This is a genomic window from Xanthomonas arboricola pv. guizotiae (genome assembly GCF_002940205.1).
GTDB classification, from domain to species: Bacteria; Pseudomonadota; Gammaproteobacteria; order Xanthomonadales; family Xanthomonadaceae; genus Xanthomonas; species Xanthomonas arboricola_C.
In genome coordinates, this window is record NZ_MDSK01000016.1 from 57,672 (window position 1) to 105,119 (window position 47,448).

31 protein-coding genes (1 of these 31 cut by a window edge) are annotated in these 47,448 nt (G+C 66.6%); 25 read left to right on the forward strand and 6 right to left on the reverse strand.

The window, feature by feature from the left end:
- Nucleotides 1-13 carry the 3' portion of a hypothetical protein gene (locus XarbCFBP7408_RS11610; RefSeq protein WP_104563078.1) on the forward strand. The gene continues 245 nt to the left of window position 1, outside the view, so the window shows 13 of its 258 coding nt (coding positions 246-258); its start codon lies beyond the left edge, outside the window; the stop codon is at nucleotides 11-13.
- 227 nt (nucleotides 14-240) lie between these two features.
- Nucleotides 241-1,866, forward strand: a complete 1,626-nt coding sequence (locus tag XarbCFBP7408_RS11615) for a hybrid sensor histidine kinase/response regulator (RefSeq protein WP_104563111.1) — start codon at nucleotides 241-243, stop codon at nucleotides 1,864-1,866.
- 272 nt (nucleotides 1,867-2,138) lie between these two features.
- Here XarbCFBP7408_RS11615 and XarbCFBP7408_RS11620 read toward each other — a convergent pair whose 3' ends face one another.
- From XarbCFBP7408_RS11620 to XarbCFBP7408_RS11640, 5 genes are all read right to left on the reverse strand, one after another.
- Entirely contained in the window at nucleotides 2,139-2,417 is a 279-nt protein-coding gene (locus tag XarbCFBP7408_RS11620; RefSeq protein WP_104563079.1) for an oxidative damage protection protein, read from the reverse strand.
- A 20-nt stretch (nucleotides 2,418-2,437) separates the two neighbouring features.
- Entirely contained in the window at nucleotides 2,438-3,511 is a 1,074-nt protein-coding gene (gene mutY / locus XarbCFBP7408_RS11625; RefSeq protein WP_104563080.1) for an A/G-specific adenine glycosylase, read from the reverse strand.
- Between the two features lie 74 nt (nucleotides 3,512-3,585).
- Nucleotides 3,586-3,834: a hypothetical protein gene (locus tag XarbCFBP7408_RS11630; protein WP_104563081.1), complete on the reverse strand. Its 249-nt coding sequence runs from the start codon at nucleotides 3,832-3,834 to the stop codon at nucleotides 3,586-3,588.
- Nucleotides 3,835-5,490, reverse strand: a complete 1,656-nt coding sequence (ftsY, locus tag XarbCFBP7408_RS11635) for a signal recognition particle-docking protein FtsY (protein ID WP_181106349.1) — start codon at nucleotides 5,488-5,490, stop codon at nucleotides 3,835-3,837.
- Nucleotides 5,491-5,695: 205 nt separating this feature from the next.
- Entirely contained in the window at nucleotides 5,696-6,412 is a 717-nt protein-coding gene (locus XarbCFBP7408_RS11640; RefSeq protein WP_102256492.1) for an AraC family transcriptional regulator, read from the reverse strand.
- A 160-nt stretch (nucleotides 6,413-6,572) separates the two neighbouring features.
- Between XarbCFBP7408_RS11640 and XarbCFBP7408_RS11645 the strand changes: the two genes are divergently transcribed.
- The 23 genes from XarbCFBP7408_RS11645 (at nucleotide 6,573) to XarbCFBP7408_RS11745 (ending at nucleotide 46,229) form a co-directional block, all read left to right on the forward strand.
- Nucleotides 6,573-7,511, forward strand: coding sequence for a proline racemase family protein (locus XarbCFBP7408_RS11645; RefSeq protein WP_104563083.1), 939 nt, complete (start codon nucleotides 6,573-6,575; stop codon nucleotides 7,509-7,511).
- Nucleotides 7,511-8,701: an NAD(P)/FAD-dependent oxidoreductase gene (locus XarbCFBP7408_RS11650; RefSeq protein ID WP_104563084.1), complete on the forward strand. Its 1,191-nt coding sequence runs from the start codon at nucleotides 7,511-7,513 to the stop codon at nucleotides 8,699-8,701. Before XarbCFBP7408_RS11645 ends, XarbCFBP7408_RS11650 begins: the two co-directional genes overlap by 1 nt.
- Complete coding sequence (locus tag XarbCFBP7408_RS11655; protein ID WP_104563085.1) at nucleotides 8,698-8,943, forward strand: 2Fe-2S iron-sulfur cluster-binding protein; 246 nt, start codon at nucleotides 8,698-8,700, stop codon at nucleotides 8,941-8,943. The genes XarbCFBP7408_RS11650 and XarbCFBP7408_RS11655 overlap by 4 nt, the downstream gene beginning before the upstream one ends.
- Nucleotides 8,936-10,249 carry an NAD(P)/FAD-dependent oxidoreductase gene (locus XarbCFBP7408_RS11660; protein ID WP_104563086.1) on the forward strand — a complete coding sequence of 438 codons (1,314 nt, stop codon included), beginning with the start codon at nucleotides 8,936-8,938 and terminating at the stop codon, nucleotides 10,247-10,249. Before XarbCFBP7408_RS11655 ends, XarbCFBP7408_RS11660 begins: the two co-directional genes overlap by 8 nt.
- Nucleotides 10,246-11,154 carry a dihydrodipicolinate synthase family protein gene (locus XarbCFBP7408_RS11665; RefSeq protein WP_104563087.1) on the forward strand — a complete coding sequence of 303 codons (909 nt, stop codon included), beginning with the start codon at nucleotides 10,246-10,248 and terminating at the stop codon, nucleotides 11,152-11,154. The genes XarbCFBP7408_RS11660 and XarbCFBP7408_RS11665 overlap by 4 nt, the downstream gene beginning before the upstream one ends.
- Nucleotides 11,155-11,340: 186 nt before the next feature.
- On the forward strand, nucleotides 11,341-12,957 hold the full coding sequence (locus tag XarbCFBP7408_RS11670) for an aldehyde dehydrogenase family protein (protein WP_104563088.1): 1,617 nt from the start codon (nucleotides 11,341-11,343) through the stop codon (nucleotides 12,955-12,957).
- A complete protein-coding gene (locus XarbCFBP7408_RS11675; protein ID WP_104563089.1) occupies nucleotides 12,954-14,153 on the forward strand; it encodes a M24 family metallopeptidase in 1,200 nt (399 codons plus the stop codon). The genes XarbCFBP7408_RS11670 and XarbCFBP7408_RS11675 overlap by 4 nt, the downstream gene beginning before the upstream one ends.
- Before the next feature lie 115 nt (nucleotides 14,154-14,268).
- Nucleotides 14,269-16,095 carry a DUF885 domain-containing protein gene (locus XarbCFBP7408_RS11680; protein ID WP_181106351.1) on the forward strand — a complete coding sequence of 609 codons (1,827 nt, stop codon included), beginning with the start codon at nucleotides 14,269-14,271 and terminating at the stop codon, nucleotides 16,093-16,095.
- Nucleotides 16,092-17,963 carry a DUF885 domain-containing protein gene (locus XarbCFBP7408_RS11685; protein WP_181106353.1) on the forward strand — a complete coding sequence of 624 codons (1,872 nt, stop codon included), beginning with the start codon at nucleotides 16,092-16,094 and terminating at the stop codon, nucleotides 17,961-17,963. The genes XarbCFBP7408_RS11680 and XarbCFBP7408_RS11685 overlap by 4 nt, the downstream gene beginning before the upstream one ends.
- Nucleotides 17,964-18,028: 65 nt before the next feature.
- Entirely contained in the window at nucleotides 18,029-19,615 is a 1,587-nt protein-coding gene (locus tag XarbCFBP7408_RS11690) for an APC family permease (protein WP_104563091.1), read from the forward strand.
- Complete coding sequence (locus tag XarbCFBP7408_RS11695) at nucleotides 19,605-21,953, forward strand: S9 family peptidase (protein WP_104563092.1); 2,349 nt, start codon at nucleotides 19,605-19,607, stop codon at nucleotides 21,951-21,953. The genes XarbCFBP7408_RS11690 and XarbCFBP7408_RS11695 overlap by 11 nt, the downstream gene beginning before the upstream one ends.
- On the forward strand, nucleotides 21,950-23,590 hold the full coding sequence (locus XarbCFBP7408_RS11700) for a DUF5597 domain-containing protein (protein WP_104563093.1): 1,641 nt from the start codon (nucleotides 21,950-21,952) through the stop codon (nucleotides 23,588-23,590). The genes XarbCFBP7408_RS11695 and XarbCFBP7408_RS11700 overlap by 4 nt, the downstream gene beginning before the upstream one ends.
- A 229-nt stretch (nucleotides 23,591-23,819) precedes the next feature.
- The gene (locus tag XarbCFBP7408_RS11705) at nucleotides 23,820-24,116 is read left to right on the forward strand and encodes a hypothetical protein (RefSeq protein WP_047128889.1); all 297 of its coding nucleotides are present in this window, start codon (nucleotides 23,820-23,822) and stop codon (nucleotides 24,114-24,116) included.
- Nucleotides 24,117-24,398: 282 nt separating this feature from the next.
- On the forward strand, nucleotides 24,399-26,756 hold the full coding sequence (locus XarbCFBP7408_RS11710) for a Tat pathway signal protein (RefSeq protein ID WP_104563094.1): 2,358 nt from the start codon (nucleotides 24,399-24,401) through the stop codon (nucleotides 26,754-26,756).
- A 504-nt stretch (nucleotides 26,757-27,260) separates the two neighbouring features.
- Nucleotides 27,261-30,074, forward strand: a complete 2,814-nt coding sequence (locus XarbCFBP7408_RS11715) for a TonB-dependent receptor plug domain-containing protein (protein WP_104563095.1) — start codon at nucleotides 27,261-27,263, stop codon at nucleotides 30,072-30,074.
- A gap of 260 nt (nucleotides 30,075-30,334) precedes the next feature.
- Complete coding sequence (locus tag XarbCFBP7408_RS11720) at nucleotides 30,335-34,693, forward strand: Ig-like domain-containing protein (protein ID WP_104563096.1); 4,359 nt, start codon at nucleotides 30,335-30,337, stop codon at nucleotides 34,691-34,693.
- Nucleotides 34,690-36,276 (forward strand): family 43 glycosylhydrolase, encoded by a 1,587-nt coding sequence (locus XarbCFBP7408_RS11725; protein ID WP_104563097.1) that lies wholly within the window; start codon nucleotides 34,690-34,692, stop codon nucleotides 36,274-36,276. The genes XarbCFBP7408_RS11720 and XarbCFBP7408_RS11725 overlap by 4 nt, the downstream gene beginning before the upstream one ends.
- Nucleotides 36,277-36,588: 312 nt before the next feature.
- The gene (locus XarbCFBP7408_RS11730; RefSeq protein ID WP_104563098.1) at nucleotides 36,589-38,925 is read left to right on the forward strand and encodes a S9 family peptidase; all 2,337 of its coding nucleotides are present in this window, start codon (nucleotides 36,589-36,591) and stop codon (nucleotides 38,923-38,925) included.
- Between the two features lie 333 nt (nucleotides 38,926-39,258).
- Nucleotides 39,259-39,825 (forward strand): hypothetical protein, encoded by a 567-nt coding sequence (locus tag XarbCFBP7408_RS23165; RefSeq protein WP_258072118.1) that lies wholly within the window; start codon nucleotides 39,259-39,261, stop codon nucleotides 39,823-39,825.
- On the forward strand, nucleotides 39,740-40,039 hold the full coding sequence (locus tag XarbCFBP7408_RS23170; protein WP_258072117.1) for a DUF6055 domain-containing protein: 300 nt from the start codon (nucleotides 39,740-39,742) through the stop codon (nucleotides 40,037-40,039). The genes XarbCFBP7408_RS23165 and XarbCFBP7408_RS23170 overlap by 86 nt, the downstream gene beginning before the upstream one ends.
- Entirely contained in the window at nucleotides 39,982-40,368 is a 387-nt protein-coding gene (locus tag XarbCFBP7408_RS23175) for a DUF6055 domain-containing protein (RefSeq protein WP_258072114.1), read from the forward strand. The genes XarbCFBP7408_RS23170 and XarbCFBP7408_RS23175 overlap by 58 nt, the downstream gene beginning before the upstream one ends.
- Before the next feature lie 437 nt (nucleotides 40,369-40,805).
- Nucleotides 40,806-43,703 (forward strand): TonB-dependent receptor domain-containing protein, encoded by a 2,898-nt coding sequence (locus XarbCFBP7408_RS11740; RefSeq protein ID WP_104563099.1) that lies wholly within the window; start codon nucleotides 40,806-40,808, stop codon nucleotides 43,701-43,703.
- A gap of 150 nt (nucleotides 43,704-43,853) precedes the next feature.
- Nucleotides 43,854-46,229: a glycoside hydrolase family 127 protein gene (locus XarbCFBP7408_RS11745; protein WP_104563100.1), complete on the forward strand. Its 2,376-nt coding sequence runs from the start codon at nucleotides 43,854-43,856 to the stop codon at nucleotides 46,227-46,229.
- Nucleotides 46,230-46,445: 216 nt separating this feature from the next.
- On the opposite strand, the gene XarbCFBP7408_RS11750 is transcribed toward XarbCFBP7408_RS11745, so the two are convergent.
- Nucleotides 46,446-46,850 (reverse strand): SymE family type I addiction module toxin, encoded by a 405-nt coding sequence (locus XarbCFBP7408_RS11750; RefSeq protein WP_104563101.1) that lies wholly within the window; start codon nucleotides 46,848-46,850, stop codon nucleotides 46,446-46,448.
- Between the last annotated feature and the right edge of the window lie 598 nt (nucleotides 46,851-47,448).

Sequence of the window (47,448 nt, forward strand, 5' to 3'; positions counted from 1 at the left end):
ATACCGGCGCTGAAGGCCTGGCGCCGTCACCGCGACGGCCTGCTGCGCCGATGAGCAGCGGGCGCCAGGCGTTCAACCGTGCCTGCGCTCATGAGCTCCGCCCTGGCGAGTGCGGCATCCCGCGCGCCGGGTTGCATCGGCCGCTGCGGCCGTACGGCAAAGGCTCATGGATGTGAGGGATCGGCTCACCGGCCCTCACTACACTGTCGCCACGGGAATCGCCCCGCGGAGAACATGCACTTGAACGATCCTGGTAACGGAGAGCCACGGGCGCCTCACATCGGCGAATCTCGCAGCCTGCCTGTGGAGAAGCATCGCTCGGATATCTTTTTTGCCGCGGTGGAAACCACGCGGATGCCGATGACGGTCACCGACCCGCACCTGCCCGACAATCCGATCGTGTTCGCCAACCGGGCGTTCCTGGAGATGACCGGGTATTCGTCCGAGGAGATCATCGGCAACAACTGCCGTTTCCTGCAGGGCCCGGAAACCGATCCGGCCAGCGTGCAGGACGTGCGTGAGTCCATCGAGCAACGTCGCGAATTCGCCACCGAGGTGCTGAATTATCGCAAGGATGGCTCCTCGTTCTGGAACGCGCTGTTCGTCTCGCCGGTGTTCGACGAGCAAGGCAACCTGGTCTACTTCTTCGGTTCGCAGCTGGACGTGAGCCGCCGCCGCGATGCCGAGGACGCCTTGCGCCAGGCGCAGAAGATGGAAGCGCTGGGACAGTTGACCGGCGGCATCGCGCACGATTTCAACAATCTGCTGCAGGTGATGTCCGGGCATCTGGAAGTGATCCAGATGATGGTCTCCGGCGATGCCGCCAGGAACGTCGAACGCATCGCCTTCAGCGCCGAACATGCCGCAACGGCCGCGGCCAAGGCGGCCACCCTGACCCAGCAATTGCTGGCGTTTTCGCGCAAGCAGAAATTGCGGGGGCGGGTGGTCAATCTCAATGGCCTGGTGTCGGGCATGAACAACATGGCCGAGCGCACGCTGGGGGGCGGCATCAGCCTGCGGCAGTCGCTGGAAGAGGGGCTGTGGAACTGCCAGATCGATACCACCCAGGCCGAAGTGGCGCTGTTGAACGTGCTGATCAATGCGCGCGATGCGATGGCGCAGTCCGAGCGCAAGGAAGTGACCGTGCAGACCCAGAATGTGGAAATCACCAGCCACGATCTGGCCATGTATCACCAGCTGGCACCGGGCCGTTACGTAAGCCTGGCGGTGAGCGATACCGGCTCGGGCATGCCGCCGGAAGTCGCCAGCCGGGTCATGGAGCCGTTCTTCACCACCAAGGACGAGGGGCAGGGGACCGGCCTGGGCCTGTCGATGGTGTACGGCTTCGTCAAGCAGTCCGGCGGCACCGTGCGCATCTACAGCGAAGTGGGCGAAGGCACCACGGTGCGGCTGTACTTTCCCGCCTCCAGCGAGTTCGAGAACGAATTGCAGGCCGGCAAGGGCCGCGCGATCGACAAGGGCGGCAACGAAACCATCCTGGTCGTGGAAGACAAACCGGATGTGGCGGTGGTGGCGCGGATGTTCCTGGAAGGGGCCGGTTATCGCATCCTGACCGCATCCAGCGGACGCGAGGCGATCGAGGTGCTGGAGCGGCATCCGGAAGTGGACGCGGTGTTCACCGACCTGATCATGCCCGGCGGCATGAATGGCGTGGTGCTGGCGCGCGAGGCGCGGCGCATGCTGCCCAGGATCAAGATCCTGCTGACCACCGGCTATGCCGATGCCAGTATCCAGCGCACCGATGTGGGCGGTGCGGAGTTCGACGTGGTCAACAAGCCGTACACGCAGAAGGAGCTGCTCAAGCGGATCCGCATGCTGCTGGACGGGCCGACCGGCGTCGGTTGAGGCGCACGCATCCGGGCAGTGCGATGCCCGGATGTCGCCTGCAGATGGTCGCTGCGATCGTGTAGCGGCTGCTGCGCTGCAGGTCTATCCTGCGCTGCGCTCGTTCTGTCCTGTCTGAGAACGGCTAAAGCCGCGGCCAGCAGTGCTCGGCCCGAGGCAGATGTTGCGCAGGATCTTGAGGGCACATGTGGTGCACGCCGATCCCGGTCACCGGCCGCGCCTGTCCGGCAGTGAGCGCAGTGGTCTATTGGCCGCGCTGAATCCTGACGTGCTTACGCTTCGCCCATCGGCGCGACATAGCCATCCGGCTTGTCGGCGTTGCGCTCGAACAGGAACTTCTGCAACTCGGCTTCGAGAAACGCGCGGTGCTTGGGGTCGCGCGGAGAGAGCCGGTTTTCGTTGATCAGCATGGTCTGGTGCGCCAGCCACGCCTGCCATGCGCTCTTGCCGATCTGCGCGAACACGCGCTGGCCGAGTTCTCCGGGATACGGCACAAACTCCAGGCCTTCGGTGTCGCATTGCTGATACTGGCAGAACACGGTGCGGGACATGCGGATTCCTTTGGGCGCGCCTAAATGGCGTCGAGCAGTTTGCGGATCGGCGCCGGCAGGCCCAGCGATGCGAGGTCGGCGCGGGCGACCCAGCGCAGGTTGTCATTGTCGCGTACCGCCGGGCGCAGCGCGACCTTGCCGAGGCGCAAGGGCTGCAGATGCAGCCGGTAATGGCTGAAGGTGTGCACGATCGGCGGCAATGCGTCGGCGCGGTCGTAGTTGCCATCGAGGTGTTTGTCGAACCATGCGCGCATGCCGCTGTCGGTTTCGGCCTGCGGCAGCGTCCACAGCGAGGCCCAGATGCCGGTCGGCGGGCGGCGCTGCAGCAGGATCTGCCTGTCTGCGTTTTCCAGCAGCAAGGCGGTGGCTTCGCGCTCGGGCAACGCCTTGCCGGGCTTGGGCGTGGGCAGTGCCTCCACCAGGCCATCGCGGCGCGCCACGCAAGCGTCCTGCAGCGGGCACAGCACGCAGGCCGGTCTGGCGCGTGTGCACAGCGTGGCGCCGAAATCCATCTGCGCCTGGGTGTAGTCGGCCAGGCGACCGGCCGGCACCTGCGCCACGTGCGTCGTCGCCAGTTGCCACAACTGCTTTTCGATCGCCGGCAGGCCGGGATAGCCGGCAATGCCGTGGAAGCGCGTCAGCACGCGTTTGACGTTGCCGTCCATGATCGCGAAGCGGTCGTTCCAGGCCTGGCTGAGGATCGCGCCGGCGGTGCTGCGGCCGATGCCGGGCAACGCCAGCAACGCCTCGATATCGCGTGGCAGCTCGCCATCGTGCAGGGCGACGCATTGCCGCGCAGCGGCATGCAGGTTGCGTGCGCGTGCGTAGTAGCCCAGCCCGGCCCAATGCGCCATCACGCTGTCGTTGTCGGCTGCGGCCAGGTCGGCCAGGGTCGGAAAGCTGGCGACGAACTTGTGGAAATACGGAATGACCACCGCGACCTGGGTCTGCTGCAGCATGATTTCCGACAGCCACACCCGGTAGGGCGCGCGCGGATGCTGCCAGGGCAGGTCGTGGCGGCCGTGGCCGTCGAACCAGTGCAGCAGGCGGTCGACAAAGGCGTCAGCGGTGGCAGTGGCGTGATCGGCTGGCATGGGGTCTGCTGGCGAAGGAAGGCGATGACGGCGGGCGGATGACGCCCGGCTGTGCGCGTATGGCGGTGGGCCGATCAGTGCAGCGGAAACGCAAGTCCAACCCGGCATTGGTCGCAGAAGAAGCCTTCATCGCCAGGCCAGTGCGGTGCGGCCGGTGCATGGTAATGGACCAGCTCTGCATTGCGCCGCGCCTGCTTGCGCAACGCCGCCGGCAACGGCTGGGCGAACTCCAGGACACGCCTGGCGCGCGACCAGTCGCCGGACACGTCCCGTAGCGTGCAGCCTGCCTGCAGCGCCTGCAGATGCGGGCAGGCCTCTGCCACTCAGCTGCCCGGGGCTTCCGGCAGCAGGGCATCGACGAAGGCGACCGGGTCGAACACGCGCAGGTCTTCCGGGCGTTCGCCGATGCCGGCGAAGCGGATCGGGATATTGAACTCGCGCGCCAGTGCGAACACCACGCCGCCCTTGGCGGTGCCATCGAGCTTGGTCACGACCAGGCCGGTGACGCCGACCGCGGCATGGAACTGGCGCAGCTGCGAGATGGCGTTCTGGCCGGTGGTGCCGTCGATGACCATCAGCACCTCGTGCGGTGCGGCGGCATCGATCTTGCCGAGCACGCGGCGGATCTTGCCCAGCTCGTTCATCAGCCCGGTCTGGGTGTGCAGGCGGCCGGCGGTGTCGGCGATCAACACCTCGGTGCCGCGCGCCTTGGCGGCCTGCAGCGCGTCGAATGCCACCGAGGCGGCATCGGCATTCTGCCCCTGCGCGATCACGGCCACGCCGTTGCGATCGCCCCAGGCCTGCAGCTGCGCCACCGCCGCGGCGCGGAAGGTGTCGCCGGCGGCCAGCATCAGGCTGTTGCCGTCGTCCTTGAAGCGCTTGGCCAGCTTGCCGATGGTGGTGGTTTTGCCGACGCCGTTGACGCCGACGGTGAGCACCACGAACGGTGTCACCGAGCGGTCGATGACCAGCGGCTTGGAGACCGGCTGCAGCAGCGCGATGAGGTCGGCGCGCAATGCCTTGAACATCGCCTGCGCATCGACGAATTCGCGCGATTTCATGCGCTTGCGCAGTCCGTCGATCAGCGCGGTGGTGGCGCCGATGCCGACGTCGGCGGTGATCAGCGCGGTTTCGATTTCATCCAGCAGATCGTCGTCGAGCTTGGGGTTGCGCGAGAACAGGCCGCCGAAGCTGCGCGCGAAGCTGCTGTTGCGCAGGCGGTCGCGCCAGCCCGGCTTGCCGGCCGGGGCGGCCGGGAGCGCATCGCGCTGGCCGACGATGCTGTCGTGGTCGGAACCGGCCGGCACCGGGGCGCTGATCACGGCCGGGGCGACGACGCTGGGCGCGGCGGCGGCGGGCGACGCGGCGACGGCCGGTGTCACTGCGGGCGCAGCTGTTGCGGCGGCAGGTGTCACGACAGCGGGTGTCACGACAACAGGCGTGGCAGCAGGCGTTGCGGTCGGCGGTACGACTGCGGGCGCGGCGCCTTGCGCAGGCGTCGGTGCCGGCGTGCCTGCCGGCTGCGCGGGTGCGCTGTGCGGCTGCACGACCACCGGTGGCGGCACCACTACCGTGGGAGCGTGCGGCGCGGCAGACGGAAGCGGATCGGGCAGCGCCTGCAGGGCCGCAGGCACCGGCGTGGCCGGCGGCGTGGGTGCGTTGGGGACTGCGGCAATGCTCTGCGCCTGGCCAGTACGCGCGGCGATGTCCTGCGCAAGCTGGTCGGCCGGTGCCGCGGCAGGTGGCGTTGCGGCAGGCGTCGGCGTTACCGCATCGCTGCGCGCGGGTGCGGCAGGCGCGGGTGACGCTGGTGTGGCCGATGTGCCGGATTCGGCAGTCGGCGTTGCCTCGACCGGCGATGCCGGGGTGGCGGCAGACGGCGCGGTGGGGAATGCGGCTGCCAGTTCTTCCAGGCTATAGCGCGAGGTACGCGCGCTGTCGGGCGTGGTGGGCTTGTTACGGCGGAAAAAGCTGGCCATTGGCAACGCGGTAGGGGAAACCCCAAATTCTACCATCCGGGCCCAGGGTCGCCTTGACGCGACCGTCAGCGCGGTCCTGCCCGTACGACATCCCGCGCGCTGCAACTGCCGTGCGACGCCACGCGCAAACCGCAGCGTCACAGCATCGCCAATGCTGCCGAATTCGGCATTTGTGCCAGCGGTGTGTCAGCCTGTGTCTGCGTGCCTACAACTGCCCCTTGAGCGCACGGTAATCGCGCGGGGTCATGCCGACGGTTGCCTTGAACTGACGCGCGAATGCGCTCTGGTCGGCAAAGCCGCAGCGTTGCCCGATGCTGGCGATGCTGTCGTCGCCGTACAGCAGCCGCATCGCCGATTCGATGCGCAGCTTGGTCAGCAGTTGCTGCGGAGTCACCTGGAACACGCGGCGGAAATGCCGTTCCAGCTGCGCCACCGACAGGCCGGCCAGGTCGGCCAGGCTCTGCACGCGCAGGTTGTCGCCGAAGTTGGCCTGCATGTGATCCATCACCTGGCTCAGGCGTTCGTACGCCGAGTGCCGGCTGTCGGGCTGGCCCAGATCGCGCGAAATGCCGACCACGCCGATCACTTCATCGGCCTCGCACAACGGGCGTTTGAAGGTCAGGCACCAGCCGGGCAGGCGGTTGGGATACAGATGCACCTCCAGCTGGTTGTCGATGAGCTCGCCACACAGCACGCGGCGGTCCTGCATCATGTAGCTGCCGCCCAGCGGCAGCGGGAACACTTCCAGCGGCGAGCGGCCGATGATTTCGCTGCGCAGTTTGCGTCCGAGCCGGCGCACCAGCGTCAGGTTGCAGTGGGTGTAGCGGCCCTCGCTGTCCTTGATGAAGAACACCACGTCCGGCAGCGCATCGAACAGCGTCTGCATTTCCAGCGCGGGAAGGTTGAGGTCCATCGGCGTCATGGTGGCGGTCACGATTGACGGCTGCACGAAAGGCGCGGCCCTGTATTGATCCTAGCGCAAACGCGGGGTTGTGAACCGGGTTGTCGATTATGCGGATTTCCGCATTTGCAACTGGCATTGGACGCTAGTCGTCCGCCAGCCGGCAGTGGGAGCATGGGCCATGCACACCATCGACGTCATCGACTCCCATACGGCCGGCGAACCTACCCGCGTGGTCCTCTCCGGCTTCCCCGATCTGGGCGATGGCGATCTGGCGCAATGCCGCGAGCGGTTTGGCCGCGATTTCGACCAGTGGCGCAGCGCGATCGCCTGCGAACCGCGCGGCTCGGACACCATGGTCGGCGCCTTGCTGCTGCCGGCCCGCGACCCCGGCGCCTGCACCGGGGTGATCTTCTTCAACAACGTCGGCTACCTGGGCATGTGCGGGCACGGCACCATCGGGGTGGTGCGCACGTTGGCCGAGCTGGGGCGCATTGCGCCGGGCCAGCACCGCATCGAGACGCCGGTCGGCACGGTCGGCGTGGAACTGGCCGAAGACGGCACGGTATCGGTCGACAATGTCGACAGCTATCGCGTCGCCACCGACGTGGACGTGGACGTGCCCGGTTACGGGCCGGTGCGTGGCGATGTGGCCTGGGGCGGCAACTGGTTCTTCATCACCGGGCAGGCGCCGTGTGCGCTGGAGCTGGCGCATCAGCGCGAGCTGAGCGCCTATACCGAGGCGATCCGGCTGGCGCTGGAAGCGGCCGGCATCACCGGCGAGGCCGGTGGCGAGATCGACCATATCGAAATCAACGGCAGCGCGCCCGACGGCAGCGGCGTGGCGCGCAACTTCGTGCTGTGCCCGGGGCTGGCCTACGACCGTTCGCCGTGCGGCACCGGCACCAGCGCCAAGCTGGCCTGCCTGGCCGCCGACGGCAAGCTGGCCGAAGGCGAGCGCTGGGTGCAGCAGGGCATTCTGGGCAGCGCCTTCGAAGGCAGCTATCGCCTCAGCGGGCGCGGCATTGCGCCACGCATCAGCGGGCACGCCTACATCACCGCACGCGCGCAGCTGCTGATCGACCCGGCCGACCCGTTCGCCTGGGGCATCGTGGCCTGATGGACGAGGTGCGGCCCGCACCGGAGGGAGTTGGCAGCGCGCCGGCCGCCGATGCGGCGCCGTCGGCAGCGTCCACGCGACGCAGCTACGACCTGATCGTGGTGGGCGCGGGCATCGTCGGCGCGGCCTGCGCCGAGGCGGCCGCGTGCGAAGGGCTGCGCGTGGCGATCGTCGAGCCGGGGCCGATCGGCGGCGGGTCCACCGCGGCGGCGATGGGGCACCTGGTGGCGATGGACGACGACCCGGCCGAGCTGGCGTTGTCGGCGTATTCGCTGCGGCTGTGGGAGCGCTTCGCACACCTGAGCGAGGCCGAATTCAGCCGCTGCGGCACGCTGTGGGTGGCCCGTGATGCGCGCGAACTGGCGGCGGTGCCGGCCAAGATCGCGCGGCTGGCGGCGGCCGGCCTGCATGCCGACGCCGTCGATGCCGGCCAGTTGTATGCACTGGAGCCGCAACTGGTGGCGGGCCTGGCCGGCGGCATGCGCGTGCCCGCTGAGGCCGTGGTGTACCCGCCGCGGGTGGCGCGGCATCTGGCGAGCCTGGCCTGCAAGGCCGGCGCGCAGCTGTTTGCCGGCCGCAAGGTGGAGCAGCTGCAGGCGCATGGGGTGCGTCTGGACGATGGCCAGCTGTTGGCCGGCCCGGTGCTGGTGGCCAGCGGGGTGGCCTTGCCGCAGTTGTTGCCTGAGCTGACGCTGCGCCCGCGCAAGGGCCATCTGGTCATCACCGACCGCCATCCTGGTTTGATCCGGCATCAGCTACTGGAACTGGGCTATGCCGATTCGGCGCATGGCGCCGACGCCACCAGCGTGGCCTTCAATGTGCAGCCGCGGCCGACCGGGCAGATCCTGATCGGCTCCTCGCGCCAGTTCGGCGAGCACGACCGCGCGCTGTCGCTGCCGGTGTTGCAGCAGATGCTGCAGCGCGCATTCGCCTATCTGCCGGTGCTGCGCGAGTTGCAGGCAATCCGGGTGTGGACCGGGCTGCGCCCGGCCACGCCGGACGGGCGCCCGTATCTCGGCGCGGTGCCCGGCCGGCGCGATGTGTGGGTGGCCGCCGGTCATGAGGGGCTGGGCGTCACCACGGCGCTGGGGAGCGCCCGGGTGATCGTGGACAGCCTGCTCGGTCGCACCCCGGCCATCGACCCCGGCCCGTACGCTCCGGCGCGCGCCGTGCAGGGCGCCGCCGCATGAGCGCGACGGTGCGCCTGCACGTGGATGCGCAAGCGGTCGAGGTGCCGGCCGGCGCCAGCGTGGCCGCTGCGGTGGCGCAGGCGACGCTGCAGTTCCGGCACTCGTGCAGCGGCCAGCCGCGCGCGCCGTTGTGCGGCATGGGCGTGTGTTTCGAATGCCGGGTGCGCATCGACGGCGTCGGCCAGCGACGCGCCTGCCTGGTGGATGCGCGCGACGGCATGCAGGTGCGCACCGATGGCTGAGCGCGTGCAGCATTTCGATGTGCTGGTGATCGGCGCCGGCCCGGCCGGGCTGGCGGCGGCGCAGGCGGCGGCTAGTCATGGCGTGCGGGTGGGCGTGGTCGACCTGCAGCCGCGTGCCGGCGGGCAGGTGTGGCGCAACGATGTGCGGCACGGCGCGCCGGCCGATGCGCGCGCGCTGTTGCGGCAGGTGCAGGGCGCAGCCTCGATCACGCTGCTGACGCAGACGCAGATCCTGCTGGCGCAGCCGGGCTGGCTGCTGGCCGATGGCCCGGACGGTTCCCTGCAACTGCATTACGCCGCGCTGGTGCTGGCCACCGGCGCACGCGAATTGCTGCTGCCGTTTCCGGGCTGGACCTTGCCCGGCGTCACCGGCGCCGGCGCGGCGCAGGCGCTGGCCAAACAGGGCTGGCCGCTGGCCGGCAAGCGCGTGGTGGTCGCCGGCAGCGGCCCGCTGCTGCTGGCCAGTGCGGCCACCTTGCAACGGCATGGGGCGCAGGTGCTCGGCATCCACGAACAGACCTCTCAGGCTGCGTTGCGGCAGTTCGCATTGCAGTTGTGGCGCTGGCCGGGCAAGGCCGCGCAGGCGGTGGCGCTGCGCCTGCAATTGCGCGCAGTGGCGTATCGCGCCGGCAGCTTTGTCGTCGCCGCACATGGCGACACGCAACTGCGCGAAATCGAGATCGAAGGGCCCACCGGCCGCACGCGGCTTGCCTGCGATCAACTGGCGGTGGGCTATGGCCTGGTGCCGAACACCGAACTCGCACAGCTGCTCGATTGCCGGCTCGACGCGTACGGCGCGCATCAACAGGTGCATGTGGACGCACTGCTGCGCACCAGCGTGCGGCAGGTCTTTGCAGCCGGCGAGGCCTGCGGCATCGGCGGGCGCGATTGCGCGTTGATCGAAGGCGCGATGGCCGGGCACATGGCTGCCGACGCGCCGGACGCGGCGCTGCGCCTGCAGCCGCGGCGACGTGCCGCACGTGCGTTCGCCGAGGTGCTGCAACGGCAGTTCGCTCTTGATCCACGCATCCGCGCGCTGGCGCAGCCCGACACGCTGGTGTGCCGCTGCGAAGACGTGCCGCTGGGCGCGCTGGACAACTTCAACGATGCACGCGATGCCAAGCTCGCTTCGCGCTGCGGCATGGGCGCCTGCCAGGGCCGCATCTGCGGCACCGCGCTGGCCGAGCTTGGGCGCTGCCCGCCCGCGCTTTCCACCGACGCCGGCCGCCGGCCGCCGTTGTTCCCGGTCCGCCTCGCGGCGCTGGCCGATCCGTTCACTTCCGACTCGCAAGGGAATCATCCATGAGTATTGCTGCGTTCTGGCATGGCGTGCTGCCGGCCATCACCACCCCGTTCACCGCCTCCGGCGAGATCGATCACGACTTCCTCGCCAAGCACGCCAATCAACTGGTGGACGCCGGCTGCACCGCGATCGTGCCGCTGGGCTCGTTGGGCGAAGCGGCCACCTTGAGCGTGGAAGACAAGGTGGCGATCCTGCGCACGTTGGTCACCGCCTTGAACGGCCGTGTGCCGGTGGTGCCGGGCATCGCCAGCCTGGCCACCGGTGAGGCGGTGGCGCTGGCCAAGGCGGCCAAGGAGATCGGCTGCGGCGGTTTGATGGTGCTGCCGCCCTACGTCTACTCCACCGACTGGCGCGAGATGGGCGCGCATGTGCGCGCGGTGATCGCCGCCACCGACCTGCCGGTGATCCTGTACAACAACCCGGTGGCCTACAAGACCGATTTCGGCCCGGCGCAGATCGCCGAGCTGGCCGCCGAATTCCCCAACCTGCAGGCAGTGAAGGAATCCTCGGGCGACGTGCGCCGCTTCGCCGCGCTGCAGGAGCTGCTGGGCGATCGTCTGGCGCTGCTGGTGGGCATGGACGATGCCATCGTCGAAGGCCTGAGCATGGGCGCCAAGGGCTGGATCGCCGGCCTGGTCAACGCCTACCCGAAGGAATCGGTGCGCCTGTTCGAACTCGCGCGCGACGGTGGCTATCCGGCGGCGAAGGAACTCTACGACTGGTTCCTGCCGCTGTTGCGCCTGGATACCGTGCCCAAGTTCGTGCAGTTGATCAAACTGGTGCAGGAAAAGGTCGGCCTGGGCAGCGAGCGCGTGCGTGCGCCGCGCCTGGTGGTCGACGGTGCCGAGCGCGAGGCCGCGCTCAAGGTCATCGACCACGCCATCGCCACTGCGCCCAAACTGTCCTGACGATGAGCTCGCGCTGCACGCCACCGGATGAGCGCCGCGCACGGATGCACGCGCGGACGCGGTGGCCGGCGGAGCGAGAGGTGGGTGGATGAGGATGTCGCATCAGCGCGGCATCTTCGTCGTTTTTTGGTCGCCCGCTGCCGCACAGTGCGCAGGGTCTGTCCTCATGCAACCGAAGGTGCCGCAATGAACGAGACGCTCCAATCCACGCCCATCCAGCAGGCCGAGGTGTTGCTGGCCGGCCGGTGGCAACCCAGCCGCGCGGCGAGCGCCAGCTTCCGTGCCGCCGACCCGAGCACGGGCGAGGCGATCGGGCCGCAATTTCCGGTCAGCGGTGCGGAGGATGTCGAAACCGCGGTTGCGGCAGCGCAAGCGGTTGCAGCGGAACTTGCCGCGGCACCGGTCGAACGGATTGCCGCATTCCTGGACGCCTACGCCGACGCGCTGGATGCCGATGCCGACACGCTGGTCGCACTTGCCCACGCCGAAACCGCATTGCCGGCGCCCACGCGCTTGCGCGGCAACGAGCTGCCACGCACCAGCGGACAATTGCGCCAGGCCGCACAGGCGGTGCGCAGTTACAGCTGGACCCAACCCATCATCGATACCGCTGCCGATCTGCGTTCGCATCTGGCGCCGCTCGGCAAGCCGGTGGTGGTGTTTGGCCCGAACAATTTCCCGTTCGCCTTCAATGCGATTGCCGGCAGCGATTTCGCCTCGGCCATTGCCGCGCGCAACCCGGTGATCGCCAAGGCGCATCCGCTGCATCCTGCCACCAGCCAGCGCATGGCGCAGCTTGCGCACGCAGCCTTGCTTGCGGCGGGCCTGCCGGCTGCGGCGGTGCAGTTGCTGTATCACGTCGACAATGCCACCGGCCTGCGGCTGGCCGGCGATGCGCGGCTGGGAGCGATCGGCTTCACCGGCAGCCGTGCCGGCGGGCTGGCGCTGAAGGCCGCCGCCGATGCGGCCGGCGTGCCGTTCTATGCCGAGCTGTCCAGCGTCAACCCGGTGTTCCTGCTGCCGGGCGCACTGGCCGAACGCGGCGCCGCGCTGGCGCAGGAATTCTTCTCCTCGTGCACGCTGGGTAGCGGCCAGTTCTGCACCAATCCCGGGGTGGTGGTGGTGCCGCAGGGCGAGGCCGGCGATGCATTCGTGGCCGCGACCACGGCGCATTTCGAGGCCGCCATGCCGATGGTGCTGTTTTCCAGTGCAGGCGTGGAAGGCGTGCAACACGGGGTGGCAGCGCTGCGCGCTGCCGGCGCCGCGCTGCTTGCCGGCGGGCACACCGGCGAAGACGGCTATCGCCATGCGCCGACCTTGTTGAGCGTGGATGGGCAGGCCTTCCTCGCCGGTCCGCACGCGTTGCAGACCGAGGCCTTCGGCCCGGTGAGCCTGCTGGTGCGCGCGCGCGATATCGCGCAGATGACGCAGATCGCCGCTGCATTCGAAGGCAACCTCACCGGCACCCTGTACCGCGCGGCCGATGGCAGCGACGATGCGGCCTGGCAGGCCATCGCCCCGGTGCTGCGGGCGCGGGTGGGGCGCTTGATCAACAGCAAGATGCCGACCGGCGTGGCGGTGAGCGCGGCGCAGAACCATGGCGGGCCGTTTCCCAGCACCGGGCACCCGGGCTTCACCGCGGTGGGCATGCCCGGTTCGATCCGCCGCTTCGCCGCCCTGCACAGCTACGACGCGGTGCCGGACGCCCTGCTGCCGGCCGACTTGCGCCAGCGCAATCCGGGTGGCGTGGCGCGCCTGGTCGATGGGCAATGGAGCACCGCCGCCCTCGGAGCCGGCGCATGAGCAGCCAGATCGGCGGGCTGTCGCTGGAGCAGGCGCGCGCGCAATTGACGCCGTGGACGCAGCGCGCCGCGCCGATCGCCGCGCAGGAATACGCACGGCGCATCGAATGCGCACGCCGCCTGATGCGCGCGCACGGCGTGGATGCGCTGTTGATCGGCGCCGGCACCTCGCTGCGCTATTTCACCGGCGTGCCATGGGGCGCGAGCGAGCGCCTGGTCGCGCTGCTGCTCACGCTGGACGGCGACCCGGTGCTGATCTGCCCCGCGTTCGAAGAAGGCTCGCTGGATGCGGTGCTGAAGATCGCGGTCGCCAAACATCTGTGGGAAGAACACGAGGACCCGTACGCGCTGGTGGTGCAGGTGATGGACGACCGCCACGCGCATGCGCTGGCGCTGGATCCGGGCATCGCCTTTGCCGTGCACACCGGCCTGCGCGCGCACCTGGGCACGGCGATCCGCGATGCCGGGGCCATCATCGACGGCTGCCGCATGTGCAAGTCGCCGGCCGAGCTGGCGCTGATGCAGCAGGCCTGCGACATGACCTTGCTGGTGCAGCGGCTGGCCGCCGGCATCGCCCAGGAAGGCATCGGCACCGACCAGCTGGTGCGCTTCATCGACGAAGCGCATCGCGCGCTGGGCGCGGACAACGGCTCGACCTTCTGCATCGTGCAGTTCGGCCATGCCACCGCGTTTCCGCACGGCATTCCCGGCGTGCAGCACCTGCGTGCAGGCGAGCTGGTGCTGATCGACACCGGCTGCACCGTGCAGGGCTACCACTCCGATATCACCCGCACCTGGATCTACGGCACGCCCGACGACGCGCAACGGCGCATCTGGGACCTGGAGCAGGCGGCGCAGGCAGCGGCGTTTGCGGCGATCCGCCCCGGGCTCGCCTGCGAAGCGGTGGACCAGGCCGCGCGCAGCGTGCTGGAGGCCGCTGGGCTGGGCCCGGACTACCGCTTGCCGGGATTGCCGCACCGCACCGGCCATGGCTGCGGCCTGGCGATCCACGAAGCGCCGTATCTGGTGCGCGGCAATGCGCAGCCGCTGCAGCCGGGCATGTGCGCCAGCAACGAGCCGATGATCGTGGTGCCCGGTGCGTTCGGGGTGCGCCTGGAAGACCACTTTTACGTCACCGATACCGGCGCGCAGTGGTTTACGCCGCCGTCGCCGGCGATCGACCAACCGTTCGCATGAGCCGACCGAGGCTCACGCACGCGTAGGAGCGCACCCGGGCGCGACGGGCAGTCCCGATAAGGCCGTCGCGCTCAGGCGCGCTCCTACAGCCGCCATTGCATCTTGGAGTAACTGCATGAACCACCTGCGTCCCGTCGCCATCGGCCTGCTGGCCGCCGCCTTGTTCACTGCCTGCAAGCCGGCGCCGCCGGCAGCGGAGACGGCAGCTGCGGCCACCTCTGCGCCAACCAGCGAACAGGCCGCCCAGGCCGCCCAGGCCTTCGATGCGCTGCTGGACAAGCAATGGCAGTACCAGTTGCAGCACAACCCGGAGTTCGCCAGCATCATCGGCGACAAGCGGTACAACGATCGTTGGAGCGACTATTCGCTCGAGGCCGTGCAGGCCGAGCGCACTGCCACCGCCGAGCTGCTCACGCAATTCGAAGCGATCGACAGCAAGGCGCTGGACGAGCAGCGCCAGCTCAGCCTGCAGATGATGCTGGGCCAGTTGCGCGACAAGCTCGAAGGCATCGACCTGAAGACCTATGCGATGCCGCTGGAGCCGATCGGCGGCATCCAGCTGGGGCTGGCCGGTTATGGCGATGCGTTTCCGTTCGAGAACGCCAGGGATTATCAGGACTACATCAAGCGCCTGCAGACGATTCCGACGGTGATCGACCAGGTGATCGCGGTGTCGCGGCAGGGTGCGAAGGAGGGGCTGGTGCAGCCGCGTTATCTGCTGGAGCGCCTGCCCGAGCAGATCGACAAGATCGCCGCGCTGACCGGCGAGCAGAGCCCGTTCGCCTCGCCGTTGAAAAAGCTCGAGGCCGCGGTGCCGGCCGAGCAGCGCGCTGCGCTGCGCACGCAGCTGCTTGCGGCGATCGAGCAACAGGTGCGCCCGGCCTACGCCAAGCTGGCCGCGTTCGTGCGCGACGAATACGCCGCGCAAGGGCGCGCGCAGGAGGGCGTATGGTCGCTGCCCGATGGCGAACGCCGCTATCGCTATGCCATCCACACCCAGACCACCACCGACATGGCGCCGGAGGAGATCCATCAGATCGGCCTGAAGGAAGTGGCGCGCATCGAAGGCGAGATGACGGTGATCGCCAAGGCGCAGGGCTTTGCCGACCTGGCCAGCTTCCGCAAGGCGGTGGACACCGACAAGCGCCACTTCGCCAGCTCCGGCGAGCAGATCCTGCAGCAATACCGCCAGTACATCGCCGCGATGGAACCCGAGTTGCCCAAGCTGTTCGGTCACCTGCCGAAAACGCGGCTGGAAGTGCAGGCGATGCCCGCATTCCGGCGCAGCGCGCCCGGCGCCGAATACTGGCAGAGCAATCCGGAAGGCACCAAGCCGGCCATCGTGAAGGTCAACACCAGCGACTTCGCCAGCCGCACGCTGGTCAATATCGAAACCACCGCCTATCACGAGGGCGTGCCGGGCCATCACCTGCAGATCTCGCTTGCGCAGACGTTGCCATTGCCGCCGTTCCGCCAGCAGGCCGGCTACAACGCCTATATCGAAGGCTGGGCGCTGTACGCCGAGCGCCTGGGCAAGGAGATCGGTTTCTTCAAGGATCCATACAACGACTACGGCCGGCTGTCCGGCGAGCTGTTGCGCGCCAATCGCCTGGTGCTCGACACCGGTGTGCATTACAAGCGCTGGAACCGCCAGCAGATGGTGGATTTCTTCCACGCACATCCGTCCGATGACGAGCCCAGCATCCAGTCCGAAACCGATCGCTATATCGTCTGGCCGGGCCAGGCGTTGGGCTACAAACTGGGGCAGCTGCAGATTCTTGCGCTGCGTGCGGAGGCGGAAAAAGAACTCGGCGATCGCTTCGATGTGCGCGCCTTCCACGATGCGGTGCTCGGCGGCGGCGCGATGCCGCTGGCGATGCTGCAGCAGCGCGTGCGCCAGTGGATCGCGCAGGCCAAGGCGGCGCCGGAGGCACGCGGATGAGCACCTATAGCGTCTGGCGCGCGAGCGCATTGAGCGTGCTGTTTGTTGCCAGCCTGGGCGGCACCGCCATGCAGGCACAGGCCGCAGCACCTGCACCCGCAGCAAGCACGCAGGACGGTGCAGCGGCACGCTTCAACGCGCTGTACACGCGCGAATGGCGCTGGCGCCAGGCACAGCTGTCCGGCGCGGTGGATGAAGACAACCAGGCCACGCAGGACAGGCAGTCCGACCATCTGCCCAAGGTCGATGTGGCCACGCAAAATCTGCGCACCGCGTACTGGCAACAGACGTTGAAGGAGCTGGATGCGATTCCGGCGGTGCAGTTGCCGGCCGAAGATCAGGTGAGCTACCAGGTGTACCGGCAGCAGCTGCTGGTGCTGCTGGACCAGCAGCACTTCCGCGCCTGGGAAATGCCGTTCAACAGCGACTCGGCGTTCTGGAGCGACCTGGGCTTCAGCGCCGAGGCCAAGCTGCGTACGCGCGAGGACTACCAGCGCTATCTCAAGATGCTCGCCGATATCCCGCGCTATTTCGCCGAGCACACCGACAATATGCGTGCCGGCCTGGCGCGCGGTTTCAGCCAGCCCCGGGTGACCCTGACCGGGCGCGACCAGTCCATCGCCGACGTGGTGCAGGCCAAGGGCGAGGCCAATCCGTTCTACGCACCGTTCAAGCAGATGCCGGCCACCCTGCCTGCCGATGTGCAGGCGCAATTGCGCCAGCAGGCAGTGCAGACCATCGATGCGCAGGTGCTGCCGGCCTACGCGAGCTTGCTGGACTTCATCCGCAACGAGTACCAGCCGCGCGCGCGCACCACGCTGGCCGGCGAGGCCTTGCCGGACGGGCAGGCGTATTACCGCGCGCAGATCCGCGAATTCACCACGCTGGAGTTGAGCCCGGAGCAGATCCACCAGATCGGTCTGCAGGAAGTGGCCAGGCTGCGCACGCAGATGGATCAGACCATCGTCGACAGCGGCTTCAAGGCACCGGCCGGGCAGGCGGTGTTTCCGGCCTTCCTGCACTTCCTGCGCAGCGACCCGCAGTTCTATGCCAAGACGCCGGAACAGTTGCTCAAGCAGGCCGCCTGGATCGCCAAGCGCGTGGACGCCAAGGTGGGCGATTACATCGGCCGGCTGCCGCGCCGACGCTTCGCGATCGAGCCGGTACCGCCGGAGCTGGCGCCGTTCTACACCGGCGGGCGTGGCGGGCCCGGCATCTATCTGGTCAACACCTACAACCTGCCGTCGCGGCCGCTGTACAACCTGACCGCACTGACGCTGCACGAGTCCTCGCCCGGCCACGCGCTGCAGATGCCGCTGGCGGCAGAGGCGCAGGGGCTGCCGGAGTTTCGCCGCTACGCCTACATTTCTGCCTATGGCGAAGGCTGGGCCCTGTATTCGGAGTACCTGGGCCAGGAAATGGGCATGTACGACACGCCCTATGACCGCTTCGGCTATCTCACCTACCAGATGTGGCGCGCCTGCCGCCTGGTGATCGATACCGGCATCCACCACAAGGGCTGGACGCGCGCGCAGGCGCAGGCCTACCTGCGCGACAACACCGCCTTGAGCGAGCACGAGGTCACCACCGAGGTGGACCGCTACATCGCCTGGCCGGGGCAGGCGTTGTCGTATTACCTGGGCGAGCTGAAGATCCTGGAGCTGCGGCGCAAGGCCGAAGCCGCCCTGGGCGAAAAATTCGACCTGCGCCATTTCCACGATGCGGTGCTGCAGACCGGCTCGGTGCCATTGCCGGTGCTGGAAGCGCGCATCGACCGCTTCATCGCCGACGGTGGTGTCTCGCCGTATGCCGCCGAAGATGCTGCCGGGCCGGCGGCAGCAGCGGCCAAGGCCGCTGCCAGCGACTGATCCAGGACATCACCAGCCGACGTTCTTCGCTACACCAACCGCGTATCCACGCTTCGGGGCGAGCAATGACCACACACGGTGCGACCACGCAAGGCAAGTTCCACAAGCGACTCAGCCTGACCGACCTGACCTTTATCGGGCTGGGTTCGATCTTCGGCTCGGGCTGGTTGTTCTCGGCCAGCCATGTCTCTGCCATTGCCGGACCGGCCGGCATCCTGTCGTGGATCCTCGGCGGCATCGCGGTGTTGCTGCTCGGCCTGGTGTATTGCGAACTCGGCGCCGCGCTGCCACGCGCCGGTGGCGTGGTGCGCTACCCGGAGTATTCGCATGGCGCCTTGCTGGGGGCGTTGACCGGCTTCATCACCCTGATCGCGTTTTCCAGCCTGATCGCGATCGAGGTGGAGGCGGCGCGCCAGTATGCGGCGGCGTGGTTCCCGCTGCTCAACCAACCCGGCGGCAGCCATCCCAGCGTGTGGGGCTGGCTGGTGCAACTGGCCTTGCTGGTGCTGTTCTTCCTGCTCAACTATTTCAGCGTCAAGACCTTTGCGTTGGCCAACAACATCGTCAGCATCTTCAAGTTCCTGGTGCCGATCCTGGTGATCGTGTTGCTGATGAAGCACTTCAACCCGGGCAACCTGAGCGTGCACGGGTTTGCGCCCTCGGGCATGGCCGGGGTGGAAGCGGCGATCTCCGCCGGCGGCATCATCTTTGCCTACCTGGGCCTGACCCCGATCGTGTCGGTGGCCAGCGAGGTGCGCGACCCGCAGCGCAATATCCCGATCGCCCTGATCCTGTCGGTGGCCCTGTCCACGGTGATCTACGTGCTGCTGCAGCTGGCATTCCTGGGCAGCATTCCGGCCGCGCAACTGGCACCGGGCTGGCGCGGCATCGACAAGGTGTTTGCGCTGCCGTATCACGACATCGCGCTGGCGTTGGGGATGGCGTGGCTGGCTGCGCTGGTGATCTGCGATGCGATGGTCTCGCCCAGCGGCACCGGCAACATCTACATGAATGCCACCCCGCGCGTGGTGTACGGCTGGGCGCGCAGCGGCGGGTTCTTGCCGGTGCTGACGCGGGTGGATCCGCAATCGGGCATTCCGCGTCCGGCCTTGTGGTTGAGCCTGGGCTTGTCGATCTTCTGGACGCTGCCGTTCCCCTCGTGGGAGACCCTGATCGGCGTGGTGTCGGCGGCCCTGGTGCTGAGCTATGCGGTCGCGCCGGTGACGGTGGCGGCGTTGCGCCGCAGTGCGCCAGACTTGCCGCGGCCGTTCCGCGTCCGTGGCCTTGCCGTGCTGGGGCCGCTGTCGTTCATCGTCGCCGCCTTGATCGTCTACTGGTCGACCTGGCCCACCTTGTCGTGGTTGCTCGGCCTGCAGGTGGTCGCGTTCGTGCTGTATGTGCTGTATCGCCTGCCATCGCGCCAGGGCCGGGCACGCCTGCTGCGCCAGGTGCGCGCGTCGCTGTGGTTGATCGTGTTCTTCGTGCTGGTGATGGCGGTGTCCTGGGCCGGCACGTTCGGCGGTCACGGCTGGATCGCGCATCCGTTCGACACCTTGAGCGTGGCGGTGATCGCGTTCTTCATCTATCACTGGGGCGCGCGCAGCGGCTTGCGCGGCGATGAGCTGGCGCTGGAGGAGGACGATGGCGAGTGAGCTGCGCCACGGCGCGGGTGCATCGCGCTGGCTGCGTGGCTGCTTGAACGGGGTGGCTGCGTGCATCGTATTGCTGTCGACGGCGGCACAGGCCGCGCTCAGCGTGGCCGACTACCAACGCGCGCTGGGCTTGCGCGCGCAATGGAGCACGCTGACCGAGAACGTGGCCTGGCCGGCGCAATGGCAAACCGCCGGCAGCTTCCATTACCGCAAGACGGTGCCGGGCGGATTCGCCTTCGTCCGTATGGATGTCGCCACGCTGCAGAAAACGCCGGCGTTCGACCAGCTGCGCGTGGCGCAGGCACTGAGTGCAGCGACCGGCACACCCTATACCGCGTTGCAGTTGCCGTTCGAGCGCTTTGCCTATGCGCCGGACGGCGAGCGCAGCGACGGGGCGATTCGCTTCGCGCTTGGCGAAGCGTCCTGGCGTTGCAGCCTGACGGACGACCGCTGCGCCCGCGATGACGCCGCCGCGCAGCAGCGTCCGCGCGGCTTCGGTGTGGTGCGCGACCCTGCGGTGCCAGCCGACAACACGCCGCGCCGTTCGCCCGATGGCCGCTGGGAAGCGCTCGCCGATGGCTGGAACCTGCTGCTGCGTCGCGTTGCCGATGGCCAGCTGACCCGGCTCAGCGACGATGGCCGCGCAGACGATTACTTCGACCCGGAAAGCATCGCCTGGTCGCCGGACTCGCAGCGGCTGGCGGTGTATCGCGTGCGTCCGGGGTTGGCCCGCCGCGTCACCCGTGTGGAAGCGGCGCCTGCAGACGGCGGCCAGCCGCGCGTGCATAACCAGCTATATCCCAAGCCCGGCGATGCGGTGGATGTGGAGCGCCCGGTGCTGTTCGCCGTGGACGGCACGCGCCGCGAGGTGGACACCGCCTTGTTCGCCAATCCGTATGCGCTGTCGCCGCTGCAGTGGCGCAGCGATGGCCGCAGCGTGAGCTTCGACTACGTGCAACGCGGCTTTCAGCGCATGCGGGTGATTGCGGTGGATGCGCAGAGCGGTCGCGCGCACGTGGCGGTCGGCGAAGATGCGCGCACCTTCGTCTACGCCGACCGCAGCTTCCGGCATGACGTGGATGGGCGCGGCGACGATTTGCTGTGGATCTCCGAGCGCGACGGCTGGCGGCACCTGTACCTGGTCGATGGCCGCAGCGGCAGGTTCAAACGGCGGCTCACGCGCGGGCCGTGGATCGTGCGCGATGTGCTGCGCGTGGACGACGCGCAGCGGCGCATCTGGTTCACCGCCAGCGGCATGGATGCGGGCAAGGATCCGTACTACCGGCAGCTGTACAGCGTGGATTTCGACGGCCGCCGGTTGACCCGGCTGACCCACGGCGATGCCGATCACGAGGTGGCGATCGCCGACGACGGCCGGCATTACGTCGATGTCTACTCGCGCCCGGACCTGCCGCCGGTGATGGAGCTGCACAGCATCGATGGCCGGCTGCTGCAGCAGGTGGAACAGGGCAACATCGACAGATTGCTGGCCGCCGGCTGGCGCGCGCCGGAGACCTTCGTGGCCAAGGGCCGCGATGGCCGCACCGACATCTGGGGCATGATGGTGCGCCCGCGCGACTACGACCCGCACAAGCAGTATCCGGTGATCGAGAACGTCTACGCCGGCCCGCACGATTCCTTCGTGCCCAAGACGTTCTGGCCGTTCGGCTATCACTCCGGTGGCGACAAGCAGATCGGCATGCAGGCGCAGGCGGATCTGGGCTTTATCGTCGTGATGATCGACGGCATGGGCACCGCCAACCGCTCCAAGGCCTTCCACGATGTGGCGTGGAAGAACCTGGGCGATTCCGGCTTTGCCGATCGCATCGCCTGGCACCGTGCGTTGGCGGCCAGGGACCGGTCCTACGACATCGGCCGGGTCGGCATCTATGGCGCCTCGGCCGGCGGGCAGAGCACGCTGGGCGCGCTCGAACGCCATCCGGACTTCTACAAGGTGGGCGTGGCGTTCGCCGGTTGCTACGACAACCGCATGGACAAGATCAGCTGGAACGAGCAGTGGATGGGCTGGCCGGTGGATGCCGGTTATGCGCAGGCCTCGGGCGTGGTCAATGCGGGCAAGTTGCAGGGCGATCTGCTGCTGATCGTCGGCGAGCAGGACAGCAATGTGGACCCGGCCTCCACCGCGCAGGTGGTCGATGCGCTGATCCAGGCCGGCAAGGACTTCGAACTGCTCGACGTGCCTGGTGGCGAGCATTCGGTAGGCCGTTCCAGCGGGCCGATCGACTATGTGCAGCGTCGCCAGTACGACTTCTTCGTGCGCCATCTGCGCGACGAACCCACGCCGCATTGGAATTCGCTACCGCCGGAGCCGCGATGATGCGTTTGCTTGCCCTGAAGATGCCGCGGCCGCGCGGCTGCATCGCAACCCTGCTGTGGTCGTTGGCGATGTTGACTGGTTGCGTGCCATTGCTGGCCAGCGCGGAAGAGCTGCCGCGCTTGGTCACCCAGAACGGCCGCCATGCGCTGTTCGTCGATGGTGCGCCATACACCGTGCTGGCCGCACAGCTGCACAACTCCAGCGCCTGGCCGGCGGTGCTGCCCAAGGCGCTGGACGAGGTGGTCGCGCTGCACGCCAATACGGTGGAGGCGCCGGTGTACTGGGAGCAGTTCGAGCCGGCGCCCGGGCGCTTCGATACCACCAACGTGGATGCCTTGATCGCCGGCGCGCGCAAGCGCGGGCTGCGCGTGGCCCTGCTGTGGTTCGGCAGCTGGAAGAACGGCCAGATGCATTACGTGCCGGAGTGGATCAAGCGCGACGACGCCACCTACCCGCGCATGCGCGATGCCAATGGCGAACCGGTGGATGTGCTGTCGCCGCATGTGGCCGCTAACGTGCAGGCCGATGCGCGTGCGTTCACCGCATTGATGCAGCACCTGCGCAAGGTCGATGGCGACCGCCACACGGTGATCCTGGTACAGGTGGAAAACGAGCCCGGCGCGATCGGCACGGTGCGCGACCATGGCCCGGCCGGCGAGGCGGCGTTCGCGCAACCGGTGTCCGCCGCGATCGCGCAAAAACTGGGCAAACCGCAGGGCAGCTGGCAGCAGTTGTTTGGTGCCGAAGCGGCCGAAGCCTTCAACGCGCATGCGACGGCGGCGTATATCGAACAGGTGGCCGCCGCCGGCAAGCGCGCCTATCCGCTGCCGCTCTACGTCAACACCTGGCTGCGCTACAAGGGCAAGCGTTACCCAGGCATGGATTATCCGTCCGGCGGTGCGACGGTGAATGTGTTCGCGCTGTGGCGCGCGGCCACGCCGTCGATCGACTTCATCGGCACCGATATCTACACCAACGACTACAACGAGTACACCAAGGTCATCGGCCAGTACGCGCGGCCCGACAACCCGGCCTGGGTCTCGGAGACCGGCTTCGAGGCGGCCACCGCGCCATATCTGTTCCATGTGCTGGGGCAGGGCGGGATCGGCTTTTCGGTGTTCGGCATGGATGGCAACCAGGACAGCCAGGCCAACCGCGACGCGATCGCTGCGCACGCCGCCAACTTCAAGCTGCTGGCGCCGCTGCAGCGCGTGATCGCCCAGGCCGCCTTCGACGGCCGGCTGCAGGCGTTGGCCGAACAGCCCGGCGCGCCGCAACGCACGCTACGCTTCGGCGACTGGCAGGCCAAGGTGTCGTTCGGTGCGCCGATGTGGGGCGATGCGCCGGCGATCCTGCCCGGCAACGACGACCACGCCGGCCGGCTGCTGGTGGCGCAGCTGGGGCCGGAGGAGTTTCTGGTCACCGGCATGGCCGCGCGGATTGAATTTTTCCGCGAGGCGGCCGATACCCGTCATGGGCAACTGTTGCGGGTGGAGCAGGGGCGATACGTGGACGGGCGCTGGCAGGTCGAAAGACAGCTCAACGGCGACCAGACCGACTACGGCCTCAACGTCGGACGGGTGGATGCGGCGGGTGAGGTGCCGGTGGTGTTGCGTGTGCGGGTAGGCACCTATTGAGCCTGCCTGAGGCGACTGCGTAGCCGTGAGGTGGGCGTGATCGGAATCGGTGGGTGGGACACGTCATTGCGGCTCCTGTTAGCTGGTTCCACCTCGTGAGACACGCTCGCCACGCGCCTCGGTGGGCGTGGGAACGACAGCAGCGCGGCGCGATTGCCGGCAACGATTGTGTTGATTGGTTGGTAAACAAACGTCATTGGTTATTTCTCAGTTCTGCACCGGAGCCACCATGAGCATCAGCAGTATCGCCAGTTCCGGAATGCAGGTCGCCGCACTGCGCCAGCAGGTGGCCGCCAGCAATGTGGCGCGTCAGCCGGTGGACGGCAGTCCACGTCAGGCCGTTGCGGCCAGCACGCAGGTCAATGGTGGAGTGGCAGCCAGCGTGGTCGACGCCAACGCCGATCCATCGGCACCGGCCACCGATCTGGTCGAAGGCCTCTCGGCACGCAACGACTTCCAGGCCAACGCCACTGCGCTGCGGCGCTCCGACGAAATGCTGGGCAGCTTGCTGGATGTGCTGACCTGAGAGCAGGATGGGACGAAGGCTGGTTGTCGATCTGTTGCAACAGGTGCACGGCCTTCGCCCTGACGCCGCACCTGGCTGCACCTGAAACCGTAGGCACGCGCGACAAGGCCTGAGTTGGCGGATTGAGGCTGCGGTGCGTTTGCCGATTGCGGCAGCGCGTGGCGGCATGGCTGCCGCGCCGAGCCTTCTGTGCGGATTTCCGCATACGTGCCAGACACGTGCCACAAGACGCGAGCGGCGCCGTCGCGCACGATGTGGATGAAATCACTCGAGGGCGCGACGATGGACCGCAGAAGCTTTTTGCGTCAGGGCATGGCGGCGACCGCGGCGGTGGGCGCGGGTGCCGCGCTCGCGCTGCCGGGCACGCCGCACACCCCGGCGACGTTGCCGACACCGGCGCTGCCGCGTCTTGAAGCGCTGCCATCGGCCGTGCATGTGGGCAGCAAGCTGTGCAGTTTTGAACACCTGCAGCAGCAGTGGACCGTCTACGAGCACCTCGACAGCCCGCAGGGCCAGCTGACGCTGTGGACCGACCGCGGCATGCTGCGCCTGGACAAACGCACCGAGCCGGCCTACCCGGCCGAGGGCAAGCCGTACTTCGGGATGTCGCTGGCCGAGGTGGCGATGGCGGAGGCAGATCTGCTCGCCGACCGCCTGCTGCGCGATGGCGACCCGGACGAGGCGCAGGTGCGCGACGTCGCGCCGCCGCCGGCCTCGCTGCTCGACCCCAAGGACAATGGCGGGCGCTGGCCGTGGACCACCTTCGTCGGCACGCGCGAAAGCCTGGATACCATGCCGATCCTGCCCAACGGCCGCAGCCGCACCTCGCGGCCGGAACACGCCTTCGCCGAGCTGGGCGAAGAGGCGTTGATCAAACGGCGTGAGGAAGGCCTGCTGGGTGGCTGGATGCCGGCGGTGCGCAAGGTGATGCGGCGCGAAGGCGAGGCCGATAGCTGGTACGACGTGCTGGTGTTCGCCGATGTGCGTGCCAGCGATCGCTTCGTGGTGCAGACCTGGCATCGCACGATGCAGGTGCGCGGCGGCGAGATCGTCGGCGTGCATTACACCCACAGCTATCCCGCGTTCGCACCGTCGCGCAAGCCGGCCACTGCCGAGCAGTTCTATGCGGCGTTGATCGATTTCGCCGCGTATTGGCAGCAGGCCCTGGACGGCACGGTGCAGGCGCAGCTGCCCGATGCCAGCTGGAACGCCATGGCGCAGTTCGCGTTCGCGCGCGAGCTGGTGGTGCGGCCCGGTGGCGATTATCCGAAGTACGGCGCGGTGGAGCGCGACTACTACGGCAACGAGTACGACGGCTTCCAGGACACCTTCACCAGCTCGTTCTACGCCAATCTGGAGTGGGGCCGCTTCGCGCAGGCCGCTGCGGTACTGGACAATTACTTCGACGACTTCGTGCAGGACGATGGCCTGCCGAACATGCGCGGGCCGGAGGTCGGGCAGTTCGGGCTGACCCTGTCGCTGCTGGCGCGCTATCTGCGCTATACCGGCGATGCGGCGCGGCTGCGCCGCCTGCTGCCCAAGATCGCCGCCACCGCGCAGCTGCTGTGCGACCTGCACGACCAGGCGCTGGCATTGCCGCGCAGCGCGCATGGCCATGGCCTGCTGCACGGCTGGAATGAATCCGATGCCTGCCTGTTCCCCGACCCGTCGCTGTGGTGGAAACCGTATTACGCCAACAGCGCGCTGACGATTCGCGGCTGGGAAGACATCGCCCAGGTGTGGACTACGCTCGGCGGCGATGCCGGTCTGGCCGCGCAATGGCAGCGTCGCGCCAGGCAGTTGCGCACACGGCTGGAGGCCAGCCTGCGTGCCAACGTGCGCCGCGAGCTGTCGCCGCCGTATATCGGCCCGTTGCCGGGCACCAAACTCACGTTTCGCCAATCGTTGCTGCAGGAAAAGCCCAGCGAGCAGCAATGGCCGCACCGCGCGTATGCCGAACTGCTGCAGGCCGATGTGCTGCCCGACGACCTGGCCAACCTGGTGATCGATTGCCTGCGCGGCCATGGCGGCACCAGCATCGGTGTGGTCGCCAATATCGCGCCGCCGGAGCCGGGCAGCCGCGATCTGCTCGGCTTCATTTCCTATGGCTATGCGCAACAGCTGCTGCGGCTGGATCGCATCGAAGAATATCTGCTGTTCGTCTACGCCCACCGCTATCAGGTGCACACGCGTGGCAGCTGGACGGCTGGCGAAGTCAGCGGCATCACCGGTGGTATGCCGTTGTTCTGCATTCCGGCGCAGATGACCATCCCGTTGCTGCTGCGCTGGATGCTGGTCAGCGACGACAGCGCAGGCGAGCAGTTGTTCCTTGCGCGTGCGCTGCCGCGCGCATGGCTGGGCAGCGGTGCGCCGGTGGGCATCACCGCTGCGCCAACGCGCTGGGGCACGGTCACGCTGACGCTGCGCACCGACGTTGCCGCGCGTTGCATCGACGCCGAGGTGCAGTTGCCGGAGCATGCGCCCAAGCGCACCTGGCTCACACTGCGCGCACCAGCAGGCACGCGCCTGCAGCGTGTCCTGGTCGATGGCAAGCCTGTGCGGGCGCAGGGCCCGCACGCAGATCGCGTGGCCTTGCCCGGCGCTGCTGCACTGGTGAAGGTGCAGGCGTGGTACGTGTGACGGCAGGGGCGCGCTGAGCAAGCGTCGCTGATCCGACTGCCCGGCACAGGGCGCAGTCGTTGTGGTGGTGTTGCAGACACAGCGCACCGCAATGCCGCCACGCTAGTCGCACAAGCGCTGTGGTCGATCGCAAGAGACCAGGGGATCTAGGATGAGCGCGCCGCGGTGTCATTGCGTAAGCAACCCACGCATGCCCGGAAACAGGCGCAAGCACGTGATTTTCCGCATGCCGTCCGGCTAAATTCTTCAAGACGGCGCAGCGGCGTTGCCGCAAGATTTTTTCAACGTGACCCGTGTGTGACAGGGGGGCATGCTCTCAGGGGGGAGCGGTGTCGTTGCAGTTGCCGTCCTTGCAGTCGTAGACGCCTGCCGTTGAGACGGCAGGCCGGTGCCGTCCTTTGTCGTGATCGATCTCTCACCTTTGCGCTGCGTCGGCGCTGCTTGGCCGTGCGCGGCAACGCATGAAAGTGGGCCGTTTCCCTGTGTCAGCAACAAGGATTTCCGATGTCGCCCAGCACTGCTGTTGTTCCCAAACGACTTGCCCTGCAGACCAGCACGCTCGCCACCGCGTTGATGTTCGCGCTGGCGGTCGCCGCCGTGCCGGCCGCCGCGCAGCAGCGTGGCGATGGCGTAGACGCTGCCACCCAGACGCTGGATCAGGTCAACGTCACCGGCACCCATCTGCGCCGCGTCGATGCCGAAACCGCCAGCCCGGTGGTGGTGATCGACCGGCAGCGTATCGAAGACAGCGGGCAGAACACGCTGGGGCAGCTGCTGCAGCGCTTGCCGATGATGGCCGGCTTCCAGGCCGGGCCTGCGCTCAATTCCGGCTTCAGTCACGGCCGCGCGCTGGTGTCGCTACGCAATCTCGGGCCCGAGCGCACCCTGGTCCTGGTCAACGGCCATCGCATGGCGGGGCCTGCCAGCAGTGTGGCATCGGCACCCGGCGTGGACGTCAATGCGATCCCCGCAGCGATGGTGGAGCGCGTGGAAGTGCTCACCGATGGCGCGTCGTCGGTGTACGGCTCCGATGCGATCGGCGGCGTGGTCAATGTCATTCTCAAGGACAAGTACGATGGCTTCGCCGCCACCGTGGACTATGCGCAGAGCACCCGTGGCGATGCCAATCGGCGCACGCTCGGGCTGGAATGGGGCAAGACCTGGGACCGCAGCGGGCTGATCCTGGGGCTCAGCCGCAACTCGATGAACCCGGTGTTCAATCGCGACCGCAGTTACGCGGCCAAGGCGGTGGAATATCTCGATGGGCAGGTCAGCGAGATTCGCGGCGGCAACACGCGCGCATTCCTGAGCGATGGGCGCAGGGTAACTCCGATCGACGGCGTACCGCCCGGGCCGGTGGGCCAGGATGCGTTCCGCCCATATCAACCGGCCACCGACAGCTACAACGTCTACGACGCGCAGTACCTGATCACCCCGATCAAGCGCACCAATGCCTCGCTGCACGGCAGTTTCGACTTCACCCCAAGCTTGCAGGGCTACATGGACGTGTTCTGGACCCGCAGCAAGACCACCTCGCGGCTGGACGCATTCGGCATGGAGATGCAGGACGCGGTGGACAACTACTACAACCCGTTCGGCGATCAGCTGGACCGTTACCTGCTGCGCTCCACCCAGGCCAACACGCGGGTCTACACCTCCACCATGTTCCAGACCAATATCGTCGCCGGCCTGCGTGGGCGCGTGGAGGGCACCAGTTGGCAATGGGATGCGGCGGCCGGCTACGCGCGCTACAAGGACACCCTGGTGCGCACCGGCTTCTCGATCACCTCGGCATTGAATAACGCGGTGGGGGCCTCGTTCCTGGACAGCGATGGCGTGGTCAAGTGCGGCACGCCGGATGCGGTGGTCGCCGGCTGCACGCCGATCAATATCTTCAATCCCAACGATCCGGCCACCATCGCCGCACTGCGCGGTACGCAGCGGCCGGTGGATCTGATCGACGAAAGTCAGATGCGTTTTGTCGACATCAGCGCCAATGGCGACCTGTTCAAGCTGCCCGCCGGCGCGGTGCAGGCGGCGGTGGGCCTGGTCTATCGCACCAACAAGTTCGCGCAGGGTACGACCAGTGACGTGGCCGCTGCCGATGCCGATGGCAACTGCGACTACAACGACGGCTGCATCCTCAAGCAGGGGCGCGACGAGTCGGTCAGGGAGGCCTATGCGGAAGTGCTGGTGCCGCTGCTGAAGGATGCGCCGTTCGCCAACGTGTTGAACCTGAATCTCGGTTCGCGCTATTCCAAGTACGACGCCTGGGGAAATACCACCAACAGCAAGGTTGCGATCGAATGGCGGCCGATCGCGAATCTGCTGGTGCGCGCCACCGGCTCGCAGGTATTCCGTGCGCCGGCATTGGGCGACCTGTATGGCTCGCCCTACAACGGTGTGGTCGACAACACCGGCGATTTTCAGGACCCATGCGAAGGCTTGACCGGCGCGCCCAATCCGGCCTGCGCGAATGTGCCCACCGATGGCAGCTTCATCAATACCGCGCAGTTCAATGTGGTGACGTCCGGCGCCAATAACGTCGGCTTTCAGCTCAAGCCCGAGCGCGGCCGCTCCTACAACGTCGGGCTGGTCTACGACCCGGATCAGCTGCGCGGGCTGTCGCTCAATGTGGACAGCTGGCGGGTGGTGCTGGACGACATGCTGAGCGGTGTCGGCCTGCAGCAAGTGGTCAACGATTGCTTCGAGGGGCGCGATGCCGCGTTCTGTCCATTGATTCAACGCGATGCCGCGGGCCAGCTGACGCGTGTGTCGGTGCCGTTCGCCTACAACAGCGGCAAGGTCGATATTCGCGGCTACGATGCCGGCATCCACTACACGCTGGCCGACACGGCGTGGGGGAGTCTTGCTGCCGGTCTGGATGCGACGTTCTTTTCCGATTATCGCTTCGCTGGCGATGCGCACAATTATGTCGGCGAAAATTCCAGCTGGGGCAATATGCCGCGGTGGCGCGCGGTGGCCAATCTTGTCTGGGACAACGGCCCGTGGCATGCCAGCTGGAATACCCGCTATCTGGGCCGTACCGTCAACGGCAGCCAGTACGAGGATTTCTGCGCAGACACCAACGCCGATGGAAGTTGCGCATATTTCCGGATCGGCTCGGTGGTGTATCACGATGCCTCGTTGAGCCGGAAGATCGCATCGCTGCATGCCACGCTTGCCGTGGGCGTAGACAACCTGGGCGACCGCAAGCCGCCGCGGTTCTATAGCTACTCCAACGCGGCCAATACCGAAGCGAGCACGTACGACACCCTCGGGCGGTATGTCTGGAGCCGGCTGCGAGTGGAGTTTTAGGGTGGCGAACACGCCGAGCAGGCGGCCGTCGGCGGGCGTGGACGGCACGCATGGAGCCGTCGTGGACGAGTGCTGCATGCCCTATCGCGCAGCGACCGCCTGGCGGTGAGCGCGGCCGTTCTGTTGGCTGCTCTTGATCGCCTGCGCGCACCCGGCGGGCCGGTGGTCGGTCGTTCGCGTCTGATCCGCATGGGTCTGATCGGCCGTGGGGCGCCGGCAAGCGCGTCGATTGCGCTGTCTTGCACGCAAAGGGAGGATGCATGAGGGAGTCGCGCCGGACCTCGTTTTTGGCTCGGCATCTCTGCTGGTTGCGTTTGATCCGCCGTATCGGTGCCGCTGCGCTGCTATGCACATGCGCCCTGCCGGGATGGCCATTGGCGGTGGCGCAGCAAGCACAGGTGGCCCAGCCCAACGCGATGATCGGCGAGCCGCTGTTCCGCGGCCTGGACCACCCGATGCCCGACAGCGCAGTGCCTTTTGCGCCGGGAGGGCAACTGGCAAGGATCTATGCTGCCGATGTTGCGCACGGGGCAGGGCAGGTGCCGGGCAAGGATTTCTGGATCGACCGCATGCTGGCGCGCGAGGGGACCGGCGGTGGCTTCGACGATCGCAATGACTGGCTGTTCAGCCGTGGCCGCGCCGCGTATCTGAAGCATCACGAACCGGATCAGCCGGGGTTCGTCGGGCAGGTGGCGTATTGGCATTCCACCAGTTACGACGCGCTGTTCCACCTCCATGCCCTGCTGGGCAAGCGCCCTGTCCAATGGAAGGAGCGTTCGCAGCTGCGCCGGCAGACGCCGAGTTATTTCACCACGGTATTCGAGGATGCCGACGCAGGCGTGCGCATGCGGCTGGTCAAATACATCACCGAGCAGAATGTGGCAGTCGCCAGCGTTGTGCTGTCCAGTCTGGACGGCGCAGCGCACACGGTATCGATGCAAGCGGTCTCGCCGATCGCCCAGCACGCAGATGGCAATGAGCTGACCGGCGCGTTCGACGCCTACAACAACATCACCACGGTATTCCCGCGCCTGTCCGGCGATGGCTTCCGCGTCGAGGGGCAGCGCCTGGTTCGCGAAGTAGCCGTCCCCGCGAGCGGCGATACCGCGGCGATCAAGCTGCAGCTTGGCATGCTCACCCGCGAGTTACCCGAAGCGCGCGCCGAATACACGCGTATCGCCGCGCAAACGCCGCAGCAGGCCTACCGGCAGCACGTGGCGCGCTACAACCAGTGGTGGGTGGACAATCTGCCGTACCTGGACACGCCCGACGAGAACATCGGCAAGAGCCTGTTCTACCGCTGGTGGGTGCTGCGCTTCAACTTTCTCGATGCCGACGTCCCCGGCAACGACTACCAGTTTCCGGTCGCTATCGAGGGCGTGCTTGGCTACAACAATGCGATCGTGCTGACCGCCGGTATGTTCCTGGACGATCTGAAGTACCTGCGCGATCCGCTGTACGCCTATGGCACCTGGCTCAGCGCAGGCGAAACCGCGGGCGGCGGCAAGTACACCGACAACCCCGGCTCGCCGGAGAACTGGTCCAATTCCTACGCGCAATACATCACCGCCGCGGCCTGGCGGTCGATGCAGATCCATGGCGGTCCCGCCGCACTGGCGGGCAAGCTGTCACGCTATGGCAGCGGTGATGTGGACGGGGTGCTGGCGGCCTACGATCTCAACCACAATGGCTTGATCGAATACGCGTGGGCGGCGATGACCGGTAACGATGCCGACGCGGTGTCGTTCAATTGGGCCGACCGGCACGGCCAGATCCGCATGGATCGCACCGAGAGTGCCTACGTGTACGCCAATGCGCAGGCGGCGGCGCAGGCGGCGGCGCTGGCCGGCGATACCGCCACCGCACAGCGCATGCAGGCCACCGCTCGCCGCATTCGCAAGGCGGTGCTGGAGGTGTTGTGGCAGGACCACAGCGATACGCCCGACTCGGTCGGCCTGTATGGCGAGTTGCTCAAGCATCGCCAGGCCGATGGGCCGCGGCTGGCGGTCGACTGGAAGGAAACCAACAACTACTATCCCTTCAGCGTGGGCTTGATGCCCAAGCAGGGCGAGACCGACGACGACCCCAAGTATGCGCGCGCGTTGCGGCTGTTCGCCGACGCGGCGCAATACCCGCTGTTCCCGTTCTATACCGCCAACCAGGTGGACATGCAGGCGCGCGACAGCGGCACCGCGACGGGCAGCAATAATTTTTCCACCATCAATGCGACCGTGGCATTCCGTCTGTTCGGCTCGGCCTTGCGCGATTACCCCAGCCCGTATTTGAACGCGCAGAGCTACCGCAAGCTGCTGTACTGGAACGCCTGGGCGCCCTACATCAATGGCGACAACCGCTATCCGGACCAGAACGAATTCTGGGCCGAGGGCAGCGCCAGCAACGGCGGCAGGATCGGCTATCGCTCGTGGATCCACCATACCCAGCTGGGTGCGACCAACTTCACCATGATCGAGGATGCGATGGGCCTTCGCCCGCGCAGCGACGACAGGATCGAGCTGTATCCGATCGATATCGGCTGGGACCATTTCGCTGCCGATAATCTGCGCTATCGCGACCGCAACCTGAGCATCGTCTGGGATCGCGATGGCAGTCACTACGGTGGCCGGCTGCCGCAAGGCTATACCGTGTATCTGGATGGCCGCCTGGCCTTCCGCGTGGATCGGCTGGCGCATGTGGTGTACGACCCGGCCAGCGGGCAGGTCAGTGCCGCGCCGGATGCGGTCAACCGCAACGGCGCCGCGCAGGTGCTCGAAGCGTATCCTGCGGCAGTGGCATCGATGACGCAGGTGCCGTTCGCCGCCGACGCGCGGATCGCGCAGGTCCTGGCCAAGGCCGGCGTGGATGTGTCGCTGCCGCCCGCGCGCAGTCGCAACCTTGCCGAAGGCGCACGTGTCAGCGCCAGTTTCGCCGCCGCCGGGCTGCCGGCGAAGGCGGCGCTGGACGGCAGTACCGCCAGTACGCCGTTCTGGGGGACCGCCGGCTCGCCGTCGGCCAGCGACTGGATCGCGCTGGACCTGGGCGGCATGCGCAGCCTGGATCAGGTGGTGTTGTACTTCTATCGCAGCTCGTCGCCGGACGGCGATCAGAACGGCTTTCCCTCGGGAACGCGGCCTGGCTACGCGGCCCCGTGGATCTACGCTGTGCAGTATCGGGACGGCACTGGCATGTGGAAGAACGTGCCCGGGCAGATGCGCGATGCCATGCTGGCCGAGGGCAATCGCAATCGGGTGCGCTTTCCGGCAATCCGTACCGCAGCGCTGCGCGTGGTGGTGACGCACGCAGGCATGGCGCGTACCGGCGTCAAGGAAATCCAGCTGTTCGACAGCGGTTTGCCGGCGCCGGCATCTGCGGGCAATACGCCGCCGCAGGTGCAGGCATGGCAGCTGGATACGCCCGGCGCCGATGGCGCGGTGGTGGTGCAAGGGCGCGTCGGCGATGACGGCCTGCCCACTGGCACGCTGCAGGTACGCTGGCGTTTGCAGCAGGCACCGGAAGGCGGCGATGCGGTGTTTGCCGATGCCGCCGCGCCGCAGACGTCCGTGCGTTTTACCCGTGCCGGGCGATACACCTTGCGGCTGGTTGCCAACGATGGGGCGCTGCTGGGGCATGCCGATGTGCAGGTGAGCGCACCGGCTTCTCGCCCCTTGCAGAGCATCCCGTTGCAAGCAATGGCCAGCGTCAGTGCGCAACTCACCGGGAGGCAGTACCGCGTGCAGGCCTTGCACGACGGTTCTATTCCACAAGCGGGCAGTGTTCCCAGTGGCAGCCTGCGCTGGGGCAGCTATGGGCTCGACCAGCCTGCAACGGTGTGGTTGCAATATCAGTGGCCACGCCCGGTGCGGCTGTCGTCCAGCGCGCTCTACCTGTGGAACGACCAACCCAACGGCGGGGTGGCCGCGCCTGCCGGCTGGAAGCTGCAGATGCTGCAGGGCGGACAGTGGCAGGACATCGTCAGCAAGCACGGCTACCCGATTGCCGCAGCGGCGAGCGGCGCGGCAAGCACCGCCAGCTTTGCGCCGGTCGTGACCACCGGGCTGCGCGTGGTGTTGACGACTCAGCCCACGGCCAACGGACGCGCCGCCGTCGGCGTAGACGAGTGGCAGGCGTTTTCCGAGCTGCCCAAACAGGTGGAGGCAATCGATCTACGCACGGCCCCCGGCCAACTGCCCACGCTGCCGCAGGAAATCACCGCGTTCTTTGCCGATGGCAGCGTGCTGCCGGTGGCGGTGCAGTGGTCCGAGTTGGCCGCAAGCCGCCTCGCTCGCGAAGGTGCGCTGGAACTGCAAGGGCTGGTGGAAGGCACGCTTCCGGTCAAGGCCACCCTCTGGGTACGTGCAACGCCTCCCGGGCAGATCAACACCGTGCAGCCCTTGCCGACGGTGAGCGCGGTGGTCGGGCATGTTCCGACGCTCCCAGGCTTCGTCACGGTGCAATACAACGATGGCTCGCGTGAACGCTTGCCGGTGCAATGGCCCACGTTGCAGCCCGCGCGTTACGCACAGCCTGGCGAGATCCAACTCACCGGCACGGCGCAAGGGCGCGAACCCACCGGCAAGGTGTCGGTGCCCCTGGTCGTGCAGATCAAGGCGGCTGCGCCATGATGCGCGCGTTCTCACGCGCGGTCGTGCTGGCCTGCGGCGTGCCGCTGGCCAGCGCTCCGGCCGGTGCCACCCAGCCGCCGCAGGCGACGCAGCTGTACTCACCCGGCAATCCCCTCCTCGCCGACGGCAGCACGTATTCCGCCGATCCGGCGCCGCTGGTGGCCGATGGCAGGCTGTACATCCTTGCCGGCCGCGATACCGCTGCTCCCGATCTCAATGCATTCGTCATGCCCGGCTGGCAACTGTTCGTCAGCAGCGATCCGGCCAGCGGCGTGTGGGCCCACTACCGCGATCTGCTGCGGCCGCAGCAGGCCTTTGCCTGGGCAGACAAGCGCGATGCGTACGCGTCCCAGATCGTGCAAGGTCCGGATGGGCGCTATTACCTGTATGCAGCGGTGCAGCAGCGCGATTCACCCAACCGCGATCCGTTCGCGATCGGCGTGGCGGTGGCCGACACGCCGCTCGGCCCGTGGACCGATGCGCACCCGCAGGGCCCAGTGGTCTCGCAGTCGGTGCCGGGCCGCAACGCCATCCAGAACATCGACCCGACCGTGCTGGTCGACGACGATGCGCGGGTCTATCTGTACTGGGGCACCTTCGGCGCGTTGTACGGTGTGGAGCTGCAGCGCGACATGGTCAGCTTCAAGGGCACGCCGGTCCTGGTGGACACGCTGAACGGCTATTTCGAAGCGCCCTGGCTGTTCAAGCGCAACGGCACCTACTACCTGGCGTATGCGGCCAACAATGCGGGCCGGCTTTCGCCATGCACGCCCACGCTGTATCACGCTTGCGTCGCTTACGCGAGCGCACCGACCGCACTGGGCCCGTGGACGTATCGCGGCATCGTGTTGCCGCCGCTGTCCTCCACCACCTCGCATCCGGGCATCGTTGAATTCAAAGGGCAGTGGTATCTGGTGTATCACACCGCCGACGCACGCGGCGGCGGACATTTCCGCCGCAGCGTGGCGATCGACCGGCTGCAATGGGACGACAGCACGCAACCGGCCAGCATCCGCACGGTCACCCCGACGCGGCGTGCGCAACCACCGACGCCACCGCAACGCAATCAGGCGCCTGCCGCGTACGCCACTGCCTCCAATGGCCCGGACATTCCGCGGCAATACTGGATGGCCGCGCTCAACGATGGCGTGGTCAAGGCCAATCCGCTGCCGCCGCAACTGTGGGGCAGCTGGACGCCGCACAATGCGCCGCGGCAATGGCTGCAATACAGCTGGGCGCAGCCGGTGACGCTGGAGCAAACGCGCATCATGTTCTGGGCCGACCAACCGGCCGCTGCCAGCGTCGGTGTAGCGCCGCCAGCGCGCTGGCATCTGGACTACCGGCATGCTGGGCAGTGGTTGCCGGTGCAGCCGAAGAATGGTTATGGCACGCGCACCGATCGCTATGAGGCGGTTTCCTTCGCGCCGGTGACTACGCGTTGCGTGCGCGTGGTGATGGATGCCTCCGGCCACGCTGGCAGTTACGCCGCGCTGGCCGTACAGGAATGGGAGATGCTGGCTGCGCAGCCACAACGCCTGCCGCACGCCACGGCAGCCGACAGCCTGCGCTGCGATGCGCCGTAAAGCAGCTGACAGCGCGTGGCGGGCGGCCGTCAAACCGATGCTGACAGCGTGTAGGCAGCAGCGTGCACCGGTGGTAGATGAATGTTCCGATTCCGCGCACAAACCGCGCATGCTTGCAAACGCGCAGCATGTGTTTCAGTCACACTTAAATGTTCTACCCAACACAGCCAGCAGATGCACCGGATGCCTGCGGCCAGCGCATTCGCGCCACCTGGCGATCTGTAGAATGTACATCCAGTGTCTCCGCCGCAGCCATTGCGGTCAGCGGCCCGGCCATCGTGCATCAACGCCACGCTTTCTTCCACACAGTCCATGAGGTCGCAGGTGCCACACATCCCCGCCATGCGCTTGCGCATCATCGCAATGTGGTGCGTGTCGCTCGCACTCGTGCCACTGCTGTCAGTGACTGCGGCGCCCCTTGCCGTGCCCACGCCAGCGCGGTACGCGCAGGCAATGGGCTTGTCCGATCACTATGCCTCGCTGGTGGACCGACAACCCACGGCGCCGGTATGGGTCGATGCCGGCCGTTTCCTGTATCGGCGCGGGTTGGCGCGCAGCAACCACACGCCAGCCATCGAATACCGCCTGGTGGAAGCCGCCAGCGGCCGCAACACACTGGCCTTCGATCACGCACGGCTGGCCGCAGCATTGACGCAGGCCGGTGCCAGGGCGGTCGACGCAGCGCAACTGCAGCTTGATGAGCCCACCCTGGAACAGCAACGCCTGAGCTTCCGGCTGGCGAAACTGGGCTGGCAATGCGATCTGCTGCGCTATCGCTGCGCGCATCTGCCCGAACGCGACCTGCCGACCGAATCGATGGACCTGCGGCTGCCGCTCAAGCAGGGCGAACGCCAGGCCAAGCTGTCGCCGGATGGCCGCTGGCGTGCCTGGGTGGAGCAAGCCAATGTGGTGATCGCGGCGGTGGGCAGTGGCGAGCGCAGCGTGCTCAGCCGCGATGGCAATGCGGACGATTACTACGCGCTCGACAGCATCGAATGGTCGCCGGATTCACAGCATCTGGCGGCGTATCGGGTCAAGGCGCCACCGCCGCGGATGGTCTATTACATTGAATCGGCGCCAGCCGATCAGCTGCAGCCGAAGCTGCATCAGCAGATCTACCCCAAGCCCGGCGATGTGTTGCCGGTGATGCAACCGGTGTTGTTCGACATTGCCACGCGCGCGGCGCATCCGGTGGCGATGACCTTGCTGCCCAATGCCTTCACCTTGAGCGAGATGGTGTGGTGGAAGGACAGCCGCGGGCTCACCTTCGAATACAACGCGCGCGGTCATCAGCTGTACCGGGTGATCGAAGTGGACGCACGCACGGCCACCGCGCGCACGCTCATCGAAGAGACATCGCCCACCTTTATCGAGTACTCCGAACTCAGCGGCGAGCATCGAAACGGTGGCAAACACGCGCGCCGCGATCTGGCCGATGGCAAGCAGATTCTCTGGGCATCCGAACGCGATGGTTGGGAGCATCTGTACTTGTACGACGGCCGCAGCGGCGAGGTGATCCGCCAGATCACCCGTGGCGAGTGGGTGGTGCGCAAGCTCGATCGCATCGACGAAGCCGCAGGTCAGGTGTACTTCACGGCCTCCGGCATGCAGCCCGGTGAAGACCCGTATTACCGCCACGCCTATCGCATCGGCCTGGATGGCACCGGGCTCACCGCATTGACGCCGCAGGCTGCCGATCATGAAGTGCGCTATTCGCCAGATGGGAAGTGGCTGCTGGATCTTTACTCGCGCGTGGATCTGGGCCCGGTGCTGGAGCTGCGGCGCAGCGCAGATGGCAGCCTGGCACGCACCGTGGAGCGCACCGATCTGAGCCGTCTGCTTGCTGCCGGATGGCAAGCGCCGCTGCCGTTCCATACCACCGGGCGCGATGGCAAGACCGAGATCTGGGGCGTGATCCAGCGCCCGCAGCAGCTCGATCCGCAGCAGCACTACCGCGTCATCGAATATATCTATGCCGGCCCGCAGGGCTCGTTCGTGCCGAAGAGTTTCAGCACCGCCACACCGCCACTGACCGCGCTGGGATTTGCAGTCGCGCAGATCGATGGCATGGGCACCAACAACCGCTCGCGCGCCTTCCACGATGTGGCCTGGCGCAATCTCAAGGACGCCGGGTTGCCGGACCGCATTGCCTGGCATAAGGCTGCCGCCGCGCAGTACCCGTGGTACGACATCGGTGGCGGTGTCGGTGTATATGGAACCTCGGCCGGCGGGCAGAACGCCTTGGGTGCGCTGCTGTTTCATCCGGAGTTCTATGTGGCGGGCGTGGCCAATTCCGGTTGTCATGACAACCGCATGGACAAGATCTGGTGGAACGAACAGTGGATGGGCTGGCCGGTGGGCCCGTGGTACAGCGAATCGTCGAACGTGGACAACGCCGCGCGCCTGCAGGGGCATCTGCTGCTGGTCACCGGCGACATGGACATGAATGTCGACCCGGCCAGCACCTTCCAGGTGGCCGACCGCTTGATCAAGGCCGGCAAGGACTTCGACCTGCTGGTCGTGCCGGGTGGCGATCACGGTGCCGGCGGCGACTACGGCAGGCGCCGGCTGCTGGATTTCTTCCTGCGCTGGATGCAGCAAGCGCCAACGCCGGACTGGAACCAGGCAGCCTCCACCGCAGCGCAGTGACGTCACCAGCCTGATCGGAACGTAGGCCCGGAGCAGCCGGGCCATGCACACGGATTGCCTGCAGGTTTGACACAAGCACCGTCATCCTGGCGTGTTGCACTGGAGAATGTCATGCAGCATCGAACACGTGTCATTACCCGATGGGCGTTGGCAACAGCCTTGTCGGTCGCCCTTCCCGGGCTCGCTCTTGCGGCGGACACAGTGGGGTGTCAGTCGTTGTCGCAGTCCTTGCCGTGGGGCAGCGCACAACCGCAGCGTCTGTGGACGCCGACCAATGCAGCGGCTGGATAGAACGCCATTGGCAGTGCCGCAGGAGCGCCGTTCCAGGCCCGTTTGATCAATGCGTTTGGCGAAGATTCGGCGCTGTCGATGCGATCGGTGGTGCTGGAATACCCCGATGGTTGCCGACGCCGCTATCAACTGCTGTCCTTCGCAGCAGCGGACCGGCAGTACGTGGCAACGGTCGCCAAAGCGCATCCTGCGCGCGTGGACCCGCGACGCTATGTCACCGAGGCCGAGCCGGACACGATTACCCCGGCAATGCTGGCCAATGGCAGTGCGAAGAAATATGAAACCCAGCATTTTGCCTTCTGGTACGGAATGAACGCCGCCGCAGAAAGTTATCGCGACGTGGCCACACAGGGCGTGGCGTGGTCCAATTTCGTCAACCGCAGCGCAGCCTGGCTTGAAAAAGTGTGGCAGATGAATGCCGATGTGCTCGGTGCGCCAATGCCGTATGCCGAGCGCGCAGACGCCCAAACGCATCAATGTCTACATGTGCGTTACCGGGCTGCCGTATGTCGACGGTGGCGATCTGACCAAGTGCGGAGCCAGCGGCGGGCAGGCCATCGGTGTGTCGTCCTGGGCGCTTGGATACGGCTCGCACTCGATGGCGCATGAGTTCGTGCACACCTTGCAGTACTACAGCGGTGGCTATCGTAATCAGCAAGATGCCGGCCGGTTTTGGGAAACCAATGCCAACTGGAGCGCGTTCCAGACCGGGCGGATGGACGACTCTGCGGTAGCGTATTTCCGGTCAAATCTCGAGAATGGACCGTGCAGCTGCAGGGCAAGAGCGTTGCAGACCAGGCCGCTTGGCGTTTCACCTTGGTGAGTCTGGATGCACAGTCCCGTCCAACGTACGCACCGCTGGCTGCAGTGGAAGGTACGGCAACCGCCACGGTGAGCTTGTCGCCGCCGGCCGGCAGCGTGCAAACCTATCTGGTCGTCACTGCCACGCCGTATCGCTACAGCATCGTGCCGACCGTGGTTGACCAGGCAGCAGGCAAGACGCCGGTGCAGTTTCCGTATGAGGTCAGCATTACCGGTGCAACGCCCTTGGTCGGTCCGGCGACGCGCTGCTACGCCTACGCAGGAACCGATGGTCTGGATCAGAACTGGAACACCAACGGTCACCGTACTTTTGACACCGCTTGCCGATGAAGCGTTGACGTTGGCGGACGTCACAACTCCGCAGCGCCACGTCCATGCGATTCACGTGGCACCGTGCGCCTGCCATGTTGCAGGCTTGAACTGCATCGCGGTGGGTTGCTCCTGCCCGCGAACCATGCTGTTTTCCGCATGCCTTATCGCCAAATGCGACAAGACGCAGCGCGTGCGCACAGGCACATTGTGACCAGCTGATGAAACTGGAGCGCATGGGCGCCTCCGGTGCGGAACCAATGCCCTTACGACAACGCGCGCTGCTGCGTGACCCTGTGTGGTCGTGCGCGTCGCAGGTTGTCTGCGTGTCTGCAGCACGGCGCTGGCGACAGGTTTCGCTGCGTGCGCGTCTGCCATCCATTTGTCCTGCGCTGGCGTCCGCCGGCACGGGCGTGTGTTGCCCATCGTTTGTCTGCCATACCAATCAGGAGCCTTGCATGCCGATGTCGCTGTTGCCTTTCTCCCGGACCACCGGCACGCGCCCGCGCCCGGCGCCGAGCATGCTCAGCGCCGCGCTGCTGCTGGCGCTGTCTGCAGGCGTCAGCGCACCGGTCTCTGCGCAGCAGGCAGGCAGCGGCGGTGATGCGCCACAAACGCTGGACAGCGTGGTCGTCACCGGCTCGCGCCTGCGCCGCGTGGACACCGAGACCGCCAACCCGGTGGTCACGGTCAGCCAGGAACAGATCGCCGCCACCGGCAAGGCCACGGTCGGCGATCTGCTGCAGGAACTGCCATCGATCGCCGGCAACGCCACCAACCCGTACACCAACAACGGCGGCGGCACCGGTGCCTCGGCGATCTCGCTGCGCGGCCTGGGCGACAAGCGCACGCTGGTGCTGGTCAACGGTATTCGTCTGGCCTACAACGACGTCAACGCGATTCCGTCCAGCATGATCGAACGCATCGAAGTGCTCAGCGACGGCGCCTCTGCGGTGTATGGCTCCGACGCCATCGGCGGCGTGGTCAATTTCATCCTGCGCACGCATTTCGATGGTGTGCAGGTCAGCAGCGACTTCGGCACCAGCAGCGAAGGCGACGGCAACCGTCGCAATTTCACCCTGACCACCGGCAAGACCTGGGAGCGCGGCAGCCTGATCGGCGGGCTGTCGTACCACAACATCGATCCGGTCTCGGCAGCGGCGCGCGATTATTCCAAGGACGCGCTTGCGTTGACCAACGGGCAACCGGTGAAGCAGGGTTCGTCCGCAACGCCGACCGGTACCGTGAACTTCAACGATGGTTCGGATCAGTCCACGCAGCTTGCGCGAGCCAACGGCTGCGGGCGCGTCACCCTCAACAGCGGCGTCAGCGGTCGCGCCGGTCCGGGCGATTTCCATTGTTACAACGCCAGCGCCGACTCCTACAACTACCAACCGTTCAACCTGTTGCAGACCCCGCAGAAGCGCACCAACGCGTTCTTGCTGGGCACCTATCGCTTCACCGACAACGTGGAGGGCTACGTCAACACCTGGTTCAGCAAGACCGAATCCGCCTCGATCATCGCGCCGATTCCGATCTTCTCCAACGGCGACAACATCCTGGTGTCGGCGCAGAGTTACTACAATCCGTTCGGCGTGAACTTCGGCACCGATCGCAGCACCGGTACCTCCTACAACGACCTCAACACGCGCGCTACCGTGCTGGGCAATCGCAGCTATCAGTACAACACCTACAACTTCCAGATCAGCCCCGGCCTGCGCGGCCGTTTCGGCGACAGTTCCTGGCAGTGGGATGCCACCTTCAACTACGGCAAGGTCAAGCAGAAGTCGGTCAACAACGGCTTTCTCGACTATGCCGCGTTCAATCAGGCCATCGGCCCCTCGTTCCTGGACAGCGATGGCGTGGTCAAGTGCGGCAGTGCGGGGGCGGCGATCGCCGGTTGCAGCCCGCTGAACTTCTTCAACCTCAACGACAGCGCCAATCTGGCCACGTTGCAGGGCATGGTGGTCAATCCCATCGTCACCAGCGTGTACACGGTCAAGCAATTCGAAGCCAATGCCAACGGCACGTTGTTCGAGTTGCCTGCTGGCGCGGCCAGCCTGGCGGCCGGCATTTCGTACCGCAAGGAGCGCTCCACCACCGCCTCGGACCCGCTCTGGACCGGCGATGAAAACGGCCTGTGCGGGGTAATCGAATTCTGCTCCTCCACCTTGAGCGGCAGTTTCGACGTCAAGGAAGCCTATGCCGAAGCGCTGTTCCCGCTGCTCAAGGATCTGCCCGGCATCAATGCGCTGAACGTCACCGTGGGCACGCGTTTTTCCGACTACAGCTCGGTGGGCAGCAAGACCAACAGCAAACTGTCGCTGGAATATCGCCCGATCGAGAACCTGCTGATTCGCGGCACGGTCTCGGAGGTGTTCCGCGCGCCCAACATCAACGAGCTCTACGCCGGCGTGGCCGGCGATGCGGCCACCGTCAACGACCCGTGCAATGGCTATACCGGTGGCAATAGCGTGGCCTGTGCGAATGTGCCCACCGATGGCAGCTACCAGCAATCCGATGGCCAGGTGTCGGGCAAGGTCTCCGGCGCGGCGGTGGCGGGTTATCAGCTCAAGCCGGAGACCGGCAAGTCCTACGACGTGGGGCTGGTGTACGACCCGCAGTGGATCGACGGCCTGTCGCTGAGCGCGGACTGGTGGCGCATCGATCTGGAAGACACCATCACCACCGTGTCTGCGCAGACCGTGCTCAATCAATGCTTCGCCAACCCCGCCAGCGCGTTCTGCGCGCTGATTCATCGCAACGGCAACGGCACCATCAACTACATCGCCGAGCCCACCGTCAACCTGGGCAAGCTGTGGGCCAAGGGCATGGACTTCAACCTGACCTACCGCGCGCCTGCAATGGCATGGGGCAACGTCACCGCGGGTCTCAACGGTACCTATCTCACCCGTTACGACGTATTGCCCGACACCACCGACCCCAGCTCGGTCACCATCCACAACGTGGGCCGCTACACCCAGGCCTACGGCAATTTCCCGCGCTGGCGCGCATTGGGCACGGTGAGCTGGGCATTGGCCGACTGGAGCGCCACCTGGCGCATCCGCTACGTGGGGCATACCGCCATCGGCAATTCGGATCCGGACCAGAGCCTGTCGGCCGACTCCAGCGAGCCGATGGTGGTGCGCAACATCGGCGCCTACGTCTACAACAATCTGCAGCTCGGCTACAACGTCGAGCCGTGGCACACGCGCTTCGAAGTGGGCGTGGACAATATCGCCAACAAGCAGCCGCCGCTGTATTACTCCAACAATGTCGGCAACGCCAATACCGATGTGGCCACCTACGATCTGCTGGGTCGGTTCTATTGGGCACGCGCGACGGTGACGTTCTGAGTGCGCTGGTGTCTTGCTGCGCTGCGCGGCCGGGTGCGACCGGTTGCGCAGCCAGCATGCACGGCGAGCACAATGCCGGCGGAAGGGTCTGTACGATTGTTGCAACCGCGCGCGCAGTGCGTGCGCGCCATCAGGAGTGAAGCTGATCCCATGACGGAGACGCACGCAAGCGAATCGATCTGCAGCCACACGCCGTCGCTGTCGCGGCGCCGTTTTCTGGCCTGGAGCAGTCTGGCGGTTGCGGCTGGCTTCCTGCGCTTTCCAGCCCAGGCCAGTGCCGCGCAGCCGGGCAGTGTGCGCGCGGTGCCGCTCGCCCGGGTCCGGCTCACGCCATCGCTGTTCCTGGATGCGCTGCACACCAACCGGCGCTACCTGATGCGGCTGCAGCCGGACCGCTTGCTGCACAACTTCGTGCTGTATGCCGGCCTGGACCCCAAGGCGCCGGCCTATGGCGGTTGGGAAGCGGACACGATCGCCGGGCATACGCTCGGCCACTACCTCAGCGCGCTGGCCCTCATGCACGCGCAAACCGGCGATGCGCAGTGCCGCGCGCGCGCCGGCTATCTGGTCGGCGAACTGGCGCGCTGCCAGGCGCATGCCGGCGATGGCTATGTGGCCGGTTTCACCCGCAAGAACGCCGCAGGCACCATCGAAAGCGGCCGTGCGGTGTTCGATGAGCTCAGGCGCGGCAAGATCGACCCGGCGCCGTTCTATCTCAACGGCAGCTGGGCGCCGCTGTACACCTGGCATAAATTGTTCGCCGGCCTGCTCGACGTGCATGCGCATTGCGATAACCCGCAGGCGCTGCAGGTCGCGGTGGGTCTGGCCGGGTATCTGCAGGGCATCTTCGCCGCGCTCGACGATGCGCAGTTGCAGAAAGTGCTGTCGTGCGAATTCGGCGGCCTCAACGAATCCTTCGTTGAACTGCATGTGCAAACCGGCGACGCGCAATGGTTGGCGCTGGCGCGGCGCCTGCATCACCACGCCGTGCTCGATCCATTGGTCGCCCAGCGCGACGAACTGGTGCACCAGCATTCCAATACCAACATCCCCAAGCTGATCGGTTTGGCGCGCGAGTACGAAGTCACCGGCGATGCCGCCTCGGGCGCGGCAGCGCGCTTCTTCTGGCACACCGTCACCGACCACCACACCTATGTGATCGGCGGCAACGGCGACCGCGAATATTTCCAGCAGCCGGACAGCATTGCGAAGTTTCTCACCGAGCAGACCTGCGAGCACTGCGCCAGCTACAACATGCTCAAGCTCACCCGGCATCTGTATCAGTGGGGGCCGCAGGCCGAGTTCTTCGACTATTACGAACGTACGCTGCTCAACCACGTGATGGCGCAGCAGCACCCGCGCACCGGCATGTTCACCTACATGACACCGATGCTGGCCGGCGAAGCGCGCGGCTGGTCCTCGCCGTTCGACGATTTCTGGTGCTGCGTCGGCAGCGGCATGGAGGCGCACGCCCAGTTCGGCGATTCGATCTATTGGCAGGACGGGCAGGGCGTTTACATCAATTTGTATGTGCCCTCCACGGTGCGCGATGCCGCCGGGCTGGACCTGACCTTGCACAGCGCATTGCCGGAGCAGGGCAGTGCATCGCTACGCATCGATGCCGCGCCGGCAGAGCAACGCGCGCTCGCACTGCGCGTGCCGGGTTGGGCGCAACAACCGCGCCTGCAACTCAATGGCCAACCTGTCGATGGCAGCGCCAGCGATGGCTATCTACGCATCACGCGCGTCTGGCAGCCCGGCGACACCCTGAGCCTGTCGTTCGAGATGCCGTTGCGCCTGGAAGCCACACCGGACGATCCCGCCTGGGTCTCGGTACTGCGCGGTCCGCTGGTGCTTGCCGTCGATCTGGGCGACGCCACCAAGCCATGGTCGGGCAAGACTCCGGCGTTGATCGGCGGCGATGAGGTCTTGCAGCGCCTGCAGCCGGTGGCAGGCAAGGCCGCGTTCGACTACAGCGACGGCAGCCAGCAGTGGCGCTTTTCGCCGTTCTATGCGCAGTTCGATCGCCGCAGCGCGCCCTACCTGGAGCATCGCGACGCCGCTGCATGGCAGCAGCATCAAGCCGAGCAGGCCGCAGCAGAGGCGAAACAGCAGGCGCTGGACGCGCGCGCACTGGACCGCATTGCCCTGGGCGACGAAGCGTCCGAAAAGGCTCATGGCCTGCAAAGCGAAAGCTCCTACGCACTGAGCTACCGCCGCCGCGCCGGCCGCGACGCCCGCACCGGCGGCTTCATCGCCTTCACCCTGCGCAACACCGCCCAGGCGCGCATCCTGCGCCTACGCTACTGGGGCGACGAAACCCGCCGCCGCTTCCGCATCCTCGCCGACGGCGAACTCATCGCCAACGAACGCCTGGACGGCAACCGCGGCCTGGACTTCGTCGATGTAGACTACGCCTTGCCTGCAGCAGTGGCGGGCCGCGCCACCTTGCAGATCCGTATCGAACCGGAGACAGGTTATTCGGCAGGGCCGGCGTTCGGGTGTTGGGTGCTGGAGTCGGCTTGAGTGCGTGCCGTAGCGGGCGCGCTGTCGATCTTGCTGCAGCGTGTCTTGTAGAGGAGGACGTCCTACTACCAGACGGCGAAGCGCAAGTGCACATCAATTCAGCACAACTTTCCGGCGCGTAAAACAAAGCCCCTCTCCCCTCGGGAGAGGGGTTGGGGTGAGGGTACGGGGCGAAGCTAGTGGCGTTCCAACCGCACGCAGACTCGCCTTTCAGCGTCACCGTATGGAATCTTCCGCCACCGTCACCACCAGTTCGCCATTACGCGCCGTGATCTGCAGCTTGCAGCCAACCGCAAACCCCAATTGCTCCAGCCACAGCCCGCGCAAGCGCACGCTGGGAATGCGCTGGCTGTGCGGCCGGCCCGGCGCTGCATCGTAGAACGCATAGCCCACCGTGCAGCGTGTGGGCGTGCGTGCCTTGCGGGGAGTACGTGGCTGCAGATCGTCTACGCGAGACCTGTTGCGACGGTCGAAGTCGGGGTTGTCCACATCGAACGTGGGCGAGGGCACCAGCCGCATGGGCTGCGCGTCCTTTACCGGCGTGGCTGCCCGCTTGGCGGAAGCGGTGCGCTTGGCATTTGGTTTGGACCGTTTGGTGGTTGAAGGTGGCGTCCGGCTCATCGCCTCACCTCCGCCAGCGCCATGGGGCGACGACGCCCAACAATCTGCACTATCGATACATCTGCCATGACAACGCCTCCTTCGAAGAACAGGCACCGTCGCCGGCCGGCGACGGGATGTCGGGAGGTTAGAAACCGCTCATAGCCGGCGGGCGTATTCCTCCCGAAGGAGTGTTGTATTAGCCGCCCTCCCGACGCAGGCATCGCGTCGGTTTGTACCTGCAGGCAGGCACAAAAAACCCACCAGTTTGACGGAGGTGGGTACCGCTATGAGAGGAGTTTCTACGCTCCTTGAGGTAAAGGTTGCTACTGGTTGCTCGGGATGTCAAGTGCCCTAAATAAAGATTCGGTAGTGTGAGTGGTCAATGCTAGAAACTTAAGCGTAAATCCGGAAATTAATAATTATTCGGTATAACCCAATCGGTTCATTGATCGATTGTGGTAGATCAGCCCGACTTTACTCAGACCGTCCCTAGCGCATTGATTTACTCAGTACTTTCTGATGTGTAATGACCCAGTGATTTCCTGCTCAGGTGCTACCTTTTGACGGAGAGCACGATGAGCCAAGTAATGGACGAAGAGATCAAACGCTGGACGGC

What these genes read in the sequence shown, in the direction of transcription:
- XarbCFBP7408_RS11620 (WP_104563079.1), bottom strand. Translation starts at nt 2,417, where the DNA reads ATGTCCCGCACCGTGTTCTGCCAGTATCAGCAATGCGACACCGAAGGC.
- mutY (WP_104563080.1), bottom strand. Translation starts at nt 3,511, where the DNA reads ATGCCAGCCGATCACGCCACTGCCACCGCTGACGCCTTTGTCGACCGC.
- ftsY (WP_181106349.1), bottom strand. Translation starts at nt 5,490, where the DNA reads ATGGCCAGCTTTTTCCGCCGTAACAAGCCCACCACGCCCGACAGCGCG.
- XarbCFBP7408_RS11640 (WP_102256492.1), bottom strand. Translation starts at nt 6,412, where the DNA reads ATGACGCCGATGGACCTCAACCTTCCCGCGCTGGAAATGCAGACGCTG.
- XarbCFBP7408_RS11645 (WP_104563083.1), top strand. Translation starts at nt 6,573, where the DNA reads ATGCACACCATCGACGTCATCGACTCCCATACGGCCGGCGAACCTACC.
- XarbCFBP7408_RS11650 (WP_104563084.1), top strand. Translation starts at nt 7,511, where the DNA reads ATGGACGAGGTGCGGCCCGCACCGGAGGGAGTTGGCAGCGCGCCGGCC.
- XarbCFBP7408_RS11655 (WP_104563085.1), top strand. Translation starts at nt 8,698, where the DNA reads ATGAGCGCGACGGTGCGCCTGCACGTGGATGCGCAAGCGGTCGAGGTG.
- XarbCFBP7408_RS11660 (WP_104563086.1), top strand. Translation starts at nt 8,936, where the DNA reads ATGGCTGAGCGCGTGCAGCATTTCGATGTGCTGGTGATCGGCGCCGGC.
- XarbCFBP7408_RS11665 (WP_104563087.1), top strand. Translation starts at nt 10,246, where the DNA reads ATGAGTATTGCTGCGTTCTGGCATGGCGTGCTGCCGGCCATCACCACC.
- XarbCFBP7408_RS11670 (WP_104563088.1), top strand. Translation starts at nt 11,341, where the DNA reads ATGAACGAGACGCTCCAATCCACGCCCATCCAGCAGGCCGAGGTGTTG.
- XarbCFBP7408_RS11675 (WP_104563089.1), top strand. Translation starts at nt 12,954, where the DNA reads ATGAGCAGCCAGATCGGCGGGCTGTCGCTGGAGCAGGCGCGCGCGCAA.
- XarbCFBP7408_RS11680 (WP_181106351.1), top strand. Translation starts at nt 14,269, where the DNA reads ATGAACCACCTGCGTCCCGTCGCCATCGGCCTGCTGGCCGCCGCCTTG.
- XarbCFBP7408_RS11685 (WP_181106353.1), top strand. Translation starts at nt 16,092, where the DNA reads ATGAGCACCTATAGCGTCTGGCGCGCGAGCGCATTGAGCGTGCTGTTT.
- XarbCFBP7408_RS11690 (WP_104563091.1), top strand. Translation starts at nt 18,029, where the DNA reads ATGACCACACACGGTGCGACCACGCAAGGCAAGTTCCACAAGCGACTC.
- XarbCFBP7408_RS11695 (WP_104563092.1), top strand. Translation starts at nt 19,605, where the DNA reads ATGGCGAGTGAGCTGCGCCACGGCGCGGGTGCATCGCGCTGGCTGCGT.
- XarbCFBP7408_RS11700 (WP_104563093.1), top strand. Translation starts at nt 21,950, where the DNA reads ATGATGCGTTTGCTTGCCCTGAAGATGCCGCGGCCGCGCGGCTGCATC.
- XarbCFBP7408_RS11705 (WP_047128889.1), top strand. Translation starts at nt 23,820, where the DNA reads ATGAGCATCAGCAGTATCGCCAGTTCCGGAATGCAGGTCGCCGCACTG.
- XarbCFBP7408_RS11710 (WP_104563094.1), top strand. Translation starts at nt 24,399, where the DNA reads ATGGACCGCAGAAGCTTTTTGCGTCAGGGCATGGCGGCGACCGCGGCG.
- XarbCFBP7408_RS11715 (WP_104563095.1), top strand. Translation starts at nt 27,261, where the DNA reads ATGTCGCCCAGCACTGCTGTTGTTCCCAAACGACTTGCCCTGCAGACC.
- XarbCFBP7408_RS11720 (WP_104563096.1), top strand. Translation starts at nt 30,335, where the DNA reads ATGAGGGAGTCGCGCCGGACCTCGTTTTTGGCTCGGCATCTCTGCTGG.
- XarbCFBP7408_RS11725 (WP_104563097.1), top strand. Translation starts at nt 34,690, where the DNA reads ATGATGCGCGCGTTCTCACGCGCGGTCGTGCTGGCCTGCGGCGTGCCG.
- XarbCFBP7408_RS11730 (WP_104563098.1), top strand. Translation starts at nt 36,589, where the DNA reads ATGAGGTCGCAGGTGCCACACATCCCCGCCATGCGCTTGCGCATCATC.
- XarbCFBP7408_RS11740 (WP_104563099.1), top strand. Translation starts at nt 40,806, where the DNA reads ATGCCGATGTCGCTGTTGCCTTTCTCCCGGACCACCGGCACGCGCCCG.
- XarbCFBP7408_RS11745 (WP_104563100.1), top strand. Translation starts at nt 43,854, where the DNA reads ATGACGGAGACGCACGCAAGCGAATCGATCTGCAGCCACACGCCGTCG.
- XarbCFBP7408_RS11750 (WP_104563101.1), bottom strand. Translation starts at nt 46,850, where the DNA reads ATGAGCCGGACGCCACCTTCAACCACCAAACGGTCCAAACCAAATGCC.